Genomic DNA, 42,641 nt, shown 5'->3' with positions numbered 1-42,641 from the left:
CCACGCAATGATGACCATGGCGTACACGTTCCCATAGACCGCTCTCTTGTATCTCTCTACTGCTGTTGCACGAAGAAGGGCGAAGAACATGTCCTTGTCGATTCCCGTCCCTTCAACTCTCCTCAGGTTTGCAGCCATCCATCCAACATCTCCAATCTGGTCCACGTTTGGGGAACCGGAGCTAACGTCGAGCGATTCTCTGAATGTTCCTAGAACCTTGATGATGCCTGCGGGAATCTCCCTCTTCCTGAACAAGAGATAGTTCAACCTCTGGAAGATGTCTCTCAAGACAAAACTGAGTCTCAGGTACTCTTCCTGGAATAAGTCATTGTCTATGACTGACTCCTTTCGGGACTCGTCCCAAGACCATTCAGGGAACAGTCTTGAGGCAGCGTAGAGCGTCGCCCTTGCCAAGATGCGGGAGAAGCCCTTGCCTTCTGTTTCGGCGTAGGTCTGAAGGTGTACACAGAGCCTGTCGAGATACCAATTGAGTCGTTCGGTCTTGCTGAAGCCCGAAGAGAAGCGGTCTGGAAGGATTGCCACGGCATAGATGAAGAGCATGATACCACTGAAGAGACCCATGAGAACGCATATTAGCTGTATGACATCGCCTATGGCAAGGCCAGCTATCACAAGACCTCCTGCCCAGTTAAAGAGGACGACAGCCAGTATGAAAATGAGAGTAAACAGCGATGCCCAGAAGAGCTTCCGATTCCGCATCCTCTTCATATCCCTCTTGATTCTATCTAGGCTCCTAGACTCATACAGCCCCACACTAGGAATGAACTCTGTCGTCGCCATCAACCTCACTCCTCGATCTAGTATTCAATCTCACTCCGATAATACATCGCTCATATACCAGCGTCTCCTTCCACGAGCTGTGATACTGAGTCTGGAATATAGCCTTGTCGCTTGTTGGATCCGCGCCGTTGTTCTTTCCCTGTGTTGGACTAGGAGGATGCTGTCGGTGAATGAGTATTCCACGTGAAATAATGCAGTCGTGGGGCCTGCGACTATCCGGGATACCGCGCTAGATGTGTCTGCGGCTGTCCGTGATCCTGTGCGTGTGTGTCCGATCCGGCTCTCCCTGAGCTTGCGGCTGAGGCTGTCCAGGATACCGCACTAGATGTGTCTGTCTGAGGTCTGTGGCTGTCTCTAGGGCGGTGTGCGCGGCATGCACGTCTGAGGACCTGTCTGTGTCTCCAGGAGGCCGAGCACACCGAGGGCCGTCAGTGATCCTGTGCGTGTGTGTCTCTGTCCTATGGTTGAGACTGTGCGGGATGCGGCACGGTCCATGAGGCTGTCGAGGACGTCGTGCCGCGTCTGAGGACGTATCCGGCTGTGGCTGTCATGGGTGAGGTCTGCGGGTGTCAGGGATGCGGGGGCTGTGGCTATGCGTGTCTGGGCCTGTCCAGGGTACCGCGCTAGGTTGTGGCTGTCCGAGGTCTGCGGCTGGATGGGTGCGGTGGGTGAATAGGTGGGCTGTCCCTGGGTGCTGTGTGTGTGGCTGAGGGCGTCCAGGGCAACGGGCTAGGCTGTGTGTGTCTGTGAGTCCTTGTAGCTGTCCCTAAGCCTGTGCATGCGGCATCTGTGTCCAAGGACGTGTCTCTGCCTCCAGGACGCCGAGCGCGTCCCTGCCGCGTCTCTAGTGCGAGGTCTGCCCTGTGGGGCGTAGGGTGCTCAAGCGAAGCCCCTCGGGTCCTCGGAAACAGGGGCGATAGGGCGTCCGTGTAGGGAGGGGAGGGGGGGGTATATTCATTAATTAAATGGGAATGCACAATGTCCGGGGTCCGGCGGCGCCGCCGCCACGAAGCCCCACCCCGTAGCCAGTGCCCTCGGGGTCCTCGGGTTTCATCAAGAATCAAGAGAAGACGTGTAGATCGGAACGTCTGAGATGACAAGAACGGGAATAGCCAGACAGTCCGTGTGTCATTTGTCGTGGAGTGCTGTCTTTTTTTCCTCAGGGTGGTTTCTCCGATTTCACCTGCTTGAGGAGTCCTTCGAGTGATGCAACGTAGGCATCGACTTTCTCTGGGGGTAACTCAGATATGCGCCGGAGCGTTTGAAGGAGGAGGGCAATTCTCTCTTCCTCTCTCTCTTTCTCGGCCTCCAGCAATCTGCGAGCGAAACTTTCTCCCCAATGAGCTAGCTTGTCGTCGTCAAATGCGTCAGCTACCTTGTCAGTGAGGACCGGAAATCTATCACCTAGCTTGTCAGCCGCCTTCTCAGTGACGACCAGAAGACCATTACTCAGATTGTCAGGTACTTTGTCAGTGAGGACCAGAAGATACCGGAAAAGGGCCTTCTTCAGCAGTGCATAGATACTGATTCCCTGTTCCTCGGATATCTTGTGGATCGCCTCGAACTCGGCCTGATTCACCGCGGTTCTTAGCCATTTCACAGCTATCGGATACGCTGTAGTGCATATCAACCTTTGCTCAAGGTTCAATGCTACGCTGTGAAACGTACGGCATATATTAAATACAGAGTACGCTGTATCCTTGACGATAACTATGGTAAGATGGTTGCGTGGAGGAGTGAGCGACGAGGAATTTGAGGAGGTCCAGCGCTACGTTGAACAGGAGAAGACCAGTATCTACGGACTGGTCAAGACCGCGGTGCTGGAGAAGGTCAGGAAGGAAACGAAGGAGAACCCTGGCACACTGGACAGCTTCACCGAGGAGGAACCTGCATGAAGATGGTGGAGGAGTTCCTGCAACTGACCGAGGGGAACCTTCAGATCACGCCGATGACCCAGAAGGGAACGGTTGAGACCCTGCAAAGGTGGGCGGACTTCCTTCGGGAGCGAAAGGTCCGCAGGGACAGGGTCCAGATCGAGGACTTCAAGGACTTCGAGAAGAAGCTTCTCGCGTCCGGACTCAAAACGAGCACCATCAGCGTCTACGAGGGGCGGGTCATCAGATACTACAAGTTCCTGGCGAACGCGCATCCTCATTCCAGGTGGCCTAATTTCGTGGCTCAGCTGAAGACCCACCTGAGACCGAAGGTGAGAGGGTCCCTTTCTCCGCATCAGCCTTACCCGTTGGAGATCATCCCAGACATTTGTGAAGCCGCCAAGGAGTGCGCCCTGGAGGAATATCAGCTTGTCATCGGACTACTCTACACGGGAATGAGGGCACAGATGTATGGGATTCTGGTCAAGGAAGTGGACTTTGACAAGGAGGTCCTGACTCCGGTCATCAAGGGCGGATATCGCGTCGTGATCCCGATGCACCGCCGCATCGCCGAGGTCTGGAAGGAGCACCTGGAGAACCGCGACTACGAGAGCGACTTCGTATTCCAGAACGGCGTCTATCCATACACCTACCTGGACGCTCCAGAAGGGGGCGGCTACGTGGAGGACGTTAGGAACATGCGGCGCAACCGCGCCAACGTCCTGGAGCAACTCAGAAGGGTGGAGGCGAGACTGGAGGAAAGGGGCGTCAAGGAGCGCCTGACGGCACACAGGTTCAGGAAGTCCGTCGGCACGTATGCCAGCGAGTTCGGGCTGGACCTGACCGACAGAAGGATACTGCTGGCGCACAAGGCCAAGGACATTACGGAGCTCTACGACCTGCGGGACCCCCGCAAGGTCAAGGCGAAGTGGGACAGGATAGACCCCGAAAGCAGGGAATGGGTGGAGAACGCCATGTCCTCGGGAAGTGTTCCGCCGATGGTCTCAGCGTCGAATGGAAACGGCGATGTGGTGGCGACGATTCGTGCGCTGAGGTTGGAACTTGTCAAGACCCTCGACTCGGGCAAGAGGGCGATAATCGAGCCGCTTTTTGAGGGGTTCGAGAAGTCGCTGACTGCCCTTCTGAACGGGGCCGCTTGACCCTGGAGGCTGTGGGTTGAGCAACGGATTCTGGAACGTCAGGAGAGTGAGGGTCGATGGGAAGGTCAAGGCCCGCGAGGTCCACTACGATCCGGAGGGCAGACCCTGGGCATATGCAGACGCGTCGCTCTGGGTCAAGGTCGGCTGTGTCTGGGACTGGTTGCGAACATCGGTGCTGAGGTATCCCGAGGACTTCACGGGGGAACCACTGGAGGGTTCAGGTTGAGGGTCACGGTTGGCGTCCTGGAGGACCTGATGATTATTCCACGTGAAATAATGCAGTGCAGTCCAGGGCGGCATGGAGAAGGAGAAGAACACGGAAAAAGGAGGTCGATAGTGATGCAGGAGATAGAGGACTTGGAGAAGAAAATGGGAACGGAGAATGTCGCGGAGTCCGCGATGGTCGAAGGACGAGAACTGATAGATGTGTGTGGGGTCGCAAGGATCGCGACGGAGCGCCTGGGAACGAACGAGCTGTCCGTCATGATCCAAGGTGTCATGGGGGATGGACTTGAGCAGGAACCGTGGGAGATCGCCGAGAGGCTTGACATTCTCCTGTTCAGCTTGATGGGAAAGGAAGAATGGAGGACGGACCTCGATGTGGTGGATAGAGGGCTGAGCATCATACAGGAGCGCCTGGAAGTGCAGCAGCTGTCCGAGACCTTGACATCGGCTCAGATGGACATAGTGTCTGCTCAGGAACGGATGACGGAAGCGGAGGAGGCCATAGAGGAAACCACGCACAGGCTTGACAGTCTCCTGGTCAGATTGAAGGAAGCTGAGAGGGAGAGCGACAGATGAAGGGGGATGGGCTCCCCGAGTGCAAGCGATGCGGCTGGTGCTGCATGGTGTATGAGCTCGGATACGAGCAGGCAGACATTGATAGATGGTTCGATGAGGAGGATCCGATTGGGGAGGATTCTATAGTGGTCCGGTCCAACCTCGGGACGTATCCCGTCTTTGATTTCGTCGAGTTCGAGGACGAGGGAGATTTGGGGGGCACGTGGGGAGACCTGTGCGGAGACCTGTGGTTTCATCCTGAGACCGGGGAGATTATCGAGGGCAGATGCCCTTTTCTTCGGAAGGTCCCGAGGATGAAGATGTATCGGTGCATGGTCTACGAGATTCGCCCCGAGATATGCAGACAATACCCGGGGCGGTGTCCCGAGAGTGCATACGGGGCGATGAGGGATTTGAACAGGTTCGAGGGGATCGCAGGGGTGGGGGTCCTCAGGCGTCATTTCAATAAGCTGCAGGAGAAAGAACAATGCGAAAGGAAGAATGGGACAGGCTGAGTGAGAAGGAGAAGCTTCGGGTCTTTGCGACGATGCACCCGCCGCCGCATCTCTGGCGGGAACAGTGGACGCCCGAGGAACGAGCAGAGAGGACGACGATCTACCAGGTCGGTTTCAGGGCTGGAAGGGAATCGGCGAGGCATGCCTTCATCATGGCCGACGACGGCGTGCTCATCCACTCCGCGCAGTGTTGGTGCGACGGAAACAACAAGGTCTTCGAGACCGAACCGTTGAGACACAAGACGATCTACTGGAGGCATGCCGAGGACTTAGAGGGCTGAGGGAACGAGGCTGGCGAAAATGAATGTTTGTGTCTCTGTCTGTCCCAGGCGGCGATGACCGTCTTGGGTGCACACAGACACACAAAAGATTCAGAGGACGGGAAGATGAGGATGGGAAAAGGATCGCTGCAACCGCCCCGTTATTGTCCTGAGTGCGGAAGGGTCTTGGGAAGGGTTGGAGCGGTGCAGCAATACTCCGACGATCTCTACGGATACGATTGTGAGTGTCATCGCTGTGGGTCCGTCGTGATACTCGTCGGCAAGGTCGGCTGTGAGGTCTGCGGGTGGACCGGAGACTTCGAGGACCTTCGTTTGAGAATTCAAAGGGGCAGACACGAATACAGGTGTCCAGGATGCAGTCGGACCAGGCTGATCCTGAACCCTGAGGTCAAGACCTACATGACGCTCCAGGAGTCCAGGAGATGACGCCGACACGTTCACGTCCGGACTCGGACAACGAAGGGGCCCGTATCTCGCAGGAGACCTTCGAGGCTGTCCTTGAGGACTACCGACGATCCGGCAGGGGAGCGTTGAGCGAGGACGGAAGCCCTAGGTTCACCGAGGCGGACAACGTGGAATGGCTGAGAGGGAGAACAGGCGGGCTGGACTATAGGCATGCCACGCGGGTCCTGGAGCAGATTCAGAGAGAGGTCCCGCGCCGAGGTCGCGTCAGGAGTTCTGCCAACGAACCGCATCGGGAGGGCGTCGCCGATGGGTGAGGACGTGGACCTGGGAACCTGCGCGGACTGCGGCGGTGAGGTCAGGAAGAAGCCCCTCTACTGCGAGTCATCGGACATGTGCCGGAGGAAGCTGAAAGGAGAAGGGCAGTGCTCCGAGTGCGGCGCGGCAACGTTCCTCTGCATCACTTGCCAACTAAGGAGAGCGAGGTCCCGCGTCTCCACGGGCGCGTCTCGCATCCCCAGGACGAGGCAGGACGATTTCCAAAAGAGGACCACGCGATCACGTAGCACGTTTGTCTGTACGAAGTGCTTGTTCAGGTGCGCGCTGAGGTCCACGTGTGGCGACAGGGAACCCGAGCGAGAGGATTGTCTGTTCGGATTCGAGGCCTCATGGTTCCGGTCTCGCGGGAGGATCAAGATTCGATGAGGAGATGGAACGGTGAGGACGCGTCGGGGATCGCGCCGCGCCATCGAATCGCCCTCTCCCTTTTGGCGGCTGAACGTAGCCAGTCTTCACGGATTGGTGAATCTGCATGTCAAACCAGGGGTATTTGTGAACGGTCTGGCAGAGGTCCGAGAAGGCGGCGCGGAATCGTCAAGCCGCTCGCCCTCGAGGAGCAGCTGTCGGAGATGAGGAACGGGGTCGGGCGCTCGGCGAAAGGTGTCGCGCTGTTTCCCTGCGGGAGTTGGTGAGGGGTGATATCTCTCTGCCTGCTCGGGATCGGCATCGGTTCCTTCGTCGTCATGGTCCTGCTGCTGTGGTGGAAGGTCAGGAGCGATTGGCGTGGATGGTAGTGAGACTAGGCGGAGGAGAAAGGACATGACTGGAATGCGAGGAGCATGCATTGATAAAAAATGTGTGTGTGTGTGTGTGCGGGGCCCCATCGCTTCCACTGAAGACCGTTTCAGATCCCCGGCGGCGGGCATGGAGAGCATTCTTTGTTACGTTTGTAAGACGATGCTTCCAGTCCCTTTACGTATGTATGTATGTAGCGGATCACCGCACGATACCTACTACTACAGCACACACACACACACACACACACACAAAATTCGACAGGGTTCCGGTAGGCTACAAGCGGATGGAGTTATGATAACATGGTCTGGCTATGCGCATTCACCAGCAGGTCCCGAAATGAGCCAGTACCCTAGACCCGTTTTCGAGTGTCAAAATGAGGGTATAGCCAGTGGGTCAATCATGCGCTCGGCATAGAGTGCTGATCATTCCCGACGCTTGGCGGCCCGAGAGAGAACGCCCATAAGTGCATGGTATTCCCATTTCGAAGGAACCGCCCTGCCCATCATTCTTCTGAACATCACCGATGTCCTCTTCTTCTTGTGCTCCGGATAGTTGATGGTGTTCAGCAGCCGTCCGAAGGCCTCAAACAACAACTCCTTCTCCCTGCCAGAGGCTTCCGTGGTTCCTTTTTTCGATGCCTTCGACAGGTAGATCTCGTACAGGATCACAGTGACCGCGTGTGAGATGTTCAGGACTGGGTATTCCTCGTTCGCGGGAATCTTGACAAGAATGTCGCACTTCGCGATTTCGTCCTTCAGAAGCCCGTAGTCTTCTCTTCCGAAGAGGAGGGCAACGGCACCATCGAGGTCGGCGATCTTCTCGACCGATTCCCTCGGGTCCGCAGAGATCCTGGCGAACTTCCTCTCGCTGTCGGTGTCAACAGATGATGATCCGATGACGAAGTCCGCTGAGGACAGTGCTTCCTCCAAGGTGTCGACAGTTCTTGCGGAGTATAGCACGTCCTTCCCCCACTTCGCCCGCTTGACTGCTTCCTCCCCGATCTCACAGGGATTGACAAGAACGAGTTTCTCCATCCCGAAGTTCTTCATCGCCCGGGCCACGGCTCCGATGTTACCCGGTATCTTCGGCTCTACGAGAACTACCTCAAAATCCGGCATGATTATCGGTATATACTAACCGACTAATATTGTTGTGATGCGAGTGGCCATCAAGTTCGCCTACGATGGAACGTACTTCCACGGATACCAGAGACAGCCAGACGTAAGGACCGTGGAGGGTGAATTGTTGAAAGCTCTCATTTCTCTCGGTGCAATGGACTCCACTGAGGATTCCTTGTTTAGGAGCAGTAGCAGAACGGATTCGGGTGTAAGTGCGATCGGAAACGTGCTCGCCCTCAACACGGAGTTCAGGCTGGAAGAGCTTCCTCGAGCTCTGAACTCCAAGGTTCTGGACATCTGGGTCTGGGGTTACGCCGCAGTGTCAGAGGGATTCAACCCCAGACATGCGGTCAGGAGATGGTACAGATACTACTTCCCTCCTCGCGTGAGCCCGGAGGGCCTGAGGAAGGCCTCCCGTCCATTCATTGGTCAACATAACTTCACCTCGTTTGCGTATCGAGACGAGAGATCGCCCGTTCGAAGAATAGACAAGATCGAAGTGAGTGGGAATCGGAGTTTCACGACTCTGGACATCTGGGGTGAGAGCTTTCTGAGAGGGATGGTTCGCAAGGTCGCGTGGGTCATGGAGCACGTTGCCTCGGGACAGTTGACACTGGCTGACGTCGAGAGGGCGCTTCAGGGTGAAGGCGGGGATTTCGGCATCGCTCCTGCAGAACCCACTGTCCTCATGGATGTGGAGTACGGATTCGACTTCGTCGTCCAGGAAAGGGAAAGAGAGTTCTCCCTTCGACTCGATAACAGGATGTGGAAGGCGCGTCTGTCTCTTGAGGTTCTATCCCTCATTCTGAACCGTAGCCGAGGGCAAGGGATTCGGGAAGCCGGGTGAGATTAGCATGTCCTCAAGAACGCATGCAGAATCGGTTTGATACGTGGAAAAAAACTTATAATCGCAACTCTATCCCTCGCACGTCTTTGAGTTTCTATTTGGATAGGAGGAACAGGAATGTCCAAAAAAAGTGTTAGGTGGATTAGTGGGGTTGTTGTAGGGTTGTTTGCCCTATCGCTTTTCGTCGCCCCTTCACCTGTCTCGTCTTCGGGCGGTGAGGGATACGAGGAGCCAGTTGAACAGGGTGAAGAGTTCCTTCCAATGGAGGAGCCTTCGCTTCCTCAGTCCAGCGAGGTTCTGGGATTAGAGAAGATCGATCCTGCCCTTCGGGATCTGGCAAAGAGCGGACACAAAGAGATGGTTGAAGTTGTTCTCATAGTCTCAGACGTTTCCGCAGTGGCCAGAGCTCTCGAGAAGTATGAGTATCGGGGGTTGGTCGGTGAGAAAGCAACCATCAAGTCGGTACCCACACCGATCGTACTTGAGGTTCCCGCCAACGCTCTTGCTGAGCTGGCCGCAATTGATGAGGTTCTATTGATAGGAAAGCAGGAGGTCTTCACACCTGACGTGATGGATGTCCCAGAGGAAGTAGTGGGAGGAGAAGTCCCGCTCAACCTTCTACGTGGGGACCAGAACGAGATGATAGAACGAGCGGCGAAGGAGAAGGGCATAAAGCTGGACCCAGTATTCATTGATTCTCCGTCTGGCCCTATGGGCTCTGGAGGCCCTCAGCCAATGGGAGAAGACCCCCCAACGCCGAATGATTGGAATTCCGTTGTGACTCACATGGCAGACCTTGCCTGGGCAAATGGATTCACGGGAGCTGGAGAGGTTGTTGCAGTCCTTGACCAAGGAATTGACTTTGGACATTCTGACCTCGATGGGACTTGGGCCGTCCAACCTGCCAGCACCACAATCGAGAACATAACGGTCATTGAGGCTGTCGGTGGCGAGACCACTGCCACCCTCGTGCACATGGACGTCACTGGTTATTCCTTCTACCTGAACGGCGTCTTCATGCCGCCGGCGGACTACACCTTCGATCCCGCGACCGGCGTGATAACCTTCACGACGGCCTTGGTTCTCAACGATGTGGTAACTGCAACCTACACGTACAGCTCACCCTATGCCGGATGGCCTATTACATTCGAGCCACCGGCGATAGACGCCTATCTCTCCAACGAAGGAGAGCTTTCAGGGATGTTTGTGGACACCTCAACTGAGCTTGCGAGCTTCACGAACGCGAGCGGGACCTACATCACGTACAACAGGGATGCACCGCTAATGGTTCCTTTCTACACTTTTGGCGAACCGGTATTCGATGATGATCTGAGTCCTGGGTTCCCCGGCGCGTTCCTGACAGCTGCATATAGATTTCCATTCGCGGTTCCTGTGGGAACGGTCCAGATGAACATCTGGGTCGAATTCACACCCGGTGATGATTTGGACTTGGGGCTGTTCTATGATGCGAACGGAGATGATGACATAGACCTATCTGAACTGGTCGCTTATGAAGATACGAGCACCGGAGACAATCCTGAAGTATTCGCGCCGATATTCAATCCGAACACGGAGAACGACTACATACTGGCGATTCTCGGATATACAACTTCGAATCCGACGGACGCGGACATCTACATCGAGTTCATCAGCATTGTAATGCAGGATACTGACTACGATGTAACAGGGATTTCGAGTGCAAGCGGTGTGTATCATGCGGGTCTGCACTGGGACTCCTGGCTGAGTGCCGCCTATTTCATGGCTCCTGCGCTCATCGTAGTAGATTCGACCTCTCCAGGGGTCTACGACACCGTCTATGTGGACCTGGACAATAACCTCGATTTCACAGACGACATGTCCGCGACGAAGGGCAGTCCGAACCTATGGAAGGATCTGGATTCGGATGGCTACGCGGACATTTCGGGCGGTCTCCTCTATTTCATCAGCGATTCGACAGCTGTTCTTGGTGAACAACTCGTCGTGGGAAACGAGACCATGATAACAGGAACCACCGCGATTGGTGGTGAGACCTGGGGACAGTTGGCAAACGGAGACGTGACGGTGAGCGACGTTGTGAATGTCTTGAAAAACACACTTTCCTGGAACACAGTTGATGTGGTCAGCGAGGTGGTGATTGTTGCGGAAGGGCTTGAGGATGTCGTTTCCTTGAAAAACGCGAAAGTCGTTGAGGAGAGTGAGACCCTGACTGGCACAGACATAAATGTCACAGATGAACTCTCCTTCACGGTCTCCGACCCCGCGGCTGACACGGGCTTCGAGGTCGCCAATGACAACCTGCTGGATCTCACCATACTCAGAAAGAGGGCTTCTGATGTTTGGTTTGGACCTGTCTGGACCACTCTGGCTACGCCCGATGATTACAGCGCGAATCTGGCTACAGGACAGGTGACTTTCACATCGAAGTTGACAAACAACCCCAATCCTCTCGAGGTCAACATGGCTGAGGATGAGTTCTATACATGGTACAACTACACTGGTGTCATGGACACCTCTGGTTACACTGTCGATTATGAAACCGGCGAGATCACGTTGACCTATCAGCTCAAGACAGGTGCAGAGATCAGAGCGGACTACACCTACTACCCGTGGATTCTGGACGTAGTCACGGGCAACTTCACGTTCACGAACGATCTCCAAGCCGGCGACGAACTCACCGTTGACTATTCGTATGGTGTTGTACCAATACCCTACTCGGATATCCTGGCGGGACGCCTGGGAGTGGATAACTACTACTGGGGCGCTGGCGATATGGTTGCCTTCACTGGTGCAACCTACGGCTCGCATGGAACGGCTGTCGCCACAAGTATCGTGGGTCAGGGTGTCACCCCCATCGGCGGTACACCTAAGTTGATGGGGCTGGCTCCTGATGCGAAGGTCATTTCGATACCAGGCGGAGTTTCTCACGGTTCGTTCACTCAGTACCACGGGTTCCTCTTCGCCATAGAGGGATATGATGGAGTCCCTGGAACTGGTGATGAGGGTCTTGTGATAAGCTGGAGTTTCGGCTCGAACCCGCTGGAAAGTGGATGGACGGTCGGTGAGAGGTTCGGAGACTGGGTCACAACTCAATACTCGGAGGGCAAGACGATTCACGTGAAGTCTGCTGGAAACGAAGGCGGCGGATACGGAACAACCGGGAACTCAGTCGCCCCGGGAACCATAAGCACGTGCGCAGCATGGGACCTCTTCTACAGAGTGCAACCAGAGCACCTCTACGATGGAGGGCCGAATCCTGCGTACGGCGGCGTAGCCTATCTCTCCTCTTGGGGACCGGCGGCTACTGGTCAATTGGGACCCGACATCTGCTTTAATGGAGCGTGGGCGTACGATGCCTATCCGATAAACGAGTTCATGGATGGGACAGCGGCATGGAATATTGACGCAGGTACGAGCATGGCAGCCCCTCACGCAACAGCAGTGATTGCCCTCATGCAGGACGCATATGAGCAGACATACGGGCATTACATGGATGCCTTCGAAGCGCAGAGGATACTCCTATCGAGTGCTGACGACATGAACTACGACGTTTTCACACAGGGATCTGGCTACGGAAACGCCCTGCGTGCCACCAATCTGGCTTCCAACAGTGGAGGCATTCTTGCCAATCCAGAGGTCTGGTACCCGGGTGACTACAGGGGCCAGGACTATGTTGACTTCGTCCACTTCCTCACGGCTGGTGAATCTGATTCTGAGATGATGACGGTGGAGAATCGCGGGTCAACACCCCTGAACAACGTTGGTGTGTCCGCTGACTACCTAAAGAGAATGGCCACCATCGAGTATACAGTCCAGCCCACCGTTGAGGCCCCGCCGGAGCCTGTGGGCAACAACTGGACAATCATCAACGAGACGGGATTCTATGACTTCTTCGGAAGGAAGTTCGGACCGGGCATGGATGTGACGAGATGGAACAATGCCGACCTTCTCAGGATTACCGCCCACTTCGACATGGACCTACTGACGAACCAGCAGATATACGTAGAACCGCACGACTGGACAGATGTCAATATGAATGGGCGGTTCTTTGGGCACTCCGCCAACATAACCGCGATGGACTTCTGCTCTGACGGCACGATGTTCGCAACTGGTGCGGAGGATGGCGTAATCATTCTGTGGGACAACACGACAGGATACCCGATTGACGACCTGGCAGGATTGGGAGGCAGTATGATCAACGACATCGACTTCACTTCTGATTGTAGCAAGTTGGCGGCCTCGGCTGGCCCGTTGCCCTTTGGTGGAGATGGCTTGGTGGCCGTGTGGGATGTGGCCACCCGCGCCCGGCTTGTCCGGTCGGATGATTTCCTATTCGGCTATACTATCACCGGAGTGGAGTTCAACCCAGCCAATGAGAGTCAGATAGCGTTCACTTCGAGCGTCAACTCCGCCCTTAGGTGGCTGAATGGTCTTCCGAGGGACTACTGCGACCCCGATTTCCTCGCGGATGTCATGATCATGGACATCTCGGGAAACCTACTCGGAGGGGCGTGTGGACACCTTGACATCGTGAACACCCTTGCCTGGAGTCCAGATGGGTCTGTGATAGCCACCGGTGGCGGTGGTTACTTTGGCGTTTGGGACAACTACGTAATGCTCTGGGACCCGATCACAGGGACCCAAGTTGGCGGATTCAGCGGTCACGAGGACGAGGACCTGTCGGGCGACCTGGACGGTGTGATGGACCTCAAGTTCAGCTCTGACAGCATGTGGCTTGCGTCAGTAGGAATGGGATCGGCCTTGAGTGGAGCCGGCACTGGGACAGTGAATGTCTGGGACATGACTCTGGTGCCATCAACAGGCTACGACACGTTCAACTTCACAGGCGCCCCGGTATTCACGCTCGGAAACACGAGCATCGTTCCCTTCTCGTACCAGGTCTGGGTGGACGGTACACCGGTGTACGAGCTTGACCTTGGGAGCGGTATGGGCGACTACATTCTGTACACGACTGACGGTCTGATGTTTTATCTTGGCCCCCTTCCGATGTGGGCCAACGTTACCATTCAGTACGACTATGTTCCGCCAGCCGTCGCTCTCGTACAAGAGAATCCGACGTACGTGGACTTCGATGGTGTCGCCATGAATCTGGCCGTCGCCAACGCGACCGGTGTCGCAATATGGGATATTATGGGCGGCACAATTACGGCAGAGGTCATTCCCACATACGACTTCGACGGCTTCTCGGACATAGGCTTCTCGTCCGGATATGAGTGGTTCTGGGCTGTGAGCTACGGAGGCGAGATAGACCTGTGGTGGAAGGCTTCTGGCGCAATGCTGGTTGACCCGGGTCTGCCCTACGGAGTGACCGGAGCATGGTTCGAGAGAAACAGGATGGGAATCTTCCTGGGTGAGAACTCTTTCGAGGTCAGAATCCATGATCCTGCCACAAGAACTCATGATGGTCTAATCATATGGTGGAGGCATCTCTCTGGTGACCCAGTTCCGGGACCCGTTACTGTTACGATCGAGTTCTTCGAGAAGCAACCCTGGCCCATGGTCAGTCTCTTTGAGGACAATGGGGTCACGCCTCTCGGAGCGACAATCAGTATACCAGCAGGAGGCACGTTCGACTTCGTTGCAACTGCGACGGTGCCACCTAGTGCGGACGTGGGACTCTACGAAGGTGCAATCCATTTGACCAACGGGGCCGATATCACGACAATCCCGATCGTGATAAATGTAGCTCATGAGGGTTCCACGAACTTCCAGTTCGGTGGAAGCACCACTTCGGATACGCTATATGATAACAATGCTCTCAGAGGCTACGGGGGCGCCTATGACCTGAGGTACTACTTCTTCGACGTTCCTGACACCTTCGTGTTCAAAGAGGGCATGAAGTTCATAGTCGACATAGACAGTGATGGCGACAACACCTACGCCGACATGCGTCATCTCGGTCAGGAACGTGAGGAAGGTTCTCCCGGCCTTGGTGACTACGTCTTCTCCCAACTGAACGAAAGCAGATACGGTCCGTTTGTGCTGGCCGAGACAGATGTCGGGGCCCCGGGATACTTCAAGAAGACGCCCGATTGGACAGGAGCCGGAAACGGACTGTTCAAGGCTCTCAGCGCTGGTCCCGGTCTAAACGTCCTAATCGTGGAGACAACCACTGTCGAGGGCGAGGAAGCTGCTGATGTTATGTCCGGGGAGACGGGTCTTCTCAGTATGACGCCATATCCGCTCGACTTCTCCACGAACCAGCTGGAAGGTTCCTATGAAACCGTCTTGTCGACGACCATACCGTGGCTACCCAATCCAGATCCCTTCAACGAGTTCTATGGAAAGCCTGTGGGCGTTACCGTTGCTGGCTCAGAAGTCAGTGAGTTCCTAGACATCCCCATCGAGCTTGATGGTGAAACTGTGGGTGACGAGAGCTTTGTTGAGTACCTTGCCAGGTCATTGAACACCATGCTTTGGGATGTCGACGCATCGGTCATAACGATCGAGTTCCACCTGCAGGGGCACGCTGACTGCTGCCCGGATATGGACCTCGGTGTGTTCCTGGACGCGAACGGTGATGATCAGGCCCAGGCGGATGAGTTCGTTAAGTACGACGCGGATGCAGACGCGGACGAGACTGTCGTTCTGGTCCTTCCAGCACCCGGCAGATACATCATCACGATGGCGGGCTTCGACGTCTGGAGAGCTGGTGCCCTTGCGGATATGACAGTCACGGAGCTCAGTGTTGGACCGTCCCCGTTCGGTGTCACATACACAGCGGACGTCGTCCCAGCCTATTCCAGTGAGGTTCTCAATCTTACATGGGACCTCCCGGAGGATACCACTACAGAAGGGACGATTAAGGCAGCATTCTTCGCCTCTCCAGGAAACGCTCCCGTCTCGTTGACCCTTCTCGTACCCGTCACTTTGATTTACGATATTACTCCTCCGGAGGTTCTGCAAACGCTTCCAGCGGATGGTTCAGTGATGTCAGATAGCACGCCTGCGATACTGGCAGGCTTCTCTGACAGCATCGGGACGATGGACTCGACGTCGATAAGCCTGTGGTTGGATGGCGTCGACATAACGTCCATGTCGGTGGTCTCAGTGACCTTCGATTCTGATCTCGGCGGCTATGCGACTGGGACAGTCAGCTACATTCCGACCGCACCTCTTGCCGACGGAATGCATACCGTCATGACACAGGTTGGAGACTCCGCTGGCAATCTGGAAGAATTCACTTGGCAGTTCTACGTTGACACGACCATACCGCTGCTTCAGATCGATTATCCGTCCACGGACACAACCATAACCACAGATTCTGTAATGATAACTGGAACAGCCGAATCCGGGGCGACCGTGGCAATCCGCGGCGAGGATGTACCGGTGGCCTCGGACGGGACCTTCTCATACATGTTCGACCAGCTGGGAGAAGGGGCCAATTGGCTCACTGTCGTTGCCGTGGACTCTGTTGGCAACACCGCTACTGTGACGAGGCTTATCACAGTGGACACTATTCCGCCCGATCTGGAGTACCCGGTGATTACGTCCGAACCGCTAGGCAAGCCAACAAACGCACAGACTCTAACTGTCACTGGGAAGTTCAGTGAGATTGTCGAGTTGACTATTGCTGGGAAGGAGGTTCCCGTGAACGAGGACGGAACCTTCGAAACAACCATCCCACTGGAAGAGGGCGTGAACACCATTGTAATAGAGGCCCACGATGCTGCAGGACACACGTTCACCAGCAACGACACCGTCATAACCAAAGACACAGTCGCCCCAACCCTGACAGCTTCCATCCTTGCGGAGAACATTGACCCACTGACGGGAGAGGCCTTAGTCTCGATAATAAACGTCACAGGAACGGTATCAAGCGACGTGGAAATCGTGACAGTGAACGGTCTCCCAGTAATACCGTCGCAAGGAGCCTTCAGCAAAGAAGTCACACTGAGCTACGGAACAAACGAGATTACAGTCATAGCAAAGGACGAGGCGGGAAACACTGCCACGCGGGCTTTGTCCGTCACATGGTCTCCAGAGTTCGAGGTCACCAAGCAGACGTGGACGACGGTGATACTCATGGCTCTTGCCGTTGTGCTCCTGATAGTTGGCCTCCTCATCGGGCTCATGATAGGAAGAAGGCCCACGATTGAGGAAGAGGTCTTCGAGGAGGAGATCCCGCCCGAGGAAGAGGAGGCTGTAGAGGAAATGCCGGAGGAAGAAGAGATGCTGGAGGAAGAGCCTCTGGAGGAGATTGAGATGCCGGAGGAAGAGCCTCCCGCAGAGGAGGTTTCTCCTGAGGAAGGTCCTCCTGAAGAGCCGCCTGAGGAGACAACGTTCCCAAAGGAGGGTGAGCCGTGAGAGCACTCGCATGTGTAGTGGCGATGCTCTTCGTCTTCAGCTTCGCTGCCTCTGCCTTTGCCGCAACTCCAGAAGAACTCTCCGGAATGTATGGAGGAGACTTCCGAGTCGCCGTGAAGGACACGACTCTGGACCTGAATCCGAATACAGCATCGGATGAGGCCAGTCTGCACGTGATAGGCCTTCTCTATGATTCTCTGGGACGTCTCGACCCGGTCACGCTCCTGGTTGTGCCCTGGGTTGCGGACAGCTGGTCAGTAGACACGGGAGATCAGACAGTAGACATTGTCCTAAGAACCGATGTCCTCTGGCACGATGACGACTCTGCGGTTGAGGCAGACGATGTCAAATACACCTATGAGACCTTCTATGGTGGCTATATCGTGGACGTAGTCTCTGCTACAGAAGTCTCCTTTGACTTCTCTGGTGGAGGCGGAGGGAAGTTCATGACGGAGGGTCTCCAGAGGCCGCTTGTCAAGCTCGACGAAACCACTCCAGATGAGGGATGTGGTCCGTTCGAGTTGATCAGCGCCGCCGCGGACAGCGTTACGATTGGTGCCTACGATGGATACTTCGATGGACGGCCCTACCTCGACACTATGACATTCGATGTGTATCAGAACATAAGTGTGGCGGCATCAGCACTGATAAACGGTGATATAGATTTCATTGGATGGACCCTCGGTATCAATGATCCGACAGACGTATACAATGTGAGCGGCACACCAACCTCCATAATCATAGAGCCACACCTCGCCGTTTCCTACAGTCGCGGCCTCGAATATCTCTATGCTGCATACAATCCGATCGACGAGCTGACATCTCCCGACCTCAGAAGAGCATTGGTCATGGCCATAAACAAGGAACTATACAATTTGATGGAGCCAAACACGAGGATAGTCCAGTCGCCGATGAGTCCCTTCAATGAGCCCTGGTACAATCAATCAATAGTGGAGTACAATGCAGGATTCTATTTCGACTCGACCGGGAGACAGGCAAGCAACCCGATGCCAGCACTTGCCGAGCTTGCACAGCTGAACTACATAGACAGAGATGGCGATGGACTGAGGGAGAGGCCAGATGGCAGCGCGCTCCAAATGACCATGCTTGGACCCTCCCAATCAGTTGACATAAGGAGATTCGACATCGGCTATAACTACGAGGGGTTGCTGAGCAGCTTGGGACTCAACATTACGCTGAACACAACTGCCACGAATCCCTCCGGGTTTGATATCTACGTCGATGTGGATAAGCTCCCCTTGGAACCGGCGGCCATAAGGGACATTCCCATGCTCGCCGGGTACGATGTATTGCACCCGGAGATAATGACGGCACTCGATGCGGCAGACGACGAATTGGACATGGCAACCAGACAGATGTACGTCCACCAAACCCTCGGACTAATCTCAGAGTTGGTTCCGTTCGCTCCAATCACCTCGTATGATGCCATCGAGGCATACAACAGAGAGAGATGGGACGGCGTTGTGGAGATGGTTGGAGGGATATTCAACTTCTGGTCCGGTATCAACATCCACAAGGTTCAGACCGGTTCTCTCTCAGTCTCCGTGTCCACATCGCAGCCTTCCGTAGAATCAGGCAGCAATGTTACAGTGACTGTGCGGGTTCTTGACCAAGGCTTTGCAGCTGTCCTGGGAATAAATGTCGAACTCTCCGCTGACGCCGGCGGCACCTTCCTGTCCGGAACAGGGACGACGGATTCACTAGGTGAGTTCCAGACCACGTACACTGCTCCGGGAGTGTCCGATGTGACAGACATAGGGATAACAGCGACGACGTTCCTCGCTACGTACAAGGGAGCGACGGCGAGCACGAAGATAACCGTGCATCCAGCCGTCTCCAAGCTCATCGTCGTTGTGGGCAGGCAGGCCCCAGTACTCGAGTCCGGCGGTTCGACCTTGATAACGATGGCCATCACGGACCAGGACATGATTCCTGTTGATGTGCATGCCAGCGATGTGTACGTCTCCGTGGATCACGCGGGCGCGACACTAGGAGATCCAACACCAGTGGCCGGAAGCCCAGGGGAATTCACCGCTTCCTTCACAGGGAACGTGACTACCGATACCCTCTTCAAGGTCATGGTGACCGCGATGAAGGACGGATACGACGCAGGAACTGGGTCCAACGACGTTGTTGTGAGAAGCTGGGGCGGTGTGGAGCCCCCACAGATCGAGAAGATCGAGTCCATCCCCGATGTCGGCATACTGGCAATGGTCTCGGTGACCCTCGTGGCTCTGCTGGTCATGGCGTACAGAAGAAGGGAGCACTAGGCTCCCACCCTTCCTTTTCTTTTTTTCCGCAATAAATATATTGCTGGAGTCAATCCATCACGCGTGTTGGTGGCAATCACGGGCACCCCTGGTGTAGGCAAGAGCTCGGCGTGCCGAACGCTCGCTGAGAGAGGGCATAGAGTGCTCGCCCTCAACAGGGAGGCCGAAGAGAGAGGCCTCGTTCTGGGAAGAGATGACACCAGGGAAGCCACGATAATCGACACGGACAGGCTGAACGAGTTTGTCAAGTCCCTCCAGAATGGCCTCGTGTTCCTCGACGGACATCTCTCTCACCTCCTTGACGTTGACATTTCGATCGTCCTGAGATGCCATCCCGACGTGCTCAGGCAGAGGCTCGCCTCCTTGGGCTGGAACGAACGGAAAATCGCGGAGAACGTGGAGGCGGAGGCCATCGATGTGATACTCGTGGAATCGCTCGAGAACCATCCAGAGACCTTTGAGGTCGACACGACGGAGAAGGAGCCAAAGCGTGTCACAGAAGACATCCTGAGCGTGGTCGATGGGAAGGCCTCGGACATGCGGGCAGGAAGCGTTGACTGGAGCGAGGTGATTCTGAGTTGGTACTAGACGCCAAGAGGGACAAGGCGGATTTCCTCCTCCTTCCGTTGGCTAGAAGGATGGAGAACGTCAGCCCCAACACGATAACGGTATACGCTTTCCTCTGCGCCGTCTTTGCGGGAGCGTTCTTCTTCATGCACGAACCGGAGAGCATGCGCCCCGTCTATCTCTTCTTGGCCCTCGTGTTCCTTTCCCTGAATGCCCTCCTCGATGCGCTGGATGGGCGGGTCGCGAAGCTCTGGAAGAAGGAATCCAAGCGGGGGGACTTCCTCGATCACTTGCTGGACAGATATGCGGACATCTTCATCATCGGCGGGATCATGCTCTCGCCATACTGCAACTGGCTCCTGGGGTTCTTCGCCCTCCTCGGCGTGCTCATGACGAGCTACGTAGGCACGCAAGCGGAGGCGACGGGCACGGGAAGGATATACGCAGGAATGATGGGGAGGGCTGACAGGCTTGTCATACTCATGGTCGCCATCATTCTCCAGATGGTCTTCATGATAACGGGAGTCCACGGAATAGGGATCGAGGGCTACTTCGACTTCACGGTACTGGAATACACGATGATCGTCATCGGAGTGCTCGGCCACGCCACGGCGATTCAGCGGGCCGTCCTGGCCTGGAGGAAGATCTAGCCCCTCTTCTTACCCTTGATGCGGTAGTAGTTCAAGGGATGCTTTATCCTCTTGCAGAGGTCGTCTGGACCCGGGCAGAGACCGTACGACTGCATCGTGCTGCATTCCGGAGGCGTATACTCTGTTCCGGAGATCTCGCCGCTTATGTGCCCGATCTGGTACTTGGTCTTGCCTTCCTGGAAATCAGGAGAGAGCGAGTAGAGTCTGAATATGTCAGCGGATGAGAGACCGATGTTGTGCAGAAAGGCGGTCAAGGCGAACCTTCCCGTGTGGGGGATGTGCTTTCCCACCTGGATGGCCCGTATGAGGTCGCGCATGCACGGGGGGACCCGCGTGATCCTGATCCTCCCCATGTCCTCGACCTTGTACTGCTCCTTCTTCTCCTCCGTGAGTTTGCCTATCTCCCCTATCTTGTCCTCAAGGGCACCGAGTATCTGGTCATTGACGGCGAGGGGGAGCTCGGACTCCATCCTCCTCTGGATGGCCTCCTGGAGGACCCTGACGAATCTGTCGCGGCCCAGCCTGACGTATCCCTCAGCAAGGCGCTGATTGACAAGCTTCCAGTCCTTGCTCTTCATCTGCACGGAGTACCTCAGATAGTCGGCGAAGTGGAGGAGGACAAGCCCGTCCATCCTGAAATCCATTCCAAGGTCCTTCGCCACATGTGAGATGAAGTCGTTGTCTTCGGATGTCATGTTCCTTCTGGCCTTTTCTGCCTCTGCTAGCGAGTACCTTCGTATGAGATAGGCATCGCCGACGCCAGAGACGATCATTCTCGCGATGGGATAGGAGAGAAGCTCTCGAAGGGAGTCCGCCTCGGTGTTCGTCTCACCATCAGGGATCCGGCCTTCTTCGAGCGCCCTTCTCACCCTGCTCATTCCGTCCCGCCTGACCTCCTCGTATGCCGGGTGCAGCAGAAGCTCCTCCAGGGTCGGCCCCTCGCTCCTGATGAACTCTGATGCATGCTCGAGAAAGGGAAACCTCGCAATCGTTCTGAGCTCCACGATTTATGTACGTCCTCCCGTCATAAAAAGCTTGGTTTGGGAGCCGGGTGAAAGTGTCAACGTCCCATTCAGGAGCGCGCGGCGCAAGCTAAAGCCATTTATATCGACATGGTTTTAGAGTGATTGCATGGAACATATCGATGGAGCCAACGAGAATCGCGATGTGAAACTCTACGCGCTCAGCACATGCCCTTTCTGCAGGAAGGTCAAGGCGCTACTCAAGAAACACGACGTGGCCTACGACTACGTGGATGTGGATCTGCAGTCCAGAGAGGAGAGGAAGAGACTAAGGATGGAACTGATCAAGTACAATCCTCGATGCTCGTATCCAACTCTCGTGGTAGATGGCGATACGGTCGTCATCGGCTATCGGGAAGAGAGGATAGAAGAGGTGCTTGGCGTTTGAGTGAGGGAATGCTGGCAAGGATGCAGAGAGACGCCGAAGAGACTTCGTGCTTCCTGAACCCGGACAAGGGGTTCTTGGACGAGCTCATGAGCGGTTTGGTGACGAACGAGGAGAGATACGGATATGGCTCCTGCCCCTGTCGAGTCGCCAGCGGGATAGAGTCCTACGATGCCGACATAGTATGCCCTTGTGAGTACAGGGACGCTGATGTTGCCGAATTCGGTGCCTGCTTCTGTGCCCTGTTCGTATCGAAGAAGGTCTACGAAGGGATGGAGGTAGACCCTGTCCCAGAGAGGCGACCAATCGAGGCGACTGAGGAGGCGGAGAAGGCTACCGAGCTGCTGGAGAAGGGGGAGATGTCGATGGCCGAGTTCAAGACGGCGTCCGCGGGGGACGTTCAAGTGTGGAGGTGCTCTGTCTGTGGCTATCTGTGTGCCAGGAAGTACCCGCCGAACGTATGCCCGATCTGCAAGGCTCCCCGCGAGAGGTTCGAGAGATTCTCTCTCGGATAGCGAAAAGCCGTTGGGGGGGGTCGAACCCCCGACCTACACCTTACCAAGGTGTCGCTATACCACTAAGCCACAACGGCGCGAGTTCCACTATCTTGTTTGAGTTATTAACGATTGCGATGTTTAAGTAGGTGTTCCACGTTTTGAGCGACAATGAAGAAGGAGATGACCAGCTTCGACATTATGGCCATGTCTGCTGAGCTCCAGAAGCTCATCGGCAGCTATGTCGAAAAGATCTACCAGCCCCAGACGAATCGTCTGCACTTCAGGTTCAACATCCCGGGCAACGGCAAGGAGAACTTGATCGTTGAATTGGGGAAATGGATTTACTTGGATCCCGCCGCCGAGCCTCCTGGAAAGACCCTGTCATACGGTATGTTCCTGAGGAAATACCTCATCAACGGGAAGATCATCCGGATCCAACAGCGCAAGTTCGACAGGATAGTCGAGTTCGTGATCGACAGGAGGGGCGAGTTCCAACTGGTCCTGGAGATGTTCGGCAAGGGCAATGTTGTTCTCATCAAGGACGGAATGATCCTGCAACCTCTGCACTCGAAGTCCTGGAGCGGGAGGGAAATGCGAGCCCACAGAGAGTACAGCTTCCCCCCCGAGAGAACGGACGTCCCGAGGTTGAGCCAGGAGGAGATCCTCTCGATTATCACATCCTCCGAGAAGGACTTGGTCAGAGCCTTGGCGGTCGACCTGAATCTGGGAGGTGTGTATGCGGAGGAGCTGTGCCATCGCACGGGCGTGGACAAGAGTGCTCCCGCCAAAGATCTCGAGAAGGAGACAGCGGACCCCTTGCTTGCCGCCCTCAGTGAGCTTCTGGATGAGATCTCGCACCCCGCTCCGAGGATCGTCTTCGAGGAGGGCGTTCCTGCGGACGTTGTTCCGGTCAGGCTCAAGAAGTACGAGAATCTGAGGCAGGAAGAGCGAGAGACCTTCAGTCAGGCCATTTCGGAGCACCTTGCAGGCCAGCCCAAGGAGGTCAAGAAGGATGAGCGGATCGCGAAACTCGAAAGAAGGAGAGCGCAACAGGAAGAGGCTCTGCAGAAGAACCAGGAGAAGGCCGTGGAATCTCATGAGATTGCGGAGTTCATTTACACCCATTATGAGTTGGTGGATGCGACCATCCAGACCCTGCGTTCAGAGGAGGCTCCGGACGGGGTCGAGCTCTTGTCGAGAGATCCGAAGAAGAAGGCAGCAGTGATCAGAGTGGAGGACAGGGAAATCGAGATTCACTACCAAGAGGATCTGAACGCCAATGCCCAGCGATACTATGTGAGGGAGAAGACCGCTAAATCAAAGATCCAGAGCCTCAGACTGAGGATCGAGGAGACAGGGAGAGAACTGGAGCTCGCCGAGAAGAAGAGGGTGAAAGAGGTCGAGAAGCGCGAGCCGACGAAGAGGTTGTGGGTGGACAGGTTCCGATGGTTCTTGTCCAGTGAGGGATTCCTTGTCCTTGGCGGGAGAGACGCGAAGAGCAATGAGAAGGTCGTCAAGAAGCATCTCGAGCCGGGGGACAGGTACGCGCACGCAGACATGTCGGGCGCGCCGAGCATTGTCGTGAAAAAGGGTTCCGAGGCGGGCGAGGATACGCTCAGGGAGACGTGTCAGTTCGCTCTCAGCTTCTCGAAGGCGTGGTCAAAGGGCCTGGCGTCCGGGTCCGCCTACTGGGTGAACCCTGAACAGGTGAGTAAGCGAGCCGAGAGCGGGGAGTATCTACCGAGAGGAGGGTTCATGATCAGGGGCAGGAGGAACTACGTTCACAAGCTCCCGCTCGAGGTTGCCGTGGGAGAGATCAGCTACGAAGGAGCCAGGAAGATCGTTTGCGGGCCGCCAGAGGCTGTCAAGCACCACTCGGAGTCCGTCTTCATTTTCACACCCGGAAAGGAGAGCGCGAACAAGGTCGCCAAAGACTTGAGTGAGCACTACAATGTTCCGATCGAAGAGGTTCTCAGGATACTCCCGCCAGGCGGGCTGGAAAAACCCTCGCCTGCGTAATTCGGACAGATGTATACAACTAGAGGATAGACAGACCGAAGCAGATGGCACTTGAGATCAGAGGATCCTGAGGAAGTTCTCTGTCTCCCACTCGGTGACCTGCGTCCTGTACTTGTCCCATTCACCTCTTTTGATGTACAGGAAATGCGTCATTATGTGCGCACCGAGCGTCTCCCTCATCAGGTCGCTACCCTCGAGTTCGTCGAGTGCTTCCTCCAGGTTCGCGGGCAGGGAGCCAATGCCGAGTCTCTGCCTCTCCTTGGAGGGAAGCCTGTAAATGTCCACCTCAACGGGACCGGGGGGTTCGATCTTCTTCTCGATACCGTGAAGGCCCGCCGCGAGCATGACCGCGTACTGCAGATATGGGTTGCCCGCGGGGTCGGGATTCCTGACTTCTATCCTCGTTTTCATCTCCCTGTCTGGTGGGACGCGTATGAGTGCGCTCCGGTTCCGGTTCGCCCACGACACGTGAACGGGGGCCTCGTATCCTGGAACGAGCCTCTTGTAGGAGTTCGTCCAGGAGGCGAGAATCGCGCACGTCTCCCGCGCATGAGCAAGAGCCCCGCCGAGAAACCAGCGGGCGGTGTCGCTGAGCTCGTACTCACCATCGGGGTCGTAGAACGCGTTCTCTCCGTCCTTCGTTATCAGGGACTGATGTGTGTGCATCCCACTTCCGTTGATTCCGAATATCGGCTTTGGCATGAACGTGGCGTGAAGCCTGTGCTCGAGGGCCACCGTCCTGATCGCGTTCTTGAGGGTCAGGACCCTGTCGGCCGAGGTCATCGCGTCGGTGTACCTCAGGTCTATCTCGTGCTGACCAGGAGCGACCTCGTGATGCGAGGCTTCGACTTCGTAACCGAGCGCATTCAGAAGGTGAGTGGTCTTCTTCCGGACCATATCGCCCTCATCGAGAGGGAGAAGGTCGAAGTATCCGCCAGCATCACCGGGGGTTGTTGTTGGGTTTCCGTTCTCATCTATCTTGAAGAGGAAGAACTCGTACTCTGGACCCGTGTTGAAAATGTGTCCGTCTTCGGCCGCCTTTTCCATCATCATCTCGAGCACGTATCGCGGATCACCGCTGAACCTGTCGCCACTCGCCTCGTGTATGTTGCACACGATGCCCGCGCACTTCGTGTCTCCTGACGTCCAAGGCAGTATGCGGAATGTGGAGGGATCGGGAAGGGCTCTCATGTCCGATTCCTCGATTGTGGCATACCCGACAATGGAGGACCCATCGAAGACGACGCCGTTGTCCAGGGCTCTCTCAAGCTGGTTGCCTGGGAGAGTGATGCTCTTGACGATTCCCAGAATGTCCATGAACTGGATTAGGACGAACTTGACGCTCTCGTCTTCCATTCTCTTCAATATCGCATCTTTCTGCTCATCAGACAAAACCCACCCTCCTCGAGTTGATAGGGATGAAAAGCTGTATGCGGGGAGAGATATATAAAATGTCAGAGAGTGTCATCTGAACTCCCCGCAACGCTTATATTCCTGTAGCTCATTTGAAAAATCGCATCCAGTTAGGGGGGATGACACGAAGCTGCTCAATTTCGATCTGGACCGCAATCTACATTTCGACTACGATAGAGATCTTCATTTCGATCTTGACAGGGACCTGCATTTCGACCTTGACAGGGATCTGGGCTTCGACCTCAACAGAGATCTCGGTTTCGGGAAGAGAGGAATCATTTTCCGCGGCTATGTCTGCTCATCCTGCGGAGCGTTGGTCAATCCTATGGCCACGGAATGTGACGAATGTGACGCCGTCTTTGAGACGGAACCGAAGAAGAAGGCGACCAAGAAGCCCAAGAAGAAGGCGAAGGTCAGGCGGAGGTTCTGTCACTACTGCGGATATCCGATCACGGGTTCCGACACCTACTGCAGCCATTGTGGATTGAGACTCCCCGAAGGCTCGGGGGGAATGGACCGCACCGAGGAGCAAGGGGCGTCAGAGGATCACGAGTATGAGGCTTTGAGGCTTCCAAAGAAAGAGGCACAGAAGAGAATTACGACCGATTGGAAGGAGACGGGTAAGAGACTGGAGGACTTTCTGGAGTAATGAGGTGGTTTCGTGGACGGCATAAGCATCTATCTGTTGATTGCAATAATATGCGCGATCCTGCTAATCGTAACTGTGGCAATGGGCGGGTTCACGGGAGGAGACTTCGATGCTGGCGGGGACTTCGATGTCGAAGGCCCTGACCTTGACCTTGGAGGGTTCGAGGGGGATGTGGGGCACGGCGACTTCACGGGAGCGGGTATCAGTCCGCTGAGCCTTCCGATCGTGCTCGCCTTCGGAACGACATTCGGAGGCGTCGGCGCGGTGCTCGAGCAGCAGGGTTGGGACTCCTTCATCATCCCGTTCATAGCAATGATGGTGAGCGTGATGACGGCGGGCATCATGTACGTGGTCGTCGTGAGGGTATTCGTGAAGACTCAGACAACGACCGTCGTGCATCCAAAGGACCTTGTGGGAGAGAAGGGGATTGTCTCGGTGGCGATCAAACCCGGAAGAACTGGTCAGGTCGTTGTGGTGACAGCCGAGAGAGGCCGAACACTATTGCCCGCCATTGCCGATGAGGCCATTCCCACGGACGCCGCAGTGACAATCGAGGCGGTGGTGGGTCACAGCGTAAGAGTCAAGAGATGATGAAACGGGGAGGTTTGTAGATGGAAGAAGAAGTAATATTGCTGATAGCGGTACTGGCCATACTAGCGGGGGTCTTCGCACCCATCCTTCTCTATTCTTGGAGATACAAGAAGGTCCCGCCAGACAGGGCCATGGTCGTGTATGGGAGGAAGCAGATTGGCAAGAAGGGATACCAGGTGATTTCAGGCGGGGCGAAATTCATAGTGCCCATCATTGAGTCCTATGAGTTCCTTCCGCTCGATGTCCGAACCCTCGATGTCAACGTGAACGACATTGTGACAGACGTTGCGCGGAGCGGCGCAAAGGTCAACATCAAGACGGTTGCGCAGGTCAAGGTTTCGAGCGATCCGGCAACCATGGATACAGCCGCTGAGCATCTTCTGCACAAGTCAGACTCGGAGATCAACGAGATAGCCATGAAGACTCTCGAGGGACACGTCAGAGGTGTCTGTGCGACTCTCACTGTGGAACTAATCAACAGTGACAGAGACGCGATATCGAGCCAGATTCAGACCATGGCTGCCGCGGATCTGAAGAACATGGGAATCGACATCCGCTCCTTTGTAATCAGGGATCTCGAGGATGAGCACGGCTACCTTGACGCGCTAGGTGTGAAGAAGACGGAAGAGGTCAAGAGAGATGCGCGCGTAGGCAAGGCCAATGCGAACAGGGAGGCGACCATCCAGGAAGCCAAAGCAGCGATGGAAGGTGAGCAGGCGAATGCCGGTGCGGAAGCCAAGGTTGCGATCTACCACAGGGACAGGGATATCACCCGCCAGAAGGCGGAGGCGGAGGTTGAAAGGGAGAGAGCCAACAGAGAGATATCGTTCTCGATACAGGACGCCACCAGGAGGCAGGAGCTCGTCGTGGAGGAGAGGATAGTCGACATCAAGGACAAGGAGAAGCAGGTCGAGGTCATGATGCAGGAGGTCCGGAGAAGGGAGCAGGAGCAGACCGCGGAGCAAGTGGTTCCCGCAAGGGCTCGTGCAGATGCAGTGGCAGCAGAGGCAGACGGCGAGAAGAGGAGGGCGATAATCACATCCGAGGGTGAGAAGCAGAAGCTCATACTCATCGCGGAGGGCGAGAAGGAGCGACTCTCCAAGGTCGCGCTCGGACAGGCAGAGAAGATCCGCCAGGAAGGAACGGCCGAGGCAGACATAATCAGGCTAAAGGGTGAGGCCGAGGCATATGCCATACGCGCAAAGGGACTCGCCGAGGCGGAGGCGATGGCCAAGAAGGCTCAGGCTTGGGAACAGTACGGGCGAGCTGCCGTCACGGAGCTGATAGTGGAGAAGCTGCCTGAGATCGTCGCTGAGGCGGCTAGACCTCTCGAGAACACTGAGAAGATCATAATCATGGGCAGCAGAGGCCCTTCGGATCTCGTTGGCAGCGTCGTCGACATAGCCGCTCAGGCGCCTGTGCTCATAAAGGCACTGACCGGAATGGACATCTCTGACCTTACCACGAAAGTCAAGGAGACGCTGAAATAGGATGAGAGTGGGCTCGGTGGAATGGACCTTCCAGAAATCACCGGAACTGATCATCGAGAGCTGGTCAGTCGCCGCGACGATAGAGGCGATACTGAGAGTTCAGGTTGAAGATAGAAAAGAAGTAGTGGAAGCGTTCCTCGGGCGGCCAGGATAGCTACTCGACGTCCATCACGACGACGTCTTTGATAGCCTTCATGCCGGTAAAGGGCAGTATGATTCTCCCCTGCGGATCCGTCTTGAAGAGGCGGGTCTCAATCTCCTCAGCTGGAATCACGAGAACATCGTGCAACTTCCCCGTCTTTGTATCGACAATAAAATTCTCTATCATGCCGAGGATCTGGCCATCGTTCGTCATAACGGTCTTTCCCCTCAGCTCTGTTGCAAATCTCTTCATCCCATACCTCCTTGGGCCTAAGCCTGTCCTATATCTACCTTCTAATATTTAGCATTAGAGGATGGCCAACGTCGGAAGACAGCTAGCGGAACATGGACTGAGCGTCCTGCCTTTCCTTCTTCGTAATGGTCCCCTTTTCGATGACCTCTCCTATCATCTTGTAGAATTCCATGGTCTCCTTGTCGATCGAAGGGTGCACGTGCATCAGGGCCTCCTCGAACTCCTCCATCGTCACTTCCGATGCGTCCGGGTCTTTCCTCAGAGTACTCAATCCCGCCTCTTGGCACAGGGACTCGATGTCTGCCCCTGAGAAGCTCTCCGTTCGATCGGCCAGTTCCTCCAGATTCACATCCTTCAACGGCATTTCCCGCGTGTGGACATTGAATATCTCGAGCCGCGCGTCTCTGTCCGGGACAGGGATGAGCACGAGCTTTCCGAACCTCCCCGCCCGAAGCAGTGCCGGGTCCACTATGTCAGGTCTGTTCGTTGCCGCGACGATGACAACGCCCTCGAGAGACTCCAGACCGTCTATCGACGTGAGTAGCTGATTGACGAGCCTCTCCGTTACGCCGGAATCTCCCGTGGAGGATCCTCTCCGCGGGGCAATCGCATCGATCTCGTCGAGGAAGACGATCGCGGGAGCGACCTGCTTCGCCTTCTTGAATATCTGCCTGACCGCCTTCTCGCTCTCTCCCACCCATTTCGACATGACCTCGGGGCCCTTGATCGATATGAAGTTGGCCTTGGATTCGTTTGCGACGGCCTTCGCTAGTAGGGTCTTGCCACAGCCAGGCGGTCCGTACAGAAGGATGCCGCGAGGCGGGGTTATCCCCATCCGCTTGAACGCCTCGGGGTCCTTGAGCGGGAGCTCTATCGTCTCCTTGAGGACCTTCTTGACGTCGACCAGACCGCCGACGTCATCCCAAGAGACCCTGGGGATCTCAACGAGCACTTCTCTCATGGCGCTGGGTTCCACTTCCTTGAGCGCTTCCTTGAAATCCTCCTTCATGACCCTCATCTTCTCCAGAATCTCGGAAGGGATGGGCTTCTCCAGGTCGATCTCAGGGAGATATCTGCGAAGAGCCTTCATCGCCGCCTCTCTCGCTAGGGCCGCAAGGTCGGCTCCAACGAACCCATAGGTGATGTCCGCCAGTCCCGTGAGGATCTCATCTCTTTCCTCGTCCGAGCCCTCTATTGGCATGCCTCGAGTGTGGATCAGCAGGATCTCCTTCCTGCCCTCTCTGTCCGGGACACCGATCTCGATCTCTCTGTCGAACCTGCCGGGTCTCCTCAGCGCTGGGTCGATTGCTTCCTCTCTGTTCGTGGCTCCAATGACTATGACGTTCCCTCTACCGCTCAGACCGTCCATCAGCGTGAGCAACTGAGCGACGACTCTCCTCTCGACCTCGCCCGTGACCTCTTCCCGCTTCGGTGCGATCGAGTCGAGCTCGTCGATGAAAAGGACCGAGGGCGCGTTCTTCTCCGCTTCCTCGAACTTCTCTCTCAGCCTCTCCTCGCTCTGACCGTAGTACTTCGACATTATCTCCGGACCCTGAATCGAGGAGAAGTAGGCGCCGGCCTCGTTGGCCACGGCTTTCGCGATCATCGTCTTTCCCGTTCCGGGTGGCCCGTAGAGAAGGACCCCTTTTGGCGGGTCGATCCCGAGCCTCTCGAAGAGCTCGGCGTGCTTCAGCGGGAGCTCGATCATCTCCCTGACCCTCAGGAGCTCCTCCCCGAGCCCGCCTATGTCATCGTAATTGACGGTGGGGGCGACCATATCCGCTTCGCTCACGGGCTCCTCCTTGATTTCGACGGACGTGTCGTCACTGATCTGGACGATACCGCGGGGGACGCCCTTGACGACCATGAAAGGAAGGGCACCGCCCATCAGGGCAATGCCAGGGACGATGACGACGTCGCCCTTCGTAACGGGCCGCTTGATAAGTCCCCTCTTGACGAAGCTCTCTATTCCCTCACCAAAGCTGATTCTGTGACCTTCGGATATTATGGGCGCGATCATCACCCGCTCGGCGGGCTTGACCTCCGCCTTGGTAACCTCCACCCTGTCGCCGATCGATATACCGGCGTTCTTCCGCACCAGTCCGTCAATGCGGACTATGCCCTTGCCTTCGTCCTCCTGCATCACGCGGAAGAGCTTGGCCGCTGTCCTCTTCTTTCCAACGATCTCCACAATCTCTCCGACGTCTATGCCGAGGGCCGCTCTTATTTGAGTGTCGACCCTCGCCCTTCCCAATCCAACGTCCGATTGGGGGGCCTCAGCAACCTTCAGCATTACCTTTTCTGGCATACTTTTCTTGATAGACAGAGCTTGGTTATAAAGCTTATCTTGACAGTATCAGAAGAGGTGTGGATGTCCCGATGGGCACTACGTTTTCTTCGACCCATCTTGCCTCTTCAGAGCCTCGGCTAGGGTGATGCTCCCGACCGCTACTTCCCTCGCCAAATCCGTCGAAATCGTTATCCTGTTGTCGCTAGCTATCCTGCTGAGCCTCTGAACGTCCTTGAGCTGCCCAGCCGTTGGAGTGAGATGAAATCTCTCCCTGACGCGGTCACCTCTCGAAGCTGCAATCTGCTTCGCGGCTTCCAGATCAGGATTTCCCGTCTTCCTCGTGGTCCCTTTCTCGTCCACGATTTCCACTAAGCGGTCCTCGTCGAGGAGGGAGTTTATTATCCTGTTCCTGTTCAGCGGGTCTCCGTGCCCGATGCGGACTCTCAGGTTCCTCGGTCCGTATATCCGTGCCAATTCCCCCACGAGTGCGGCGACGTGCTCCGGCGACCCGACCGTGCGAGCCTCGAGGACCTCCCCGTCCCCGATGGCTGCAAGACCTGGCATGGGTCCCGGATCGATGCCTATGGTCAACCACTCAAACTGGGTCTTTCCAGCGAGCAGGCAGAGTGCCCGCCCAATCGCTTCCTCGATCGATTCGAGGGCGACCTTGGGTTCGAAGTCTATGTCATCCATCTCCTCTGCGGATGTGAGTATGACTCCAACGGTGTCCGGGACCTCTTCGCCAACGGAGATGCCGACGAAGGGGATTCCTCTAGCCTTGAGGATCTCTCGAACATTGTGGAAGACACCGAAATCTCCTGTGTAGACTCCTATGAGCTTCCGCACGTCTGGGTTCATGGCTGTGGCTGTAGATAACGATTTTGTTAGTGATGGCAATCACTCGCGTTACTGTGCATCCCCTAGGGGCCCACCCCATAGACTGCCGAGAGGAAATACAGCAGTACGACTGCCCCGAAGGCGACGAGGCTCACGCGTACCCAGTGATGGAAGTCGTCTCTCAATATGGCTGCAAGAACCATAAAGAACACGAGCAAGAACATCGCAACGTCTGCCAACATCCAAGACACTGTCCTAAGGTCGCCGATGAGTACCACTCGGCTGCGAAGGAATGTGGGCTTTCCAACGTCAGAATAGGAAACATCCATCTCCTTTGGTAGAGGCTGCGTTCAATTCTTCCGAGGTTTCGACAGTGTATAGTCTCCTGTCAGCCTCTGGAAGTCCTCCAGGAGCTTTCTCTGCTCTGATGTGAGCTTTCCGGGGACTGCAACGACCACCTGTATCATCTCGTCTCCTCGCCCGAACCCGTTGATTCGGGGCAGGCCCTTTCCCTTCAGACGAAAGGTGGTGTGGGTCTGTGTGCCGCTCGGGATCTTCAGCTCGGCCTTTCCATTGATCGTCGGAACCTGGATTCTCGTTCCCAGAGCCGCCTGCGAAATCGTTATCGGAACCTGCATCCAGAGATTGTCGCCGTCCCGCTCAAATATCTCATGCGGCCTCACATGCACGATCACGTAGAGGTCTCCTGGAGGTGCCCCGGGATCTCCAGCCTCGCCTTCCTCGAGTATCCTGAGCCTGAGACCCGTGTACGCTCCTTTCGGGATGTTGACCTCTATCGAGCTCGTCTTCCGAACCGACCCTCTTCCGCCACACTTCTCACACGGCTTGTCGAATGTGGAACCTGATCCCCTGCAGATGGGACACGTCGTGATCCGTATGAACTGGCTGAATCCCTGCCGGGAGACATTGCGTATCTGGCCCGCCCCGCTGCATTGGGCGCAGGTGACTGTCTTCCCCCCCTCCGCGCCGGTCCCGCTGCACTCTTTGCACCTCGTTGAGTGGGGTACTTTCAGGTTCATTCTCACGCCGCTCACCACGTCCTTCAGGTCGGTCTCCACATCCATCCTGAGGTCGTGACCCCTTCGCGGGCCTCTCCTCGCTCTCCGACCGCCAAAGAGACCGTCGAAAATGCCCTCCCCAAAGAGGTCCCTGAAGATGTCCCTCCCGAATATGTCCTCTATGTCGCGGTGGTGAGTGAAGTCGGACCAGGTGAACCCGCCTCTTCCGAATTGTGACTTGACCCCAGAGAACCCGAATCGATCGTACGCCAGTCTTTTCTCCACGTCCGCTAGAACCTCATAGGCTTCGGATATCTCCTTGAACTTCTCTTCCGCGGCCTTCGTATCATCCTTATTGAGGTCCGGATGGTGCTTCTTCGCGAGGCCCCTGTAGGCCTTCTTGATCTCCTGCTCAGAGGCCGTCTTGTCAACTCCAAGCACTTCGTAGTAGTCCCGCTTGGCCACAGTAGGCATAAGAAAAGGGCTGAGTATTAAACCTTAGTCTTCGTCGACGACCTTGTAGTCAGCGTCCACCACGTTGTCCTTGTCTTCCTTCTTCTCTTCCTCTGCCGATGGGGTTTGAGCGGCGGTTTGCTGTGCCTGCGCCTGCTGGTAAATCTCCGACCCGATCTTCTGTGACTCTTCGATGAGCTTCTCTGTCTTGGCCTTTATCTCCGAGACGTCGTCGCCTTCGAGGGCCTTCTTGAGGTCGTCCACGGCGGCTTGGACCGCGTTCTTGGTGCCATCACTCAGCTTGTCACCCATCTCCTTGAGGGTCTTTTCCGTGGCATACACGAGGGAATCGGCTTGGTTCCTGGCCTCTACGGCCGCCCTCTTCTTCGCATCCTCCTCGCCGTACTTCTCGGCCTCCTTCGTCGCCTCGTCTATCTTTTCCTGCGAGAGCTTCGTAGATGCGGTTATGGTTATCTGCTGTTCCTTCCCGGTTCCGAGATCCTTCGCCGAGACGTTGAGTATGCCGTTTGCGTCGATGTCGAATGAGACCTCTACCTGAGGGATGCCTCTCGGAGCCGGCGGGATGCCGATGAGGTGAAATCTCCCGAGGGTTGTGTTGTCGGCGGCCATTTCCCTCTCACCTTGAAGAACGTGGATTTCGACGCTGGTCTGTCCGTCAGCAGCCGTCGTGAATATCTGCGTTTTCTTGGTCGGAATCGTTGTGTTCCTCTCCACCAGGCGGGTCGTGACCGCTCCGAGCGTCTCAAGTCCGAGTGAGAGAGGAGTGACATCGAGCAGAACCAGGTCCTTGACCTCGCCCGCGAGGATCCCTGCCTGAATGGCCGCGCCCATCGCAACGCACTGCATGGGGTCCACACCTCTTTCCGCCTTCTTGCCCAGAATCTTCTCGAACCGCTCGCGAACAACGGGCATTCTCGTCGGACCACCCACAAGGATAATCTTTCCAATGTCTCCCGGATCAAGCTTCGCATCCTTCAGAACCTGTCGAATGGGAGCTTCGCACCTCTTCAGGACAGGTTCCACGAGCTCTTCCAGCTTCGCCCTTGTGAGCTTGATCTCCAGATGCCTGGGTTTATCGTCCTTCTGAGCGATAAAAGGGAGGTTGATCGTCGTCGTGAGAGTGCTGCTCAGCTCGATCTTGGCCCTCTCACACGCGTCACGGGCTCTCTGCCGTGCGTTTCTGTCCTCTGAGAGATCGATGCCTTCCTGCTTCTTGAAGCTGTCGAGAACCCAATCGATGATCTCGTCATCCATGTCTGTGCCACCGAGTTGAGTGTCTCCGCTTGTGGACACGACCTCAAAGACTCCATCGCCGATCTCCATCACGGTCACGTCGAACGTTCCTCCTCCCAGGTCGAGAACGAGGAGCTTCTGCTCACCGGCCTTGTCGAGGCCGTAGGCAAGAGAGGCGGCGGTGGGTTCGTTAATCAGTCGCAAAACCTCCAGGCCCGCGATCTCACCAGCGTCCTTTGTGGCGGTCCTCTGGTTGTCGTTGAAGTACGCGGGGACGGTTATGACTGCCTGTTTCACCTCTTCCCCGAGGAAAGCCTCAGCGTCCGTCTTGATTTTCTGGAGAATCATCGCCGAGATCTGTTGCGGCGTGAATTCCTTATCGTCGATCTTGATCTTGTGGTCGGTTCCCATCTTCCTCTTTATTCTCATCACCGTGCGTTCTGGATTGAGAACCGCTTGTCTCTTCGCGGGTTCCCCGATTATTCTCTCGCCATCCTCAGTGAAGGCCACAACGGAAGGGAACATCTTCCCTCCGAAAGTGCTCCCCTCAGCGCTGGGGATGATCTTCGGTCTTCCCGCTTCCAGATATGCTGCTTCGGAATTTGTTGTCCCTAAATCAACACCAATTATCTTCGCCATCTCATTCCCCCGTGTTCTTAACGGCAATGACCTTTGACGGCCTAATCACCCTGTGACCGTGAACGTACCCTTTCTGGACAACCTCTGCCACGGTATTGTCCTCCGCGGAATCGTCCGACACTGTGTGAACGACCTCGTGCTTGTACGGGTCCACGGCTTCTCCCAAACACTCCATCTCTTCCAGGCCTTCGCTCTTGAGCAAGTCGAGAAAGTTGGTTCTTATCATTCCGATCCCCTGAGCTGACTCAGTGTCGCACTCATCCATAGAGCTGATGGCGGAGTCCAGGTCATCCAGTACTGGCAGAAGCTTCTCGAAGAGCTGTCTGTTCGCATGTCTCGTGAACTCCTCTTTCTCCCTGTCGCCTCGCTTCTTGAGGTTCTCGAACTCGGCCTGGAGATAGACGAGTTTCGACTGCGATTCCTCGGCATCTTCCGTCTGCTTCTTGAGGTCCCTCTTGAGCTTGGTAATCTTCGACTGCAGCACTCTCGTACTCTGCTGCTTGGACTTCTCAGCCGGGCTTGGCATCTAGGCTGCTCCTTCTAGTTTTCGAGCCAGTGAAAGGTACGCAGCGGGGCTAGTACTCGTCGTCCTCTCCGCCTGGTCCTCCCGGCATGGAGGCCCCGGTTCCCTTCGATGCGATGACGTCATCAATCCTCAGGATCATCACAGCGGCATCAGTCGCTGACTGGATCGCCTGAGTTCCGACGCGAATCGGCTCTATGACGTTTCCCTTTCGCATATCGGCGAGTTTTCCTGTGAAGACGTTCACTCCGAATGTCTTCTTTCCCTTCTTATGCTCCTTCCTCATGTCGATCAGAGTGTCTATCGGGTCCATACCTGCGTTTTCGGCGAGCGTCCTCGGAATTACCTCAATCGCATCGGCAAAGGCGTCAATTGCAATCTGCTCCCTTCCGCCTACGGAGGCCGCGTATTCCCTCAGTGCAAGCGCAATCTCGGTCGCCGCAGAACCTCCGCCCGTTACCATCTTCCCGTCCTCAATCGCCACTCCGACGACGCTAATGGCATCCTCGAAGGACCTGTCAAGCTCATCGACGACGTGTTCGGTCCCGCCTCGGAGAAGGACAGATACCGCCTTCGGGTTCCGGCATCCGGTCACGAAGGTCATCTCATCGTCGCCTATCTTATTCTCGTAGACCTCGCTCGCCGAGCCAAGATCTCCCTTTCTGAGCTCATCGATTTTCGAGACGATTGTTGCACCGGTCGCCTTGGCGAGTTTCTCCATGTCCGACTTCTTGACCCTGCGCAGAGTGTATATCCCCTCTTTGGACAGGTAGTGCTGGACAAGGTCATCGATGCCCTTCTGACAGAAGAGGACATTCGCTCCGGACTTCCTGACCCTGGCCACCATGCCCTTCAGCATCTTCTCCTCTTCATTCAGGAATGCCTGGAGTTGCGACGGATCGGTGATCTCAATCTTCGCGTCAATCTCCGTCTTCTTGACTTCCATCGCTGAATCGAGCAGCGCGATCTTCGCTTTCTTCACGCTCCTCGGCATGCCGGGATGAACCCTCTCCTTGTCGACGATTATCCCGGGAATCAGCTCTGAATCGGCGATCCCGGCGCCCTGCTTCTTGGTGATCTGGATGTTGTCATCGTCTATCACCCATCTTCCGTCCTCTGTCTTCTCTGCGACCATCGTGACCGCCTTGACAGCGATGTCGGCAAGCATATCTCGGTGTGACCCAACGCTCTTGCTAATCATCGCCGTGGCCGCGATCTCTCTCAGTTGCTTCTTGTCCTTGATGTCGATCTTCTCCGCGATCTTGGAGAGGGCCTCGACCGACTTGTCCGCGGCTATCCTGTATCCTCCAGCGATTATGGTCGGGTGGACGTTCTGGTCAATCATGTCCTCTGACTTCTTCAGCAGCTCGCCCGCCAGAATCACTGCGGTCGTGGTCCCATCTCCGACTTCTTGGTCCTGCGTCTTCGCCACTTCCACGAGCATCTTGGCCGCCGGGTGCTCGATGTCGATCTCCTTCAGTATCGTCACACCGTCGTTGGTGATGACGACGTCGCCCATGCCGTCCACGAGCATCTTGTCCATCCCCCGCGGGCCTAGACTTGAGCGGACTGCATCCGCCACAGCTTTGGCAGCGGCGATGTTGTTGAGCTGAGCTCCCTTTCCCCTTTCTCTTCTTGTTCCTTCTTTCAACACCAGCACTGGTGTAGTTCCTGTCATCATTATTTCTCACCCCATTCTAGATGATTTCCAGGTTGCTATGTTTGTTCTTCTATATAAACCTAATGAAACGCAACCCGGCGTTGACCTGAGTCAAAAAGCTGCGTGCCGCTCGGTTGCAGGACTAATGATTTAAGGATGGAATCGATTACAGAGAATGTGAAGGAGTTCCTTTTCGAGACAGCCGAGGAGGTCTACAGGACACTAAGGTCATCCTCAGGAGCGGATTTCTCGAGGCAAATTGGAATGGGTGCGGACGGGACGCCCACGTCCGGGATAGATGAGATCGCCGAGAGGGTGGTCATTGAGAAGGTCCAGCGGGAGAATGTCCCCCTGAACATACTGAGCGAGGAGTCGGAATTCGTCGACAACGGGGCCGACATGACCCTCGTTCTCGACCCGGTGGATGGAACGTTCAACGCCCTGCAGGGTACGCCGTTCTATTCGATCTCCATGGCTGTTGGCGAGAGCTGTCTCTCCGATGTGAGGTACGGACTCGTGAGAAGCCTGACGGGTGACGATGCGTACTATGCTGAGAAGGGCAAGGGTGCGTTCCTGAATGGCGAGAGAATCAGGACGGCGGGTTTCGACCCGGATAAGTCCCTCTTCATAGTCTACATCGGGAAACTCGCCCATCCCCGCTCGTTTGAGATAGCGGCGAAGGCCAGACGTGCACGCTCCTTTGGAGCCGCTTCCCTTGAGATGTGCTACATCGCCAGCGGCCAAGCCGACCTGTACTACGTGGATTGCAGCGCCATGCTGAGGATAATCGATATCGCGGCGGGCGCGCTCATCGTTAGAGAAGCTGGCGGGGAGGTCCTCGATCTGGAGGGCCGGAGACTGGAGATGGACTTCGACATCTCGTCAAGGTCGAATCTCATGGTCATAGGAGATGAGAATGTGTTGGAGGTTCTGGGATGAGGTTTGGTGTTTCATGCAATCCTGAGATCGAGCGGAGAATCGCTTTGTCGAAACGCGTCCTGGATTATCTAGAGCCGGAGCACGATGTACTGTTGGACGTGGGTCTGGCGAAGAAGATCGGGCGGGAAGGTTCTCCCTTGGAGGAGATAGATGCGGATGTCGTGGTCGCAATCGGCGGGGACGGGACCATTCTCTCCACGCTTCAGAGGAATTCCTCTCCGATATTCGGCATCAACGCCGGTGTCCTGGGATTCCTGACAGAGGTTCGTGTGGATGAAATCGAGAAGGGGCTTGACAAGATAGTCAATGGGGACTACGAGATCGACGAGAGGTTGAAGCTGAAGACCCAGGTCAATGGAGAACGCGTTCCGGACTGCACGAACGAAGCGGTTCTGAACACGGCGCACATTGCGAAGATGCGGACCTTTTCGATAGAAATCGATGGACAGCCCGCCGAGAACATCAGGGCGGACGCGGTCATTATCGCCACCCCCACAGGTTCCACCTGCTACGCAATGAGCGCTGGTGGACCCATCATTGACCCGAGGGTCGAGGCGATCGTCGTGGTTCCCATCGCCCCGTTCAAACTCTCCGTCAGACCGCTAATAGTCCCCGCTCAGAGCGAGGTCTCGCTGCGCATCCCCGAGCCCAAACCGTGCAAGCTGGTCCTCGATGGTCAAGTGGAGTTCGACCTGAACGGTGATGAGGAGGTCAGGATTGGGGTATCGGAGAACAAGGCCAGGTTCGTACGCTTCCACGAGGACTTCTACGAAAGAATCAGAGAGAAGCTGATGGTGCAGTGATGCCGCTCAAAAGGAAGAGGGCTAGGGCGATCAAGAGAGAGACCATTGAGATGATTCTTGAGGCTTCGAGGGATGTCCATCCAAACGAGTTCGGGGCCATCCTCAGGGCGGAGGAGGGAGTCGTCACGGAGATCATGCTGCTCCCCGGAACCATATCTGGCTCGAGGTCGGCCATATTCCAGTTGCACATGCTCCCCATTGATTTCACGGTTGTCGGGACGGCGCACTCCCATCCATCAGGAAGCATAAGCCCCTCCGGAGCGGACATAGCTTTCTTCCAGAGGTTCGGGTACATCCATATAATAACTGGCGTCCCTTTCAACAAGGATTCCTGGCGGGCCTTTGATCTGTACGGGGAGCCCATCAATCTGGAAGTAGTCGACTAGACAAGTGAGTCATAGACCTCTACCAGATTCTTGGCGACCCTCTCGATGTTGAAGTACTTCTCGACCTTCTCTCTGCCCTTCGATCCCATACTCTCGCGCCTCGCATCGTTCTCAAGGAGGGTAGTGATCTTCTGGGCCAGATCCTCGGGGTTCATCGGCTCGCACAGCAACCCATCCTCCCCGTCTGTTATCACTTCCCTGACACCTGGAATGTCACTGACGACCACGGGTCTTCCAGAGGCCATTCCCTCGAGCGCGGCAATGCCGAACGCCTCCAGCCTGGAAACGGAGGGAAGTACGGAGATGTCGCAGGCCGCGTAGTACTTCGGAAGATCGGCGTACGGGACCCTTCCGGTGAATATCACATTCCCACCAGAACCTGCGGGGTGTCGCCTCTTGAGGTCCTCCGCGAACTCCCCTCCTCCCACGATGACGAACTTGGCATGTGGGATGTGCTCCGCCGCGTCCAGGAGGTGCTCGATCCCCTTGTGGCTCACAAGCCTCCCCACGAACAGCACCATCCCCTCATCGCTTCCGATGTTGTGCCTTTCCCTAATCCCTGACCCATCGACAGATGGATTGAACATCTGTTTGTCCACCGCGTTCGGGATGACGACTGGTAGATAATTCCAAACACTCCTGGATGTCGCCGCGTAAGTGCCCGTGGTGACAATGATCTTGTCAGCGGAGCTCACTGTGAAGGAGCCGAAGGTCCTCTCGTACATCCAGACAATAGACGGCCCGAGCACCCCCGGGATCTCTAGGTCACAATGGTAGGTGATGACAAAGGGTTTCTGGGAGGACTTGCACGCTCTCGCGGCGAAGTAGGAGTCCAGAGGAGGAGGGCTGTGGGCATGGACTATGTCGGCATCGCTCGAGGAGACGTACGCCCGCAGCTTGAATGTGACCGGCGTTTTCCACCACAAGGCAGCGGGCTTCAGCCGTACAACGTCCAGTCCGAAGACGCTCTCTTTGTCCTTCATCTTCTCATACATGCTGGTGACGATCTCGACCTCGAGACCGAGCTCAACGAGCTTTCTGGAGAGGTCAAGAACATGTGACTCGACTCCCCCGATATGTGGGTGGAAATACGGAGCGACCTGCAGAACTTTCATTGCCCTCAGTGTATCCTGCTGTCCGAAGATATGAAGCCTCCAGCGAGGGCTCCAGGACCTATGTAGGAGTCTTCGCCGATTATCGTTCCAGAATCGATAGAGGCGTTTATCCCGGTCTTGACGTCGTCACCCATTATCACGCCGAGCTTCCTCAGACCGGTATCCACCTTCTCCCCCTTCACGAATATTCTGATGGTGCCCTCGTCCAATCGGAGATTGGCTATCTTCGTGCCTGAGCCCAGATTGCATCTCTCCCCGATGATGCTGTCGCCGACGTAGTTGTGATGGGGGATGTGTGTCTCGTTCATGATTATCGAGTTCTTCACTTCAGAACTGGCCCCAACCTTGCATCTGTCACCGACGTAGCTGCTTCCTCGGATGAAGGAGTTCGGGCCGATGCTGCAATCCCTTCCTATCACTACGGGTCCCAGGATCGTAGTTCCGCTCCTCACCCTGGTTCCCTTGCCAATCAGGACCTGCCCCTCAATGACGACGTTCCTGTCCACCTTTCCCTCGGTCTTTGACCTCGTATCCTTCATGAGGATGCCGTTTGCTTTGAGAAGGTCCCATGGTCTCCCAACATCGATCCAGTCACCGGGGAGGGGGAAGCCGTACACCTTCTTCTTCATGAGTATCTTCAGAGAATCCGTTATCTCATACTCCCCTCGGGGAGATTTCTTCGTCTTGGATATCGCATCGAAGATCGCTGGCTGGAAGACATAGGCCCCGGCGTTGATGAGCTTGGACTTCGGCCTAGCGGGCTTCTCCTCTATCCCCTGGATGATGTCTCCCTTCAGGTCCACTACCCCGAAATTGCTGGGATCCTCCACGCTCGTGAGGCCCACGACGTTTCCTTTCCCTCGGGAGAACTCCATAAGGGCCTTGAGCGACTTCGGCGGGAGGATTATGTCCCCGTTGAGGGCCAAGAACTTGCTCTTCATGTGCTTCTTGGCGAGCCCAATGGCGTGGGCGGTTCCGAGCCTCTTTTCCTGCTCTTCGTACGTTATTTTGATGCCGAGGTCCTTTCCGTCCTTGAGGAATTCCCTAACCCGCATTCCCCGCCAACCGATGAGAATCGTAGCCTCCTTGATTCCTGCCTTCTTGAGCGCCCCGATCGTGTGAACGATGAATGGCTTTCCCGCCACGGGCAACAGGGGTTTTGGGATGTTCGCCGTGAGGGGCCTCATTCTCGTGCCCTCACCTGCAGCCAGAATGTACGCCTTCAAGCGACCACTTCCTCTACGAGAGAAATCATCGAGTTGTATATTTCTTTTGCTCTCTCATCTTCCCTGGCTTCTGCTGTGATTCTTATCTTCGGCTCCGTGCCGCTCGGCCGGACCAGGACCCATCCGTCCTCGAACTCGAGCCGCCAACCGTCGATGGTGTTCAGCGACGCGCACTCGACGCCCTCGACCTCCTCCTTCAGCTTGGAGAGGATGTCACGCTTTCTTGACTGTGCGAAAGAGACCGATTCTTCGATGAGGGGGTATCTCGGGATGCTCTCGACCAGCTCCGACAGCGGTCTGCGAGCGACCATGGTCACGAGCCTTGCCGCCGCGAAGACGCCATCTGGAC

Annotated in this window: 40 protein-coding genes and 1 tRNA gene; 24 read left to right on the top strand and 17 right to left on the bottom strand. The window is 55.9% G+C overall.

Translation table 11 applies throughout. The features are described from left to right. Both LN415_04215 and LN415_04210 read right to left on the bottom strand, forming a co-directional pair. Window positions 1-801, bottom strand: an 801-nt coding sequence (locus tag LN415_04215; GenBank protein ID MCJ2556295.1) for a hypothetical protein, incomplete at its 3' end; no start/stop codon positions are given. A 1,159-nt stretch (window positions 802-1,960) separates the two neighbouring features. Beyond that, window positions 1,961-2,380 carry a hypothetical protein gene (locus LN415_04210; protein ID MCJ2556294.1) on the bottom strand — a complete coding sequence of 140 codons (420 nt, stop codon included), beginning with the start codon at window positions 2,378-2,380 and terminating at the stop codon, window positions 1,961-1,963. A gap of 157 nt (window positions 2,381-2,537) precedes the next feature. Between LN415_04210 and LN415_04205 the strand changes: the two genes are divergently transcribed. From LN415_04205 to LN415_04165, 9 genes are all read left to right on the top strand, one after another. Beyond that, window positions 2,538-2,696, top strand: a complete 159-nt coding sequence (locus LN415_04205; GenBank protein ID MCJ2556293.1) for a hypothetical protein — start codon at window positions 2,538-2,540, stop codon at window positions 2,694-2,696. Beyond that, complete coding sequence (locus LN415_04200; protein ID MCJ2556292.1) at window positions 2,693-3,835, top strand: site-specific integrase; 1,143 nt, start codon at window positions 2,693-2,695, stop codon at window positions 3,833-3,835. The genes LN415_04205 and LN415_04200 overlap by 4 nt, the downstream gene beginning before the upstream one ends. 16 nt (window positions 3,836-3,851) lie before the next feature. Then, a complete protein-coding gene (locus LN415_04195; GenBank protein ID MCJ2556291.1) occupies window positions 3,852-4,061 on the top strand; it encodes a hypothetical protein in 210 nt (69 codons plus the stop codon). After that, complete coding sequence (locus tag LN415_04190) at window positions 4,058-4,636, top strand: hypothetical protein (GenBank protein MCJ2556290.1); 579 nt, start codon at window positions 4,058-4,060, stop codon at window positions 4,634-4,636. The genes LN415_04195 and LN415_04190 overlap by 4 nt, the downstream gene beginning before the upstream one ends. After that, on the top strand, window positions 4,633-5,130 hold the full coding sequence (locus LN415_04185; GenBank protein MCJ2556289.1) for a YkgJ family cysteine cluster protein: 498 nt from the start codon (window positions 4,633-4,635) through the stop codon (window positions 5,128-5,130). Before LN415_04190 ends, LN415_04185 begins: the two co-directional genes overlap by 4 nt. Continuing rightward, window positions 5,103-5,411 carry a hypothetical protein gene (locus tag LN415_04180; GenBank protein ID MCJ2556288.1) on the top strand — a complete coding sequence of 103 codons (309 nt, stop codon included), beginning with the start codon at window positions 5,103-5,105 and terminating at the stop codon, window positions 5,409-5,411. Before LN415_04185 ends, LN415_04180 begins: the two co-directional genes overlap by 28 nt. Before the next feature lie 105 nt (window positions 5,412-5,516). Further along, window positions 5,517-5,837 (top strand): hypothetical protein, encoded by a 321-nt coding sequence (locus LN415_04175; protein MCJ2556287.1) that lies wholly within the window; start codon window positions 5,517-5,519, stop codon window positions 5,835-5,837. After that, a complete protein-coding gene (locus LN415_04170) occupies window positions 5,834-6,130 on the top strand; it encodes a hypothetical protein (GenBank protein ID MCJ2556286.1) in 297 nt (98 codons plus the stop codon). The genes LN415_04175 and LN415_04170 overlap by 4 nt, the downstream gene beginning before the upstream one ends. After that, window positions 6,123-6,518, top strand: coding sequence for a hypothetical protein (locus LN415_04165; GenBank protein ID MCJ2556285.1), 396 nt, complete (start codon window positions 6,123-6,125; stop codon window positions 6,516-6,518). The genes LN415_04170 and LN415_04165 overlap by 8 nt, the downstream gene beginning before the upstream one ends. Window positions 6,519-7,312: 794 nt before the next feature. On the opposite strand, the gene LN415_04160 is transcribed toward LN415_04165, so the two are convergent. Further along, complete coding sequence (locus tag LN415_04160) at window positions 7,313-8,008, bottom strand: RNA methyltransferase (GenBank protein ID MCJ2556284.1); 696 nt, start codon at window positions 8,006-8,008, stop codon at window positions 7,313-7,315. A gap of 37 nt (window positions 8,009-8,045) precedes the next feature. On the opposite strand from LN415_04160, the gene truA reads away from it, so the two are divergent. The 5 genes from truA (at window position 8,046) to LN415_04135 (ending at window position 20,688) form a co-directional block, all read left to right on the top strand. Next, entirely contained in the window at window positions 8,046-8,855 is an 810-nt protein-coding gene (gene truA / locus LN415_04155; GenBank protein MCJ2556283.1) for a tRNA pseudouridine(38-40) synthase TruA, read from the top strand. A 117-nt stretch (window positions 8,856-8,972) separates the two neighbouring features. Next, window positions 8,973-17,180, top strand: coding sequence for a S8 family serine peptidase (locus tag LN415_04150; protein ID MCJ2556282.1), 8,208 nt, complete (start codon window positions 8,973-8,975; stop codon window positions 17,178-17,180). Next, window positions 17,177-19,471, top strand: coding sequence for an ABC transporter substrate-binding protein (locus LN415_04145; protein ID MCJ2556281.1), 2,295 nt, complete (start codon window positions 17,177-17,179; stop codon window positions 19,469-19,471). Before LN415_04150 ends, LN415_04145 begins: the two co-directional genes overlap by 4 nt. A 63-nt stretch (window positions 19,472-19,534) precedes the next feature. Next, window positions 19,535-20,059, top strand: a complete 525-nt coding sequence (locus LN415_04140; GenBank protein ID MCJ2556280.1) for an adenylate kinase family protein — start codon at window positions 19,535-19,537, stop codon at window positions 20,057-20,059. Further along, window positions 20,050-20,688 carry a CDP-alcohol phosphatidyltransferase family protein gene (locus LN415_04135; GenBank protein MCJ2556279.1) on the top strand — a complete coding sequence of 213 codons (639 nt, stop codon included), beginning with the start codon at window positions 20,050-20,052 and terminating at the stop codon, window positions 20,686-20,688. Before LN415_04140 ends, LN415_04135 begins: the two co-directional genes overlap by 10 nt. Here the strand turns inward: LN415_04135 and LN415_04130 are convergent. Further along, complete coding sequence (locus LN415_04130) at window positions 20,685-21,692, bottom strand: DNA primase large subunit PriL (protein ID MCJ2556278.1); 1,008 nt, start codon at window positions 21,690-21,692, stop codon at window positions 20,685-20,687. The genes LN415_04135 and LN415_04130 overlap by 4 nt on opposite strands. Before the next feature lie 127 nt (window positions 21,693-21,819). Between LN415_04130 and LN415_04125 the strand changes: the two genes are divergently transcribed. Together LN415_04125 and LN415_04120 are read left to right on the top strand one after the other, a co-directional pair. After that, the gene (locus LN415_04125; protein MCJ2556277.1) at window positions 21,820-22,098 is read left to right on the top strand and encodes a glutaredoxin family protein; all 279 of its coding nucleotides are present in this window, start codon (window positions 21,820-21,822) and stop codon (window positions 22,096-22,098) included. Continuing rightward, window positions 22,095-22,610, top strand: a complete 516-nt coding sequence (locus tag LN415_04120; protein MCJ2556276.1) for a ferredoxin:glutaredoxin reductase — start codon at window positions 22,095-22,097, stop codon at window positions 22,608-22,610. Before LN415_04125 ends, LN415_04120 begins: the two co-directional genes overlap by 4 nt. 5 nt (window positions 22,611-22,615) lie before the next feature. Here the strand turns inward: LN415_04120 and LN415_04115 are convergent. Next, a tRNA-Thr gene (locus LN415_04115) sits at window positions 22,616-22,687 on the bottom strand. Window positions 22,688-22,760: 73 nt separating this feature from the next. On the opposite strand from LN415_04115, the gene LN415_04110 reads away from it, so the two are divergent. After that, window positions 22,761-24,611: an NFACT family protein gene (locus tag LN415_04110; protein MCJ2556275.1), complete on the top strand. Its 1,851-nt coding sequence runs from the start codon at window positions 22,761-22,763 to the stop codon at window positions 24,609-24,611. A gap of 57 nt (window positions 24,612-24,668) precedes the next feature. Here the strand turns inward: LN415_04110 and glnA are convergent, their stop codons facing one another. Next, the gene (gene glnA, locus LN415_04105) at window positions 24,669-26,003 is read right to left on the bottom strand and encodes a type I glutamate--ammonia ligase (GenBank protein ID MCJ2556274.1); all 1,335 of its coding nucleotides are present in this window, start codon (window positions 26,001-26,003) and stop codon (window positions 24,669-24,671) included. Window positions 26,004-26,349: 346 nt separating this feature from the next. Here glnA and LN415_04100 point away from each other — a divergent pair, with 346 nt between their 5' ends. Genes LN415_04100 through LN415_04085 form a run of 4 tightly spaced genes read left to right on the top strand, consistent with a single transcriptional unit; the run spans window position 26,350 to window position 28,908 of the window. Then, complete coding sequence (locus LN415_04100; GenBank protein MCJ2556273.1) at window positions 26,350-26,673, top strand: hypothetical protein; 324 nt, start codon at window positions 26,350-26,352, stop codon at window positions 26,671-26,673. A gap of 12 nt (window positions 26,674-26,685) precedes the next feature. Next, window positions 26,686-27,264 (top strand): hypothetical protein, encoded by a 579-nt coding sequence (locus LN415_04095; GenBank protein ID MCJ2556272.1) that lies wholly within the window; start codon window positions 26,686-26,688, stop codon window positions 27,262-27,264. Between the two features lie 20 nt (window positions 27,265-27,284). Then, on the top strand, window positions 27,285-28,754 hold the full coding sequence (locus LN415_04090) for a hypothetical protein (protein ID MCJ2556271.1): 1,470 nt from the start codon (window positions 27,285-27,287) through the stop codon (window positions 28,752-28,754). Between the two features lies 1 nt (window position 28,755). Next, on the top strand, window positions 28,756-28,908 hold the full coding sequence (locus LN415_04085) for a hypothetical protein (protein MCJ2556270.1): 153 nt from the start codon (window positions 28,756-28,758) through the stop codon (window positions 28,906-28,908). On the opposite strand, the gene LN415_04080 is transcribed toward LN415_04085, so the two are convergent. From LN415_04080 to LN415_04045, 8 genes are all read right to left on the bottom strand, one after another. Then, entirely contained in the window at window positions 28,909-29,148 is a 240-nt protein-coding gene (locus LN415_04080) for a PRC-barrel domain-containing protein (GenBank protein MCJ2556269.1), read from the bottom strand. Between the two features lie 82 nt (window positions 29,149-29,230). Beyond that, the gene (locus LN415_04075) at window positions 29,231-31,456 is read right to left on the bottom strand and encodes a CDC48 family AAA ATPase (GenBank protein ID MCJ2556268.1); all 2,226 of its coding nucleotides are present in this window, start codon (window positions 31,454-31,456) and stop codon (window positions 29,231-29,233) included. A 78-nt stretch (window positions 31,457-31,534) separates the two neighbouring features. Further along, on the bottom strand, window positions 31,535-32,296 hold the full coding sequence (locus tag LN415_04070) for a hypothetical protein (GenBank protein MCJ2556267.1): 762 nt from the start codon (window positions 32,294-32,296) through the stop codon (window positions 31,535-31,537). Window positions 32,297-32,358: 62 nt separating this feature from the next. Then, complete coding sequence (locus LN415_04065; GenBank protein ID MCJ2556266.1) at window positions 32,359-32,517, bottom strand: hypothetical protein; 159 nt, start codon at window positions 32,515-32,517, stop codon at window positions 32,359-32,361. Window positions 32,518-32,625: 108 nt separating this feature from the next. Further along, the gene (dnaJ, locus tag LN415_04060; GenBank protein ID MCJ2556265.1) at window positions 32,626-33,768 is read right to left on the bottom strand and encodes a molecular chaperone DnaJ; all 1,143 of its coding nucleotides are present in this window, start codon (window positions 33,766-33,768) and stop codon (window positions 32,626-32,628) included. A 24-nt stretch (window positions 33,769-33,792) separates the two neighbouring features. Continuing rightward, window positions 33,793-35,640 (bottom strand): molecular chaperone DnaK, encoded by a 1,848-nt coding sequence (gene dnaK / locus LN415_04055; GenBank protein ID MCJ2556264.1) that lies wholly within the window; start codon window positions 35,638-35,640, stop codon window positions 33,793-33,795. Window position 35,641: 1 nt separating this feature from the next. Continuing rightward, window positions 35,642-36,166, bottom strand: a complete 525-nt coding sequence (locus LN415_04050; GenBank protein ID MCJ2556263.1) for a nucleotide exchange factor GrpE — start codon at window positions 36,164-36,166, stop codon at window positions 35,642-35,644. Window positions 36,167-36,215: 49 nt separating this feature from the next. After that, on the bottom strand, window positions 36,216-37,844 hold the full coding sequence (locus LN415_04045) for a TCP-1/cpn60 chaperonin family protein (GenBank protein ID MCJ2556262.1): 1,629 nt from the start codon (window positions 37,842-37,844) through the stop codon (window positions 36,216-36,218). Window positions 37,845-37,979: 135 nt separating this feature from the next. Here LN415_04045 and LN415_04040 point away from each other — a divergent pair, with 135 nt between their 5' ends. Genes LN415_04040 through LN415_04030 form a run of 3 tightly spaced genes read left to right on the top strand, consistent with a single transcriptional unit; the run spans window position 37,980 to window position 39,951 of the window. Then, complete coding sequence (locus LN415_04040) at window positions 37,980-38,762, top strand: inositol monophosphatase (GenBank protein ID MCJ2556261.1); 783 nt, start codon at window positions 37,980-37,982, stop codon at window positions 38,760-38,762. After that, complete coding sequence (locus LN415_04035) at window positions 38,759-39,565, top strand: NAD(+)/NADH kinase (protein MCJ2556260.1); 807 nt, start codon at window positions 38,759-38,761, stop codon at window positions 39,563-39,565. The genes LN415_04040 and LN415_04035 overlap by 4 nt, the downstream gene beginning before the upstream one ends. Next, the gene (locus tag LN415_04030) at window positions 39,565-39,951 is read left to right on the top strand and encodes a Mov34/MPN/PAD-1 family protein (GenBank protein ID MCJ2556259.1); all 387 of its coding nucleotides are present in this window, start codon (window positions 39,565-39,567) and stop codon (window positions 39,949-39,951) included. Before LN415_04035 ends, LN415_04030 begins: the two co-directional genes overlap by 1 nt. Here the strand turns inward: LN415_04030 and LN415_04025 are convergent. The 3 genes from LN415_04025 to LN415_04015 all read right to left on the bottom strand — a co-directional run. Beyond that, window positions 39,948-41,066, bottom strand: coding sequence for a glycosyltransferase family 4 protein (locus LN415_04025; protein ID MCJ2556258.1), 1,119 nt, complete (start codon window positions 41,064-41,066; stop codon window positions 39,948-39,950). The genes LN415_04030 and LN415_04025 overlap by 4 nt on opposite strands. Window positions 41,067-41,071: 5 nt before the next feature. After that, complete coding sequence (locus LN415_04020; GenBank protein ID MCJ2556257.1) at window positions 41,072-42,292, bottom strand: NTP transferase domain-containing protein; 1,221 nt, start codon at window positions 42,290-42,292, stop codon at window positions 41,072-41,074. Further along, the coding region (locus LN415_04015) for a phosphoglucosamine mutase (GenBank protein ID MCJ2556256.1) at window positions 42,289-42,641 on the bottom strand (353 nt) is incomplete at its 5' end. The genes LN415_04015 and LN415_04020, both read right to left, overlap by 4 nt.

The sequence above is a fragment of the Candidatus Thermoplasmatota archaeon genome (genome assembly GCA_022848865.1).
In the GTDB taxonomy this organism is placed as follows: domain Archaea; phylum Thermoplasmatota; class Thermoplasmata; order RBG-16-68-12; family JAGMCJ01; genus JAGMCJ01.
This window is presented reverse-complemented; position numbering and strand designations above follow the sequence as displayed.

Bases quoted from the DNA above. Each gene is read 5' to 3' on its own strand.
- LN415_04165 (MCJ2556285.1), top strand. From the start codon at position 6,123: ATGGGTGAGGACGTGGACCTGGGAACCTGCGCGGACTGCGGCGGTGAG.
- LN415_04200 (MCJ2556292.1), top strand. From the start codon at position 2,693: ATGAAGATGGTGGAGGAGTTCCTGCAACTGACCGAGGGGAACCTTCAG.
- LN415_04110 (MCJ2556275.1), top strand. From the start codon at position 22,761: ATGAAGAAGGAGATGACCAGCTTCGACATTATGGCCATGTCTGCTGAG.
- LN415_04150 (MCJ2556282.1), top strand. From the start codon at position 8,973: ATGTCCAAAAAAAGTGTTAGGTGGATTAGTGGGGTTGTTGTAGGGTTG.
- LN415_04160 (MCJ2556284.1), bottom strand. From the start codon at position 8,008: ATGCCGGATTTTGAGGTAGTTCTCGTAGAGCCGAAGATACCGGGTAAC.
- LN415_04080 (MCJ2556269.1), bottom strand. From the start codon at position 29,148: ATGAAGAGATTTGCAACAGAGCTGAGGGGAAAGACCGTTATGACGAAC.
- LN415_04040 (MCJ2556261.1), top strand. From the start codon at position 37,980: ATGGAATCGATTACAGAGAATGTGAAGGAGTTCCTTTTCGAGACAGCC.
- LN415_04175 (MCJ2556287.1), top strand. From the start codon at position 5,517: ATGAGGATGGGAAAAGGATCGCTGCAACCGCCCCGTTATTGTCCTGAG.
- LN415_04065 (MCJ2556266.1), bottom strand. From the start codon at position 32,517: ATGTTGGCAGACGTTGCGATGTTCTTGCTCGTGTTCTTTATGGTTCTT.
- LN415_04090 (MCJ2556271.1), top strand. From the start codon at position 27,285: ATGGAAGAAGAAGTAATATTGCTGATAGCGGTACTGGCCATACTAGCG.
- dnaJ (MCJ2556265.1), bottom strand. From the start codon at position 33,768: ATGCCTACTGTGGCCAAGCGGGACTACTACGAAGTGCTTGGAGTTGAC.
- LN415_04070 (MCJ2556267.1), bottom strand. From the start codon at position 32,296: ATGAACCCAGACGTGCGGAAGCTCATAGGAGTCTACACAGGAGATTTC.
- LN415_04125 (MCJ2556277.1), top strand. From the start codon at position 21,820: ATGGAACATATCGATGGAGCCAACGAGAATCGCGATGTGAAACTCTAC.
- LN415_04180 (MCJ2556288.1), top strand. From the start codon at position 5,103: ATGCGAAAGGAAGAATGGGACAGGCTGAGTGAGAAGGAGAAGCTTCGG.
- dnaK (MCJ2556264.1), bottom strand. From the start codon at position 35,640: ATGGCGAAGATAATTGGTGTTGATTTAGGGACAACAAATTCCGAAGCA.
- LN415_04170 (MCJ2556286.1), top strand. From the start codon at position 5,834: ATGACGCCGACACGTTCACGTCCGGACTCGGACAACGAAGGGGCCCGT.
- LN415_04030 (MCJ2556259.1), top strand. From the start codon at position 39,565: ATGCCGCTCAAAAGGAAGAGGGCTAGGGCGATCAAGAGAGAGACCATT.
- LN415_04075 (MCJ2556268.1), bottom strand. From the start codon at position 31,456: ATGCCAGAAAAGGTAATGCTGAAGGTTGCTGAGGCCCCCCAATCGGAC.
- LN415_04185 (MCJ2556289.1), top strand. From the start codon at position 4,633: ATGAAGGGGGATGGGCTCCCCGAGTGCAAGCGATGCGGCTGGTGCTGC.
- truA (MCJ2556283.1), top strand. From the start codon at position 8,046: ATGCGAGTGGCCATCAAGTTCGCCTACGATGGAACGTACTTCCACGGA.
- LN415_04050 (MCJ2556263.1), bottom strand. From the start codon at position 36,166: ATGCCAAGCCCGGCTGAGAAGTCCAAGCAGCAGAGTACGAGAGTGCTG.
- LN415_04100 (MCJ2556273.1), top strand. From the start codon at position 26,350: ATGGCCACGGAATGTGACGAATGTGACGCCGTCTTTGAGACGGAACCG.
- LN415_04035 (MCJ2556260.1), top strand. From the start codon at position 38,759: ATGAGGTTTGGTGTTTCATGCAATCCTGAGATCGAGCGGAGAATCGCT.
- LN415_04045 (MCJ2556262.1), bottom strand. From the start codon at position 37,844: ATGATGACAGGAACTACACCAGTGCTGGTGTTGAAAGAAGGAACAAGA.
- LN415_04085 (MCJ2556270.1), top strand. From the start codon at position 28,756: ATGAGAGTGGGCTCGGTGGAATGGACCTTCCAGAAATCACCGGAACTG.
- LN415_04025 (MCJ2556258.1), bottom strand. From the start codon at position 41,066: ATGAAAGTTCTGCAGGTCGCTCCGTATTTCCACCCACATATCGGGGGA.